At 42.9% G+C, this 57,671-nt stretch carries 55 protein-coding genes and 1 other annotated feature (1 of these 56 running past the window's edge); of the genes, 8 read left to right on the top strand and 47 right to left on the bottom strand.

All coding sequences use genetic code 11. The annotated features are described in order from the left end of the window. The 26 genes from ADA55_RS07130 to ADA55_RS07010 all read right to left on the bottom strand — a co-directional run. A protein-coding gene (locus ADA55_RS07130; protein ID WP_048681189.1) for a TVP38/TMEM64 family protein crosses the window boundary here: on the bottom strand, positions 1-558 show its 5' portion. 12 nt of this gene lie to the left of the window's left edge; 558 of the gene's 570 nt are visible here — the first part of the coding sequence; it begins with the start codon at positions 556-558; the stop codon falls past the left edge of the window. 60 nt (positions 559-618) lie between these two features. Then, positions 619-894, bottom strand: a complete 276-nt coding sequence (locus ADA55_RS07125) for a DUF1294 domain-containing protein (RefSeq protein ID WP_048681184.1) — start codon at positions 892-894, stop codon at positions 619-621. 68 nt (positions 895-962) lie between these two features. Beyond that, positions 963-1,322, bottom strand: coding sequence for a 50S ribosomal protein L20 (gene rplT / locus ADA55_RS07120; RefSeq protein WP_034309067.1), 360 nt, complete (start codon positions 1,320-1,322; stop codon positions 963-965). A 35-nt stretch (positions 1,323-1,357) separates the two neighbouring features. Then, complete coding sequence (gene rpmI, locus ADA55_RS07115) at positions 1,358-1,558, bottom strand: 50S ribosomal protein L35 (RefSeq protein WP_034309070.1); 201 nt, start codon at positions 1,556-1,558, stop codon at positions 1,358-1,360. A gap of 34 nt (positions 1,559-1,592) precedes the next feature. Beyond that, positions 1,593-2,093, bottom strand: a complete 501-nt coding sequence (gene infC / locus ADA55_RS07110) for a translation initiation factor IF-3 (protein ID WP_034309072.1) — start codon at positions 2,091-2,093, stop codon at positions 1,593-1,595. A 98-nt stretch (positions 2,094-2,191) separates the two neighbouring features. Continuing rightward, positions 2,192-2,328 (bottom strand) — a sequence feature (ribosomal protein L20 leader region). A 126-nt stretch (positions 2,329-2,454) separates the two neighbouring features. Beyond that, the gene (locus tag ADA55_RS07105; RefSeq protein ID WP_048681181.1) at positions 2,455-2,949 is read right to left on the bottom strand and encodes a GNAT family N-acetyltransferase; all 495 of its coding nucleotides are present in this window, start codon (positions 2,947-2,949) and stop codon (positions 2,455-2,457) included. 53 nt (positions 2,950-3,002) lie between these two features. Next, positions 3,003-3,173, bottom strand: a complete 171-nt coding sequence (locus ADA55_RS29210) for a hypothetical protein (protein WP_153246102.1) — start codon at positions 3,171-3,173, stop codon at positions 3,003-3,005. Positions 3,174-3,274: 101 nt separating this feature from the next. Then, positions 3,275-5,206 (bottom strand): threonine--tRNA ligase, encoded by a 1,932-nt coding sequence (gene thrS / locus ADA55_RS07100; RefSeq protein WP_048681177.1) that lies wholly within the window; start codon positions 5,204-5,206, stop codon positions 3,275-3,277. Positions 5,207-5,596: 390 nt separating this feature from the next. After that, positions 5,597-6,457 (bottom strand): sporulation protein YtxC, encoded by an 861-nt coding sequence (gene ytxC / locus ADA55_RS07095; protein ID WP_048681172.1) that lies wholly within the window; start codon positions 6,455-6,457, stop codon positions 5,597-5,599. 121 nt (positions 6,458-6,578) lie between these two features. After that, entirely contained in the window at positions 6,579-7,517 is a 939-nt protein-coding gene (dnaI, locus tag ADA55_RS07090) for a primosomal protein DnaI (protein WP_048681168.1), read from the bottom strand. Next, the gene (locus tag ADA55_RS07085; protein ID WP_309138933.1) at positions 7,504-8,916 is read right to left on the bottom strand and encodes a replication initiation and membrane attachment family protein; all 1,413 of its coding nucleotides are present in this window, start codon (positions 8,914-8,916) and stop codon (positions 7,504-7,506) included. The genes dnaI and ADA55_RS07085 overlap by 14 nt, the downstream gene beginning before the upstream one ends. A 64-nt stretch (positions 8,917-8,980) precedes the next feature. Continuing rightward, complete coding sequence (nrdR, locus tag ADA55_RS07080) at positions 8,981-9,442, bottom strand: transcriptional regulator NrdR (protein WP_034309080.1); 462 nt, start codon at positions 9,440-9,442, stop codon at positions 8,981-8,983. Between the two features lie 269 nt (positions 9,443-9,711). After that, entirely contained in the window at positions 9,712-10,092 is a 381-nt protein-coding gene (gene speD, locus ADA55_RS07075) for an adenosylmethionine decarboxylase (RefSeq protein WP_034311443.1), read from the bottom strand. Between the two features lie 355 nt (positions 10,093-10,447). Next, positions 10,448-11,485, bottom strand: a complete 1,038-nt coding sequence (locus tag ADA55_RS07070; RefSeq protein ID WP_048681161.1) for a glyceraldehyde-3-phosphate dehydrogenase — start codon at positions 11,483-11,485, stop codon at positions 10,448-10,450. 158 nt (positions 11,486-11,643) lie between these two features. Continuing rightward, positions 11,644-12,243, bottom strand: a complete 600-nt coding sequence (coaE, locus tag ADA55_RS07065) for a dephospho-CoA kinase (protein ID WP_048681157.1) — start codon at positions 12,241-12,243, stop codon at positions 11,644-11,646. Positions 12,244-12,264: 21 nt separating this feature from the next. Then, entirely contained in the window at positions 12,265-12,897 is a 633-nt protein-coding gene (gene ytaF / locus ADA55_RS07060; RefSeq protein ID WP_034309090.1) for a sporulation membrane protein YtaF, read from the bottom strand. Positions 12,898-12,976: 79 nt separating this feature from the next. Beyond that, on the bottom strand, positions 12,977-13,807 hold the full coding sequence (mutM, locus tag ADA55_RS07055) for a DNA-formamidopyrimidine glycosylase (RefSeq protein WP_048681155.1): 831 nt from the start codon (positions 13,805-13,807) through the stop codon (positions 12,977-12,979). A 19-nt stretch (positions 13,808-13,826) separates the two neighbouring features. Continuing rightward, positions 13,827-16,451 (bottom strand): DNA polymerase I, encoded by a 2,625-nt coding sequence (gene polA, locus ADA55_RS07050; RefSeq protein WP_048681154.1) that lies wholly within the window; start codon positions 16,449-16,451, stop codon positions 13,827-13,829. 127 nt (positions 16,452-16,578) lie between these two features. Further along, positions 16,579-17,511 carry a protease modulator HflC gene (hflC, locus tag ADA55_RS07045; RefSeq protein ID WP_034309097.1) on the bottom strand — a complete coding sequence of 311 codons (933 nt, stop codon included), beginning with the start codon at positions 17,509-17,511 and terminating at the stop codon, positions 16,579-16,581. After that, a complete protein-coding gene (hflK, locus tag ADA55_RS07040; protein ID WP_048681237.1) occupies positions 17,508-18,542 on the bottom strand; it encodes an FtsH protease activity modulator HflK in 1,035 nt (344 codons plus the stop codon). The genes hflC and hflK overlap by 4 nt, the downstream gene beginning before the upstream one ends. A 399-nt stretch (positions 18,543-18,941) precedes the next feature. After that, on the bottom strand, positions 18,942-20,720 hold the full coding sequence (gene pnpS, locus ADA55_RS07035) for a two-component system histidine kinase PnpS (RefSeq protein WP_048681148.1): 1,779 nt from the start codon (positions 20,718-20,720) through the stop codon (positions 18,942-18,944). Beyond that, the gene (locus ADA55_RS07030; protein WP_048681145.1) at positions 20,717-21,436 is read right to left on the bottom strand and encodes a response regulator transcription factor; all 720 of its coding nucleotides are present in this window, start codon (positions 21,434-21,436) and stop codon (positions 20,717-20,719) included. The genes pnpS and ADA55_RS07030 overlap by 4 nt, the downstream gene beginning before the upstream one ends. A gap of 241 nt (positions 21,437-21,677) precedes the next feature. Beyond that, positions 21,678-22,613 carry a malate dehydrogenase gene (mdh, locus tag ADA55_RS07025; RefSeq protein ID WP_034309103.1) on the bottom strand — a complete coding sequence of 312 codons (936 nt, stop codon included), beginning with the start codon at positions 22,611-22,613 and terminating at the stop codon, positions 21,678-21,680. Between the two features lie 121 nt (positions 22,614-22,734). After that, complete coding sequence (gene icd / locus ADA55_RS07020; RefSeq protein ID WP_260088772.1) at positions 22,735-24,063, bottom strand: NADP-dependent isocitrate dehydrogenase; 1,329 nt, start codon at positions 24,061-24,063, stop codon at positions 22,735-22,737. Between the two features lie 83 nt (positions 24,064-24,146). Next, the gene (gene citZ, locus ADA55_RS07015) at positions 24,147-25,262 is read right to left on the bottom strand and encodes a citrate synthase (RefSeq protein WP_048681140.1); all 1,116 of its coding nucleotides are present in this window, start codon (positions 25,260-25,262) and stop codon (positions 24,147-24,149) included. Positions 25,263-25,803: 541 nt separating this feature from the next. Then, positions 25,804-26,265 carry a DUF441 domain-containing protein gene (locus ADA55_RS07010; protein WP_034309113.1) on the bottom strand — a complete coding sequence of 154 codons (462 nt, stop codon included), beginning with the start codon at positions 26,263-26,265 and terminating at the stop codon, positions 25,804-25,806. 193 nt (positions 26,266-26,458) lie between these two features. Here ADA55_RS07010 and ytvI point away from each other — a divergent pair, with 193 nt between their 5' ends. Further along, positions 26,459-27,583 (top strand): sporulation integral membrane protein YtvI, encoded by a 1,125-nt coding sequence (gene ytvI, locus ADA55_RS07005; RefSeq protein WP_048681137.1) that lies wholly within the window; start codon positions 26,459-26,461, stop codon positions 27,581-27,583. Between the two features lie 86 nt (positions 27,584-27,669). Here ytvI and aceA read toward each other — a convergent pair whose 3' ends face one another. From aceA to dnaE, 10 genes are all read right to left on the bottom strand, one after another. Then, positions 27,670-28,953: an isocitrate lyase gene (gene aceA, locus ADA55_RS07000; protein ID WP_034309118.1), complete on the bottom strand. Its 1,284-nt coding sequence runs from the start codon at positions 28,951-28,953 to the stop codon at positions 27,670-27,672. A gap of 39 nt (positions 28,954-28,992) precedes the next feature. After that, the gene (gene aceB / locus ADA55_RS06995; RefSeq protein WP_048681134.1) at positions 28,993-30,585 is read right to left on the bottom strand and encodes a malate synthase A; all 1,593 of its coding nucleotides are present in this window, start codon (positions 30,583-30,585) and stop codon (positions 28,993-28,995) included. Between the two features lie 342 nt (positions 30,586-30,927). Next, positions 30,928-31,320 (bottom strand): FxsA family protein, encoded by a 393-nt coding sequence (locus ADA55_RS06990; protein WP_034309123.1) that lies wholly within the window; start codon positions 31,318-31,320, stop codon positions 30,928-30,930. An 81-nt stretch (positions 31,321-31,401) separates the two neighbouring features. Then, positions 31,402-33,162, bottom strand: coding sequence for a pyruvate kinase (gene pyk, locus ADA55_RS06985; protein WP_048681129.1), 1,761 nt, complete (start codon positions 33,160-33,162; stop codon positions 31,402-31,404). A gap of 123 nt (positions 33,163-33,285) precedes the next feature. After that, positions 33,286-34,245 (bottom strand): 6-phosphofructokinase, encoded by a 960-nt coding sequence (gene pfkA, locus ADA55_RS06980; protein ID WP_048681124.1) that lies wholly within the window; start codon positions 34,243-34,245, stop codon positions 33,286-33,288. A 279-nt stretch (positions 34,246-34,524) separates the two neighbouring features. Continuing rightward, the gene (gene accA / locus ADA55_RS06975; protein ID WP_048681119.1) at positions 34,525-35,526 is read right to left on the bottom strand and encodes an acetyl-CoA carboxylase carboxyl transferase subunit alpha; all 1,002 of its coding nucleotides are present in this window, start codon (positions 35,524-35,526) and stop codon (positions 34,525-34,527) included. Further along, positions 35,523-36,386, bottom strand: a complete 864-nt coding sequence (gene accD / locus ADA55_RS06970) for an acetyl-CoA carboxylase, carboxyltransferase subunit beta (protein WP_048681116.1) — start codon at positions 36,384-36,386, stop codon at positions 35,523-35,525. The genes accA and accD overlap by 4 nt, the downstream gene beginning before the upstream one ends. A gap of 90 nt (positions 36,387-36,476) precedes the next feature. Continuing rightward, positions 36,477-37,106: a FadR/GntR family transcriptional regulator gene (locus tag ADA55_RS06965; RefSeq protein ID WP_105718762.1), complete on the bottom strand. Its 630-nt coding sequence runs from the start codon at positions 37,104-37,106 to the stop codon at positions 36,477-36,479. 5 nt (positions 37,107-37,111) lie between these two features. After that, entirely contained in the window at positions 37,112-38,353 is a 1,242-nt protein-coding gene (locus ADA55_RS06960) for an NAD(P)-dependent malic enzyme (protein ID WP_048681112.1), read from the bottom strand. Positions 38,354-38,466: 113 nt separating this feature from the next. Further along, positions 38,467-41,826 carry a DNA polymerase III subunit alpha gene (gene dnaE / locus ADA55_RS06955; RefSeq protein ID WP_048681108.1) on the bottom strand — a complete coding sequence of 1,120 codons (3,360 nt, stop codon included), beginning with the start codon at positions 41,824-41,826 and terminating at the stop codon, positions 38,467-38,469. Positions 41,827-42,009: 183 nt separating this feature from the next. On the opposite strand from dnaE, the gene ADA55_RS06950 reads away from it, so the two are divergent. Further along, the gene (locus ADA55_RS06950) at positions 42,010-42,345 is read left to right on the top strand and encodes a YtrH family sporulation protein (protein ID WP_034309135.1); all 336 of its coding nucleotides are present in this window, start codon (positions 42,010-42,012) and stop codon (positions 42,343-42,345) included. After that, a complete protein-coding gene (ytrI, locus tag ADA55_RS06945) occupies positions 42,342-42,845 on the top strand; it encodes a sporulation membrane protein YtrI (RefSeq protein ID WP_048681104.1) in 504 nt (167 codons plus the stop codon). Before ADA55_RS06950 ends, ytrI begins: the two co-directional genes overlap by 4 nt. 65 nt (positions 42,846-42,910) lie before the next feature. Here ytrI and ADA55_RS06940 read toward each other — a convergent pair whose 3' ends face one another. Next, on the bottom strand, positions 42,911-43,849 hold the full coding sequence (locus ADA55_RS06940; protein ID WP_048681101.1) for a DHH family phosphoesterase: 939 nt from the start codon (positions 43,847-43,849) through the stop codon (positions 42,911-42,913). 168 nt (positions 43,850-44,017) lie between these two features. Here ADA55_RS06940 and ADA55_RS06935 point away from each other — a divergent pair, with 168 nt between their 5' ends. Continuing rightward, entirely contained in the window at positions 44,018-44,320 is a 303-nt protein-coding gene (locus ADA55_RS06935) for a YtpI family protein (RefSeq protein ID WP_034309143.1), read from the top strand. 27 nt (positions 44,321-44,347) lie between these two features. On the opposite strand, the gene ADA55_RS06930 is transcribed toward ADA55_RS06935, so the two are convergent. After that, entirely contained in the window at positions 44,348-45,667 is a 1,320-nt protein-coding gene (locus ADA55_RS06930) for a DRTGG domain-containing protein (protein ID WP_034311452.1), read from the bottom strand. Between the two features lie 71 nt (positions 45,668-45,738). Further along, on the bottom strand, positions 45,739-45,963 hold the full coding sequence (locus ADA55_RS06925) for a hypothetical protein (RefSeq protein ID WP_034309145.1): 225 nt from the start codon (positions 45,961-45,963) through the stop codon (positions 45,739-45,741). Between the two features lie 125 nt (positions 45,964-46,088). Between ADA55_RS06925 and ADA55_RS06920 the strand changes: the two genes are divergently transcribed. Further along, positions 46,089-46,304, top strand: coding sequence for a hypothetical protein (locus ADA55_RS06920; protein ID WP_048681098.1), 216 nt, complete (start codon positions 46,089-46,091; stop codon positions 46,302-46,304). 556 nt (positions 46,305-46,860) lie between these two features. Here the strand turns inward: ADA55_RS06920 and ADA55_RS06915 are convergent. Beyond that, positions 46,861-47,541 carry a metal-dependent hydrolase gene (locus ADA55_RS06915; protein ID WP_048681095.1) on the bottom strand — a complete coding sequence of 227 codons (681 nt, stop codon included), beginning with the start codon at positions 47,539-47,541 and terminating at the stop codon, positions 46,861-46,863. A gap of 118 nt (positions 47,542-47,659) precedes the next feature. Between ADA55_RS06915 and ADA55_RS06910 the strand changes: the two genes are divergently transcribed. Further along, on the top strand, positions 47,660-48,757 hold the full coding sequence (locus tag ADA55_RS06910) for a M24 family metallopeptidase (RefSeq protein ID WP_048681093.1): 1,098 nt from the start codon (positions 47,660-47,662) through the stop codon (positions 48,755-48,757). 81 nt (positions 48,758-48,838) lie between these two features. Here the strand turns inward: ADA55_RS06910 and ADA55_RS06905 are convergent, their stop codons facing one another. After that, entirely contained in the window at positions 48,839-49,408 is a 570-nt protein-coding gene (locus tag ADA55_RS06905) for a hypothetical protein (protein ID WP_048681090.1), read from the bottom strand. Positions 49,409-49,649: 241 nt separating this feature from the next. On the opposite strand from ADA55_RS06905, the gene ADA55_RS06900 reads away from it, so the two are divergent. Next, positions 49,650-50,087, top strand: a complete 438-nt coding sequence (locus tag ADA55_RS06900) for a universal stress protein (protein ID WP_034311454.1) — start codon at positions 49,650-49,652, stop codon at positions 50,085-50,087. Between the two features lie 52 nt (positions 50,088-50,139). Here ADA55_RS06900 and argH read toward each other — a convergent pair whose 3' ends face one another. Continuing rightward, positions 50,140-51,519 carry an argininosuccinate lyase gene (argH, locus tag ADA55_RS06895; protein ID WP_048681087.1) on the bottom strand — a complete coding sequence of 460 codons (1,380 nt, stop codon included), beginning with the start codon at positions 51,517-51,519 and terminating at the stop codon, positions 50,140-50,142. Continuing rightward, positions 51,516-52,721, bottom strand: coding sequence for an argininosuccinate synthase (locus ADA55_RS06890; RefSeq protein ID WP_048681084.1), 1,206 nt, complete (start codon positions 52,719-52,721; stop codon positions 51,516-51,518). Before ADA55_RS06890 ends, argH begins: the two co-directional genes overlap by 4 nt. A gap of 213 nt (positions 52,722-52,934) precedes the next feature. Between ADA55_RS06890 and ADA55_RS06885 the strand changes: the two genes are divergently transcribed. Next, complete coding sequence (locus ADA55_RS06885) at positions 52,935-53,249, top strand: hypothetical protein (RefSeq protein WP_034309161.1); 315 nt, start codon at positions 52,935-52,937, stop codon at positions 53,247-53,249. A 61-nt stretch (positions 53,250-53,310) separates the two neighbouring features. Here ADA55_RS06885 and ADA55_RS06880 read toward each other — a convergent pair whose 3' ends face one another. The 4 genes from ADA55_RS06880 to ADA55_RS06865 all read right to left on the bottom strand — a co-directional run bounded on the left by ADA55_RS06880 (position 53,311) and on the right by ADA55_RS06865 (position 57,249). Next, positions 53,311-53,823, bottom strand: a complete 513-nt coding sequence (locus tag ADA55_RS06880; RefSeq protein ID WP_034309163.1) for a MogA/MoaB family molybdenum cofactor biosynthesis protein — start codon at positions 53,821-53,823, stop codon at positions 53,311-53,313. Then, positions 53,820-54,662 carry an EcsC family protein gene (locus ADA55_RS06875; RefSeq protein ID WP_048681081.1) on the bottom strand — a complete coding sequence of 281 codons (843 nt, stop codon included), beginning with the start codon at positions 54,660-54,662 and terminating at the stop codon, positions 53,820-53,822. The genes ADA55_RS06880 and ADA55_RS06875 overlap by 4 nt, the downstream gene beginning before the upstream one ends. A gap of 216 nt (positions 54,663-54,878) precedes the next feature. Then, positions 54,879-56,084 carry an acetate kinase gene (locus ADA55_RS06870; RefSeq protein ID WP_048681078.1) on the bottom strand — a complete coding sequence of 402 codons (1,206 nt, stop codon included), beginning with the start codon at positions 56,082-56,084 and terminating at the stop codon, positions 54,879-54,881. 178 nt (positions 56,085-56,262) lie between these two features. Further along, positions 56,263-57,249: a class I SAM-dependent methyltransferase gene (locus ADA55_RS06865; RefSeq protein ID WP_034309170.1), complete on the bottom strand. Its 987-nt coding sequence runs from the start codon at positions 57,247-57,249 to the stop codon at positions 56,263-56,265. Between the last annotated feature and the right edge of the window lie 422 nt (positions 57,250-57,671).

The raw sequence follows: 57,671 nt of genomic DNA, 5'->3' as shown, positions 1-57,671 counted from the left end.
ACGAAAAAATTCCTTCCAGGGGACGACCGTCTGCTTCTCTCTCAATAAATAGATCAATAAGGTTAAGGATAATAAAATGATGACGATCAGCGTGGGACTGAAATCTGCAATATAGTGGCCAAAAACCGTGTATACGAATGCTACAGGAAGATTGGTCATGAAGGATAGGTAAAAATAATTTTTCAGTCCTTTATTGGATTCCAATAAACAAAGCGACAGTAAATAAAAGTGTATGAATGGTATTAGCCTGAGTACTGCAATTTGCCGGCTGTTGAGCTTTCGGTTTCCAAACAGCTTATTCTTAAGCCTCAGCAGCCTATCCTTTGTTTTCGGAAATTTGCCTATCACGAAATAAAAGGCCAGGCTGGACAGCGTCAAACCGATTACCGAATAGATGGTTCCAAAAGCTGCCCCGAATAAAACTCCTCCAGACATGCAAACCACAATGACGGGAATGAATAAAAATTGCCTTAATAAATGAAAAGTGATAAAAATCAACGGTGCAAACACGCTTCCAGATTGAACGTAGCTCATCACAAGTGTCAGTTTATCATTCATGCTCTCCCTCCAGCTACTCTTTGCTGCTTCTACAAGCATATACACTATACCGGCTACATATTACAATTGAATGAATAACTTAATCAATAAGCCTATCTGAAGAATCATCAATATAGGCAGGCCCCACTTAAAAGCGGCATGCTTCGTCTTATGGCGGAATTGCTTCATCCCCAAAAAGGATCCAGTCCCTCCTCCTATGACTGCCCAAAACCAAAGTGTCTTTTCACTGATCCTGTACTCCCCATTACGCGCTTTCCTTTTATCGATTCCCATTAAGGCAAAGCCGATGATGTTCGTGATGATCATATAAGCAGCAATGAACCATACTCCTTGCATTCCCATTCCCTCCTTTAAATATGTAAAAAGCCACCCTCTTGAAAAGAGAGTGGCTGTATCAGTCAGACTTATTTGTCTAATTGTTGTTTAGCAGCAGTTGCTAATTGAGCAAAAGCTTGTTCGTCAGCAACAGCAAGATCAGCAAGCATTTTGCGGTTCACTTCGATACCAGCAAGCTTTAGGCCATGCATTAAACGGCTGTAAGAAAGACCGTTGATGCGTGCTGCAGCGTTGATACGAGTGATCCAAAGTTTGCGGAAATCACGTTTCTTTTGACGACGGTCACGGAAAGCATAGTTTCCTGACTTCATTACTTGTTGGTTAGCTACTTTGAAAAGAATATGTTTCGCGCCATAGTAACCTTTAGCTAATTTTATTACCTTTTTACGACGTTTGCGAGTAACAGTACCGCCTTTTACACGTGGCATGTTATTTCCCTCCTATTTAACTCGATAAATCGAACTTATTTAATGTTGTCTAGCATATGACGAATACGTTTGAAGTCACCTTTGCTTACAAGGCTAGCTTTGCGAAGCTTACGCTTTTGCTTAGTAGATTTGTTAGCAAATAAATGGCTTGTGTAAGCGTTAGAACGCTTAAGTTTGCCGGATCCAGTCTTTTTGAAACGTTTAGCAGATCCGCGGTGAGTTTTCATTTTAGGCATAAGGTATTCCTCCTCATTACAAATTACTTTACAATTACTTTTCGTTTTTCGGTGCTAAGATAATGAACATGCTGCGCCCGTCCATTTTTGGGTGTTGCTCGATTGTAGCCACTTCTTTACATGCTTCAGAAAAACGAACGAGTACACGTTGACCAATTTCCTTATGCGTAATGGCACGTCCTTTGAATCGGATAGAAGCTTTTACTTTATCGCCTTTTTCAAGGAATTTAATACCGTTGCGAAGCTTCGTATTGAAATCATGCTCTTCAATCGTCGGGCTCAAACGAACCTCTTTCAGACTGATGACTTTTTGATTTTTACGTGCTTCCTTGTCTTTCTTTTGCTGCTCGAAGCGGTGTTTTCCGTAGTCCATGATCCGGGCTACCGGAGGCTTTGCATTTGCAGCAACTAAAACTAGATCAAGATTTACACGAGCGGCAATTTCCAATGCTTCGAATTTCGTTTTAATTCCAAGTTGTTCTCCGTTTTGGTCAATAAGACGAACTTCACGGGCTCGGATGCCCTCGTTTACCATCGCGTCTTTACTAATAGTTAGCCACCTCCAAAGATATTGGCGAATACGAATATTTGAATAAATTCGGTCACGCTCACAACTCGCTTACAGGATATAATCATAATAAAAAAGTGTGGATGCATGTTGCACCCACACTGATAGACTCATTCAGAAAGATCCAAATAATCAAATCATGACCTGTTAACTGCATTGTTTGCGTCAACCAGGTGAGAAGCGGGTGCTTCTTCTTTTCCTCAAACACGTATTCAATTCACTTTAGAAATATATCATAAACACTGATGACTTGTCAAATGCTAATTTATTCGTTTTTCACAACAAAATTAATATTAGCAGACATTCAGTTATTTGACAATACGTTTTTTTAAAGTAATTTGGACAAAAAATATTCATCATGATACTTTCCATCAAAAAACAGTGATTCCCGCTTTATTCCTTCCTTTTCGAACCCCATCTTTCGATATAAGGAAAGCGCAGGGGCGTTGTTTGCAATCACGGACAATTCCAGGCGCCGTATTTCGTTTGTCCGTGCATGCTCCTCCATTTTCTGAAATAGCTTCGGACCGATGCCTTTTCCTCTATCCTGTTCATGGATGCCGATGACGATTTTGGCGGAATGCCTCGTTCGGCCCATTTGATTGCCCAATAAGATTAGGTAACCATTCAACTCATTGCCGCTAGCAGAAACGAGGACAATGGAAGGGGGATTTTTTTCGATTTGCTCCAATTGCTTTTCCATTTGTTTCGCCGTAGCTTTTCTTTCCCCAGGGTTAAACAGCATATACCCGGAATCTTCTACATGATTGATCAGAGCAGCCAAGTTACCCGCGTCTTTCCTTGAAGCCTTTCTAATCTCCATTTATCCCCATTCCCCCTTTAGTTACAGTCCATACTGGCCAAAGCCATCCAAAGTTAAGAGTCTTCTTTCGCCTTTTTCTTTTTCTCAATGGCGTCCCAAGAAAATAGCGCTATCCAAAAAAACAGGACCGGGACGATGGCATATTGTCGATAACCATCCAATAACAATAAGATGATGATGACAAGGAATGTCGGTCCGAATAGATAAGTAAATTTCTTTTTCATGCTGCCCCTCCTTTTCATTGCTGTACATATTTTCACATGATGTTTTCATCATGCCATAATTAAAAAGAGGGACACAACTATATGTGCCCCTCTTTTTGCTGTTAACGGCTCACTTCTGCCTTAATCGCTGAAACGAAATCTTCAAAAGCGATCGTTTCGGATTTTTGTTCACCGTATTTACGTACATTCACGCTGCCTTCTTTGGCTTCATTATCTCCAACGACCAGCATATACGGGATTTTTTGCATTTGCGCTTCACGGATTTTGTAACCGATTTTCTCGTCACGTGTATCCAGGTCGACACGAATGCCTTGCGCTTTAAGTTTTTCCTGTACTTCTTTCGCATAATCCAAGTGCACTTCAGGTGAGACCGGGATCACTTGTGCTTGGATAGGTGCAAGCCAAGTCGGGAATGCCCCCTTGTATTCTTCAATCAAGTAAGCGACAAAACGTTCCATTGTGGAAACGACGCCGCGGTGGATAACAACCGGACGGTGCTGCTTGCCGTCCTCACCGACATAATTAAGGTCAAAACGTTCAGGAAGCAAGAAATCAAGCTGAACAGTGGAAAGCGTTTCATCCTTCCCTAAGGCAGTACGCACCTGAACATCAAGCTTAGGACCGTAGAATGCCGCTTCACCTTCCGCTTCAAAGTAATCAAGACCAAGCTCATCCATGGCGCCTTTTAACATGCTTTGCGCTTTTTCCCACATGTCATCATCATCGAAGTATTTTTCTGTATCCTGAGGATCGCGATAAGACAGACGGAATGAATAATCCTTGATATCGAAATCTTTATATACTTCCAGAACAAGGTTCACAACGCGCTTGAACTCTTCTTTGATTTGGTCGGGGCGGACGAAAATGTGCGCATCATTCAATGTCATCCCACGTACACGCTGAAGGCCTGAAAGGGCACCTGACATTTCATAGCGGTGCATCAAGCCCAGCTCGGCTATCCGGATTGGCAGTTCGCGGTAGCTGTGGATGCTGTTTTTATAGACCATCATGTGATGCGGACAGTTCATCGGACGCAGTACAAGCTGTTCGTTTTCCATCTCCATGACCGGGAACATGCCGTCCTGGTAATGATCCCAGTGTCCGGATGTTTTATAAAGGTCCACGCTTCCCATTACAGGTGTGTAGACATGGTCATAGCCTAAACGTTCTTCCTTATCGACGATATATCTTTCGATTGTACGGCGAATTGTCGCGCCTTTTGGCAACCACATCGGCAGCCCTTGCCCCACTTTCTGTGAGCTCATGAACAAGTTCAATTCTTTGCCGATTTTACGATGGTCACGTTCCTTGGCTTCCTCAAGGAGACGCAGGTGTTCGGCCAAATCTTCTTTTTTATAGAAAGCCGTACCGTAAATGCGTTGAAGCATTTTGTTTTTGCTATCGCCTCTCCAGTATGCTCCAGCGATGCTCAATAGCTTGAATTCTTTGATTTTCCCAGTTGATGGAACATGAATTCCACGACAAAGGTCAAAGAATTCCCCTTGCTCATAAAGTGTTACCTGCTGATCGGCAGGAATCGCATCGATCAACTCCAATTTATACTCGTCGCCGATTTCTTTAAAACGGGAAATCGCTTCATCCCGACTCACTTCGATGCGGGAGATTGCCAAGTTTTCGTTGACGATTTTTTTCATTTCTTTTTCAATCAATGGAAGGTCTTCGGGAGTCAATGATTCCTCCAGATCCATATCATAGTAAAAGCCGCCCTCAATGACTGGCCCTACGCCGAATTTAGCGTTTTTGTACAAACGTTTGATCGCTTGTGCCATCAAGTGCGCTGTACTGTGACGCAATACTTCAAGAGCATCCGCTGCGTCCTGTGTGACGATTTCGATTGTACCATCTTGTTCAATCGGACGTTTTAAATCATATAATTCACCATTGAATTTTCCGGCAATGGATTTTTTCCTTAAACCAGGACTGATGGATGCAGCGATGTCTTCAGTTGTTGTGCCTTTAGCAAACTCCTTGACCGCTCCGTCAGGAAAAGATATTTTCAGTAGTTCTGACATTCAGTTTCACTCCTTCTTATTTGTTCGAACAAATTACAGGTTTTTGATTCCATTACAACACAAAAAAGCCCGCCCCTGTATAAAACAGGGACGAGCTTAGTAATAAATATCATTAACCCGCGGTTCCACCCTCGTTCCAGCTTGCTTTTCACGGCAAAATGGCACTTGTAACTTGGTAACGGCAGCTTCCCGTCAGCTCATATTCGCAGAATGACTGCTTTCCGAGCCGAAGTTTAAAGGTGGTAAGTGTTCCATGCGAATAGGAAGCTTACAGCCTGTTGGCTTCCCTCTCTGATAATCGGCGACTAGAATACCCTTGTCCTCATCATAACTTTTAGTTTTTTAATAGTATGTAGGAAATTATAATTTGTTATACGGTGAAAATCAAGGTTAATTTTCTTTTTTCCACGAAAGTTCATTCAACTGCATAGAAAATGACGAAAGTGGCAAGATAGTCGCCCGTTCTTCGAAAATCCTTGAAATGGTCTGGATGAGCCCCTCTTCCTTGTCATCGGTATAGATGCACAAGTTTTCAGGAGCAATCGATAAAAGCGGGGCAAGTATCACCGTATCGAGAAAAAGAGAGCTTTTGGCAAGAAGCCTCCTGTCGATCATACTATTGATTTTTGGACGGTCGAGTTTGCTGAATTTCTGATCATAGAAGTGAAAACCATCCCGGTTGACCAGGTGAAGCTTTCTTAATTTCGACTCCTGCCCTTGAAGGCAATCCCGGAGCGTAGCAATGAAATTTTGATAGTCCTGTTCCAGCTTATATTCATCAATCGCCTTGACGACATACTTTTCCAAAGTGTGCTGAAACGATTTTAAACGGAAGGTCGTAAAAGAATCGAATGAAAAAGATACCTTTCCAGCCAAAATGCTTTGAAGTCCTTCCTCAATCAATCGTTTCTCCGTACTGAATGCATCATCTTGATTCCTGGCTCTTTCCGCCTCGATGATGGATGATGCAATTTCAATGATGGCTTCAATTTCTTCCCGTTCCCTATAAAAAAATTTACCGACTATTATTTGCTCCAGAACAGGAAGCGTCTTTTCTTCCAATAAAAAAGAATGGAATGCGTCACGTAGCAGAATTAGCCATTCATCACCTGAAGATTCCGTCATATCCACATGCATGCCTTGTTGAGGAATAAATCGAATATATGCTTGAAATTCTGCCCCCAGTGGATGGACAGAAACGAAATTCAGTAATTTCAATGCCTCTGAATCGTTTTGAAACAAAATTTGCACTACGACATCCCCCCTTCCCCCTTGCTTCTTTTTTCATGTATATGGGGATGTGGACGTGTTTAGAAGTAGGATGGAGCTTGTAAGAAGAAAAAAGTGACCTCCATTAAGAGACCACTTTTCTTCATCTTCTCCGATTCACGCCATCAAGCTTGACCGGCTCAGCTAAATATTGAATTCTTTCCAGTACCCGGGCCGCCTTCACTTCTTCTTTCTCACCGCGCTGTGAAAAGGTCAGGTGGTTCTCCAGGCCATTCAAGTCAAAATTCGAAGTGAAAAACGTCGGCAGGTTTTCCAGCATCCTAAATTGCAAAATCGGACCAAAAACCTCATCGCGTCCCCAGCTCGTCATGGATTCCGCTCCAATATCATCAAGCATGAGGATAGGTGCCGTTTTCACCATTTCAATTTTTTCATTGACCGTATTATCACCTATCGATCCCTTAAGTTCCCTCAAATAGTCAGGTACATAGACTATAAGGGAGGAAATTTGCCTTTTTGCAAGTTCATTGGCGATCGCACCTAATAAGTACGTTTTCCCAACACCGAATTTCCCATATATATACAAGCCTTTTTGCCTTTTACCCGGCTCATATTCCATAATGAACGACATCGCTTTACTTAGGACAGACAAACGTTTGTTTTCATTATCCGTTTGGGTAAAATCTTCAATGCTCGCCTTTAAAATATCCTTCGGTACATACAGGCTGCGGATCAGCTTTTCCCGTTTCCGCTTTTCATCCTCTGCCAATTTCCTCGGGCAGACTTCATAATGCAGGTTCAGGGCTTTTCCTTGAACCACCAACTTAGGATAATACCCTTGCATCATATTGATGCAGCCATCCAAGCTCGGACATTTATCACACTTATTGCTCTGTGAAGTGAACTCATAAAGCTTCCCCAAGTTTTTATCAATCATTTCCTTCGTGACCGTCGAGCTGTTGGCATTCATGAATAACCGCACTTGTTCGTTTTCAAAAATCTCCTGTTTCAGCTTTTCATAACGCTGTTGAAATTGATTTGTATTGGCCAATTTATTAAGGGACCTATTAATCTTTTCCATCGTTCATTTCACCTCCCGCTTTCCACAGCTTCCATTTCTCCAGAAGTTCGCGTTTTTGGGCATCCAATTCAGGCTGATCCGCATTCTGCTCCTGCTGTGCTTCTTCTTTTTTCTCAAGCCACTCAGGAACCACTTCTTCCCGTATCGCCTTTTTCCGGCTGCCCTTTGCAGCATTCCTGCTTCCTTGAGCCCAGTCCTGATATTTCCTATGTTCATTTTTGGCCAATTCCATCGCCTCGACGACTGTTGAGACCTTTAGCCGTGCCCAATGGCCTGCCAGCTTTTCCACATAACCCTTCGTGAACTTCATATCCGTTTTGAGCATGACATATTCAATCAAGACATTGACGACACCCGGATTCAGCTTTTGATTGATCATCACGCCCTCAACCACTTTCAAATCACCGCTTGACGGCTCTGCACCGCCAGACAATTGCATTAGCCGCTCCCTCGGGGAAATCGTCTCCAAATGACGGATTAACTCTTGTTCCTTTGTTTTCGGTTCTTCTTTTTGTGTCCGTTCACGAATTGGCTGCACCCGATTGACAAGGGAAGGCATATCGGCCTGCCGTTCGATCTGGTACCAATCCCTTGCCGCCTTTCTAAGCAATTCCTCATCAATCTCATCATCCAATGAAACGGCATCCATTACTAGTTTTTGCATTTCCAGCGGATCGATGCCATATAAAAAAGCGAGTTTGGCAATCGTACTTTTTATTTTCGGAGTAAAAGCCTTTTTCGGCACGATCGAGGATTTCATCCCGGCAAATAAAAGGTCAAAATCGAATAAGTCATCAAACCCCGATGGCTCAACGCCTTCCGCCCGATCGATGTATTGCTGTTCAGGCACCGGTTTCCATTCGTTTTTCGCTTCATCCGTTACATATAAAGAGTCCAAATGATCTGATGAGAATACTTCCGCAAAAGATTTAGTCACACCTTCATATTGATCGGTTAAGATATGGTCATCACAAAAGAATCTCTTTAACCGGTTGAATTGAGCTTTACCGATTTTTTTGTATAAGTAAATATTCAGCATTCCATCCGTGAAAAACTGCTGGGGTGAAAGCGGCGGGTTTAACTCATAAATGAATTCCTTCGTTTCATTTTTCGATTTCTTATATACATTCAACAGGCCGATTCCTTCAAGTAAAAGGCGGGCTTCGTAAATATCACCTAACTTAAGACCGATGGTATTCATTAATTGATAATGCGAGGAGGTTTCCGACCATAGCCTGTTTTCCTCCAACTCACTCCATAACGTCATATATAGGCTAATGCAGATAGGTCCAATAAGAGGTTGATATAGTCGGGTAAGTATTTTCCGATCATAATCATGAAGCAGCCCCGCAGATGAGACCAAATATGAATCAGCTGGGAGCAATTCTTGCCAATGCATTGACATCTCCATTCAAACCTTTCAAAAGATGTAGTGAAAAAAGAGCCAAAGTGAATCTTCAGCTCTACTTTCTTTCTTTATTTATTAAATCTTTCAGTTCATCAATAAAGACATTGATATCTTTAAATTGTCGATAGACGGACGCGAACCTTACATAGGCAACCTCATCGACTTCTGCCAGCTTGTCCATTACCATTTCGCCGACACTGTCGCTTTTCACTTCCGATATGCCCTGGTTGCGTAGTTCTTTTTCTACATAACTGGTAATTTGCTCTAGTTCTTTCAAGGGAACCGGACGTTTTTCGCAAGCCCTGATTAAGCCACGCAGGATTTTATCACGACTGAACTCTTCACGTGTCCCGCCCTTTTTCACTACAATAAGCGGTGTTTCCTCCACCTTTTCAAATGTCGTGAATCGAAAACCACATGCCTCACATTCACGGCGTCGTCGAATCGATTTACTTTCATCGACTGGCCTGGAATCGAGCACTCTTGTTCCGTTATATTGACATGATGGGCATTTCATCATTATCAGCTCCGTATTTTATGTAGGACTCCCCTATCTAAATGTTCCCCAAGGAATTACTTCTCTATCTTAATCTTATATTAAAAGGAACGGACAGTACAAGTAAAAAGTGTAACTTCCGGCAGCAGGCACTTTTTGTTCTGCCGTTGAAGCACCGTTGCCAAGGGCATTGTGCTACAAGGCAATCCTCTCCAATAAAGTGAAGCAGACTGCCGATTCATTGCATTAAAAAAGAGATGCACCCATGGCATCTCTGTGTATACATTTTTTTATAGGGCACTTATATTGGCTTTTTTCATTTGTACAGGACCTAATCCACGTGGTAATTCTATGTTTTCACGTGTTTGCGCATTCAAAGCTTCTGCAATATAATCTGCCGCAATATTCGGATCCAAGTTACCGCATGTATAGACATCAATGCTCGCATAGCCGTGTTCTGGAAAACTGTGAATCGTTAAGTGTGATTCAGAAATGATGACAACCCCGCTGACTCCTTGTGGAGCAAATTTGTGAAAGGCAACTTCTCGTACCTCTGCACCTGATTTCAAAGCAGCGTCAACAAAAATCTTTTCAATTAAATCGATATTGTTCAGTTTTTCAAAGTCACAACCCCAAAGTTCAGAAATGACATGTCTACCCATTGTTTCCATAGTGTAAGCTGTTTCCATATTAAGCTTCCCCCTTACCATGATTTAAAAATAAGTTCTGATAACTACCACGGGGGAAAGTTAGTCCAAAGAGGTCCTAACCCTTTAAGTAGCCATCATGCAAACCGTTTTGAAGAAGTTCACGATTCATAGTATATATGGTTTGAATTTTTTTTGCAACTCCAAATTTAATTTTTGGAAAGATAAACTTTATATGTAATGGGGATATAGCGAAGGTTCCAATGTGGACCAAATTCCGTCTTCGGTTTATTCAGCGCCATAAAGCAGGCGGGAATTCATGGATCACTGCATGAAAAATAGCCCGCTAAAAAATTTTAGCAGGCTCGGGTTTTTCATTTTATTTTACTGATAATTCGACTTCGGACATTTTTTTCAACTCGGAGCCAACCAATTTTACAAGGTCCACTACACGGTTGGAGTAACCCCACTCATTATCATACCAAGCAAGGACCTTCACTTTCCTGTCCCCGATCATCATCGTCGTCAATCCATCGATGATTGCAGAGTGTGGATTCGTTTTGAAATCACTGGAAACTAAAGGTTCCATCGTGAATTCCATGATTCCTTTGAGTTCATTTTCTGAAGCATCGATGAAGGCTTGGTTCACTTCTTCAATCGTGACATCACGGTTTAAATCCACAACAAGATCGACTAAAGATACGTTTGGTGTCGGTACGCGTATCGCCATTCCATGAAGCTTGCCTTTTAATTGCGGCAACACTAGTGAGATGGCTTTTGCAGCTCCTGTAGTCGTAGGAATCATGCTTTCCGCAGCGGCACGGGCACGTCTCAAGTCTTTGTGCGGGTTATCGATATTATTTTGATCATTTGTATAAGAATGTATCGTTGTCATTAAACCGTTGTCTATGCCGAATTTTTCATCAAGCACTTTTGCAACTGGTCCAAGGCAGTTCGTTGTACAAGATGCATTGGATATGACGAAATGCTTGTCAATTTCCAGCACCTCCTGATTCACTCCCATTACAATGGTAACGTCTTCATTTTTACCCGGGGCTGATAATATAACTCTTTTTGCTCCTGCGTCTAAATGAAGAGCCGCTTTAGAACGATCATTGAATTTGCCAGTGGCTTCAATTACAATATCTATGTTCATCTCTTTCCAAGGCAATAGCTTTGGATCGCGGTTATTTATTAGTTTTACTCGGCGGCCATTCACTACTAGTGAATCATCTTCAGCTATAATGATACCGTCGAATTTACCATGTATCGTATCATATTTTAGTAAGTGTGCTAAAGTTTCAGCTGGATAGCTTGCGTTTATGGCTACAATGTCCAAACTCTCATCTAATATGGCTTTTCGGAAAACCATTCTTCCAATTCTCCCAAATCCGTTAATCGCTATTCTTGAATTCATTGTTCGGACCCTCCAGAAATATTAGTGTTATACTTATTACCTTTCACATGTAATTAGTATAACATAATTCAAAGGAATTGTGCTAATAAAAATGCGGATTGTTCTTATTTTTTCAACATAAAAAGAAGAAACCGGGTGGTTTCTTCTTTTTATCATGATTATATGACATACCATTCACTAAGTATGCCCTTCACTTGCCGCTTCGTTTCATTAATGTCACCATTATTATCGATGACGGCATCCGCTAAGGCCTTTTTATCGGCCAAGGGCATTTGCGAATTGATCCTAGCAAGTGCCTCCGTCTCCGAAAGACCATTCCTGTTCATTAATCGCTCCAATTGAACTTGCTCATCCACATAGATCAAAAGCGTCTTATCCACCATGAATGTCAGCTTGCTTTCGAATAGGAGCGGAATATCCATGAACACCGTTTCTTCTCCTGATGATAGTGCCGCTTCCGTTTTCACCCGCATCCAATTCCTGACGGCAGGATGCACGATGCCATTCAACAGCAATCTCTTTTCTTGATCATTAAATATGATCGACCCGAGCTTTACGCGATCTATATTCCCTTCCGTCAATAAGATATCTTCTCCAAATGCCTCCACAACTTGGTGATAGGCTTCTTCACCTGGCTCAACGACAGCACGGGAAGCCAGATCTGCATCGACAATCGTGAATCCGAGTTCCTGTAAATAGAGGCTGACGGTGCTTTTCCCACTGGCAATGCCTCCGGTGATTCCGATGATTTGTCCCATAAGCTCCCCCTTTTACCCTTATCATAACTTGAATAAACCGATGATAATCAATAATACCCCTGGAAGAAAGGTCAAATGCTGGACAACTTTATTATTTGAAAGCAATTTCCCGCTTTGAATTCCGCTCCAAATGAAAATCGAACTCATAACAGCGATGCACCCTGCGAGAATGATCGGTGAAATCCCGATCATAGCCGCTCCAACTCCGGCCCCGAACGCATCCAGCGAAAGTGCAAACCCCAGAACAAGCGCTTCAACACCTGTAATCGTACCTGATTTATCAAAATCGGCATTCAATGGTTTTTGTAAAATATTAATGACTACCCCAAGTGATTTAATTTCAAAATTAAAGATGATCTTTTCATGATATCTATCATCTTTCAAATCTTTTTCAGGCTTAAAATACTGGTATACCATCCAGGCACCAAGAAAAATGAGGATGATGCCGCCTGTTTTTTCAGCAGCCCCGATAGATATGAGCTGACTGATGAATTGTCCGATGACCATCGCTATACCTAAACTCAATGCAGAACAAAATGAGATGACCGCTATTGACCTTAAGGGGATTTTCATCTTCCGCATACCGAATGTCAAACCGACGCCAAATCCGTCAATACTAACTGCAAAAGCGAGAAAAATAATTTGTAGCCACATCGGAATATTACTCCTTCCCTACTCGTTGCTACCCTAGTATATGGAAGGAGCCCATCCGATGTGTTTGAAAAAACATGACCTATTTTAATGGCTGGCATGACGGGCAAATATGTGTGCCGCGTCCTGCAACAACCAGTTTTTCAAGTGGCGTGCCGCATGTTTTGCAGTTCTCGCCTTTTCGTCCATAAACATTCAGTTCCAACTGAAACATGCCGATTTGCCCTTGGGAATTAATGTATGAACGAATCGTGCTTCCGCCTTTTTCCACAGCTTCACCTAACGTCGCAATGATTTCAGCATGCAACGTTTCGATTTCCTGCAACGAGAGTGAAGATGCCATTCTCTCCGGATGGATACCTGAACGGAATAACGACTCGTCCACATATATATTCCCAATCCCGACGACAACGGTTTGATCAAGGAGAACGGGCTTGATTTTCCTGTTGGTTCTTGCCAACTTCCTGCTTAGCCCCTCGACAGTAAAATCTTCGGACAACGGTTCAGGCCCTAAGTGCAACAGGGGCAACTGTTCAAATTCTTCCCCTTTGGCAAATAGATGCATCGTTCCGAATTTCCGGACATCCCTGTACCGAAGTTCACTGCCATCGGTGAAAGTGAAGATCACATGGGTATGCTTATCATACGGCTCTTCTTTTGGATGGACGCCGTATTTCCCTTCCATCCTTAAATGCGAAACCATCGAATAATCATCCAAGGTGAAAATGAGGAACTTGCCCCGACGGCCTATTGCAGAAATCGTCTGCCCCCTTAAGGCATCCTGAAACTGTTCGACAGGCTCAGGCGCTTTAATGATCTTTGGCCAGAAAACGGACACTTCCTTGATCTCTTTTCCGAGTACGAGCTGCTCTAACGTTCTTCTGACTGTTTCCACTTCTGGAAGTTCTGGCATTGCAATCACCTATCTTTTATTATTTGGCATCAAACCATGTTGGCCCGAAAGCATAATCCACTTTAAGGGGCACGTTCAATTCAATGGCATTCTCCATTTCCTCCGGAACGATCACTTTAAGGATTTCGAGTTCCTCAGGAGGGGTTTCAAAAATCAATTCATCATGCACCTGTAGAAGCATTCTCGTTTTGAGCCCTTCCCTTTTCAGGCGTTTATTCATGTTGATCATGGCAAGCTTGATGATATCAGCGGCACTGCCTTGAATCGGCGTGTTCATCGCTGTCCGTTCGGCAAAACTCCTGATGTTGAAATTCCTGCTTGTTATCTCAGGTATATATCGCCTTCTTTGCATCAGAGTCGTGCTATAACCTTTTTGACGGGCCTCATGTATGCTTTCTTCCATATATTCCTGAACACCTGGAAAGCTTCGTAAATACTTCTCGATGAACTCTCCAGCTTCTTTTCTCGTGATTCCAAGACTTTGCGATAGTCCGTAATCACTTATACCATAAACGATTCCGAAGTTGACCGCTTTGGCATGGCGCCTCATGTTCGAGGTGACTTGATCTGCCGATACATGGAATACGTCCATGGCTGTCCTTGTATGGATGTCCATCCCGGCCTGGAATGCTTCCACCAATCCGCTGTCATTGGCGATATGCGCCAAGACACGTAATTCGATCTGGGAGTAGTCGGCAGCAAAAATGATCCAATCCTTTTCGGAAGGAATGAAGGCCTGCCTGATTTTCCTTCCTTCTTCCAGTCTGATCGGGATATTCTGGAGATTGGGATCTGTAGAACTTAACCGGCCGGTCTGGGTCAATGCTTGGTTGAACCGGGTGTGCACCTTGTCCGTTTTGCCATTGACCACTTTAAGCAATCCTTCAATGTAAGTGGATTGCAGCTTACCAAGCTGGCGATACAGCAGTATCTCCTTAACGATATCATGCTTGCTCTCCAGTTTTTCCAGCACATCGGCTGAAGTCGAATAACCTGTTTTGGTTTTCTTCATGACCGGAAGCTCCAACTTTTCAAACAGGATGGCCCCAAGCTGTTTAGGTGAATTGATATTGAACGCCTCTCCAGCCAATTCGAAAATTCGCGCTTCTATATTTCTTAGGCGAATGGCTAATTCCTGGCCCATGTTTTTCAGTCGGCCTATATCCACCTTGATTCCCTGCCATTCCATATTTGCCAGGATGATCGACAATGGCAGCTCCAGTTCCGTAAATAGGTGATACTGCTCGAACTCTTGCAGCTTATCTATCATCGGTTCTTTCAGAGAAAAGATTGCCTTCGATTTTCTGGCGATATGCTCCCTCAATTCCGCTTCCTCAGGTATTTTGCGTTTTGCACCTTTTCCATAAAAAACATCATCTGTTTCAAGCCGGATCGTACCTTGGGTTTTCGTGATTTCTGCAACTTCGTCCACTGACTCTGCCGGATCAAGGATATAGGATGCCAAAAACACATCAAAATCGATGCCTTTTATTTCGACTCCCCGATGACGCAGTGCCACGACCGTACGCTTCGCATCGAAAACCGTTTTCTTTTTTGTTTCATCCCCTGCCCAGGATTTAAATGCATCGGAACTCAGAGCATCCTCTCCATTGAAGTAAAAATGACCTTGTTCATTACTGATAGCGATCCCTATTATGTCGGCTCGATGATAATTATCTTCTAAAATTTCAACATACAAGGCACTTTCATCCGCAAACATTCCTTCTGTCATTTCAGCAGTGTGCACCTCTATCTTCTCCTGTTCAAGCGGTGCGCTTTCCGTTACATCCAATTTATCGAGCAAAGTCGAAAAACCAAGCTCCTTATAGAATGAGATGACTCGATCCTGATCCATGCCAGTGTACTCGGTCTCGTTAACGGAAACTTCAAGCGGCGCTTCCCTCGTTATCGTAGCCAGCTCTTTGCTTAATAAGGCCAGGTCTTTATGTTCTTCAATTTTCTCTTTCAATTTTTGTCCGCTTACCTCATCAATCGACTGCAGAAGGTTTTCAACCGTTTCAAATTGATGCAATAATTTAAGGGCAGTCTTTTCACCAACACCCGGAATGCCTGGGATATTGTCGGAGGCATCTCCCATCAGCCCTTTCAAATCAATGATTTGCAAAGGGGATAGACCGTATTTTTCATGTATATGCTTTGGAGTGTATTCCTCAATTTCAGTAATCCCCTTTTTCGTGATGGAAACTGTCGTACTAGGGGAGGATAATTGCGTTAAATCCTTATCACCGGAAATGACCTTCACTTCAAAACCATCTTTTTCCGCTTGTAAAGACAGCGTACCGATAATATCATCGGCTTCGTAGTTCTCAAGTTCATACCTTTTTATTTGAAAACAATCAAGCAGCTCCCGAATGAAAGGGAATTGCTCGGATAATTCTGGCGGCGTTTTTTGGCGCCCCCCCTTATATTCTTTAAATGATGCATGCCTGAATGTCGTTTTACCCGCATCGAATGCCACAAGTATGTGCGTCGGCTTTTCTTCTTCAAGAATGCGGTTGAGCATCATGGTGAATCCGTACACGGAATTCGTATGGACCCCCTTATCATTATTCAAGAGCGGAAGCGCAAAAAACGCACGGTATGCGATGCTGTTTCCATCTATGAGCACTAGCTTTTTATCCAAATCCGTCTTCCTCCAGTCATACAGGTTTATGTAGTTATAGCTTCTATATAAAAACGCAAAAAGCCGTTCATTTTCCTTCTCTATTCTACCATGAGTAGAAGCGGAAAGAAAAATGACGGCATCAAGGTTATTTAGTATTTCCCATTAACAAGCTGGCATAAGGGGAATCAGAAGGCAGAACGATGACCGTTTGATCTCCAATCGTTTTCTTGTAGGATTCAAGAGTCCGGTATAGTTTATAGAATTCGGGGTCTTTGGAAAACGATTTATTATAGATTTTCGCTGCTTCCCCTTCTCCTTCTGCCCTGATCACTTCTGCATCAGCCTCCGCAGTAGAAAGCAGTTCCTTCACTTTCCGATCGGTATCCGCAATGATACGGTTTTTCTTCGCATCACCTTTGGACAGGTATTCTTGCGCTTTCGATTCCCGCTCGGAAATCATCCTCTTGAAGACGGATGCTTCGTTTTCGGAAGGCAGGTCAGTCCGCTTGATCCGGACATCCGTCAAGCTGATTCCATAACTGTCCTTTTGCAGCAAATCATTGACTTTTTCGGTTATGCGGTCGTTTAAACTTCCCCTGGATGACTTCTCATCATTGATGATTTCATCATAATTCAGCTGGCCCAGCTCTGAACGAACTGCCGAATAGATGAACTCTTCCATTTTCGTTTCGGCATTCTCAAGTGTCCTTGCATTTGTAATCAATTTCTTCGGATCTTCTATTCTCCAAACTGCATAGTTATCGATCAGCATCCGCTTTTTATCTTTCGTATTGATTTCCGCTTCGGAAACATCGGAAGTCATCTGATACTTCGGTAAGGTCATGATACTCTGAATGAATGGCACCTTCGCCTTCAATCCCGGGGTCTTATCGATCCTTACCACCTCACCGAATTGGCGGACGACCTTGTATTCGCCCTCTTTGACTATATAGACATTGGTGAAGATGATTAGCAGCAGCGCGATGAAAATAATCAGGAAAATGCCGATTCTCACATAGCCCCTCCAATGAAAATCCCCTTTTTTCAACTCAGAGAAATCTATTATTTTTCCACTCATTGTTTAGTGCCCCCTTCCCCTGTCGCTTTTTCTTCCGATGCATTCCCTTTTTTCGTTTCTTCTTCAGGTATGGCGGCTTCATCAGGGGCAGGAGTTTTTTTCGTTTCCTCCTTTTCAAGCGAGCGAAGCGGCAAGTACTTCATTGTGTTTCCATCATCATTCATAATATAAATCTCTGCATTCGGCAATACTTCCTCAAGGGTCTCAATAATAAGGCGGTCCTTCGTAATCCCCTTATTGCCTTTATACTCACTGAGTAATTTTTCAAAGACCGCAACATCTCCGCGGGCAGCTTCCGTACGGGCAGCTTTATCCCCATTAGCCTGTGAAATGATGGCATCTTTTTCCCCTTCCGCTTCATTCATACGCTTATTTTCATATTTATCCGCTTCGTTGATTTTCGTATTCGCCGTTTCACGGGCATCCGTTACATTGGTAAATGCTTTCCGCACTTCTTCATTCGGTAACTCCACGTCCTGGAGTTTAACCGCAGATATGGAAATCCCGACATCATACTTCTCCATTAGCTGTGACAATAAATCGCGTACATCCGCTTCGATTTGCGCTTTACCAGATGTAAGGGCATCATCGATTTTCGTGCTGCCGATTATGCTCCGTAATGCAGCTGAAGTCGTATCGTATAATATTTTTTCTGGATCTTCTGCATTGTATAGATATTTTGGAGGGTCGGTGATTTTCCACTGAACGACCAGGTCGGCCAGCACAATATTTTCATCACCCGTAATCATTTTGGTCTCACTCGGGTAATCCGTCACCTCTCCATCCTCTTCCTTATATCCAAATTTAAGACTGAATGTTTCTTTGGATAATTTCTCGACCGATTGAACTGGCCAAGGCAGTTTAAAGTGAAGTCCTGGTTCCGTTATCGTCTCCTCCACTTTACCAAACGTCATTATGACAGCTTGATCGGATTCATCAACCGTGTACCAGGTCGATATCGCAACTACACCCAAAATTAAAATAAGAAAGACAAGTCCTGTAATTGTATATATCCTTTTTAAGCTAACGATATGTATCACCCCTTCTTTGCAGTTATATCTTATTTACGCAAGAAAGGGCCTAAAGTTTCATAAAAATCAAATATTTTCCTAGAAAAATAGGATAGAGGAATGGTTCCCGGGGAATATAGCCAAAATTAAAAGACAGAGACCATGTCTCTGCCTACAGTTTATTAAGGGTGTACGATTTGAATGTTGATTGGGAACTTAGACGCTATTCCTACAGGAGTTTTGTCTACCTGTTCCAATCATCTTTGCTTTCAAATTTTGGTTGAACTTCTAAATAATCAAACAGAGACTATGTCTCTGTCAATGTTTAACTCCTTGGATGAGGGGTTGTACAACCATTGTACCCCTGCATTATGAAGTCCATTTTAAGGAATTGTAAAGGACATGTAAATAAGATGCCCGCTACATTTTCCCTTTTAAGCTTTTATTTAAAGTCACTGTAAAAGTCGTCCCGGTTCCAGGTGTGCTTTCCACGTTGATTTTACCTTTATGGACCTCTATTATATGCTTGACGATTGCCAGTCCAATGCCCGTCCCTCCTGAATCGCGGCTCCTCGCCTTATCGATCCGGTAGAACCGTTCAAAGATCCTTGGAAGTTCTTTTTCTTCGATGCCGATCCCGTTGTCTTGAACTGTAATATCGACGGTCTGTTCATTTTCAATGATGTCAACGGTGACCCTGCCGCCATTTGGTGTATATGTCAATGCGTTCGTAATCAAATTGATGAAAACCTGTTTGATCCTGTCAGATTCCCCTTCAATGAAAACTGGTTCCGGTGATGTTTTAATTTCAAGGGATACTTCTTTTTCCTTCAGCTTGCCTATAAGCATCTCTTGTATTTCCCCAAGCACTTTCGTAATATCCACGACCCCTGCGTTTAAAACGAATTCCTGTTGCTCCATTTTGGATAAATTCAGAAGCTCCTGAATGAGTTCTTGCAGCCGGTCACTTTCTTTCAAGATAATCGATAAAAAGTGCTTTAAGGTCTTTTCGTCTTTTAAGGCGCCATCTAACAATGTTTCAGAGAAGCCTTTAATGGAAGTGATCGGAGTCCTCAATTCATGGGACACATTAGCCACGAAATCCTTCCGCATCTGCTCGAGCCTTTTCAATTCGGTGATATCATGGAAAATGAGGAGGATCCCCTTCCATTCATCATGATTCCCGATTATTGGAGCGCCGTAAATCTCAAAATGCTTACGTTCTATGGCAAGCGGTATCTTCACCTGCCGTTTTATCGTTTTTTCCGTTCGAAAGATCTCTTCGATGATGGCTATCACTTCCTGGTCTTTAATGACCGAATAATATTCCTGAAACAAAAACGTAGCGGCGTTCACTCGGAAGCTTTTCTTGAATTCCCGGTTGATCAAGGTCGTATACCCTTTACTGTCTATCAGCAAGACCCCGCTACCGATATTCTCAACAAGAGTTTCCAAACGATCCTGATTCATTTCCCTCGCTATCTCTGTTTCCTGAAGATTCCTCGCCAATATGTTCAAGGAAGTTGTCAGCATTCCCGTTTCATCGGAATGCCTCCCGAATGTCCGGGTTCCGTAATTCCCTTTTGCCAGTTCAATGGCTGCCATCGTCGCCTCTTCGATCGGACGGGTATAATATGAAGTGATTTTACTCGCAAGCATCAGGATGATGATCAAGGCAACCCCTAAACAAATGATCAATATTTGCCACATTTGTTTATTCACTTGATGGATGGCCTCTATTTCATTGCTATGGACGACAAAGCCTTCGATCTCGCCGTCCTTTTCAACCGTCTTCCAATAATAATGGAGGTCCGATTCGCCTTCGACCACTTCATACCCTTCCCCATTCTTAAGCCCTTTTTCCAAAGTTATTTTGCGAAGGACACTGGCATGGCTTTTAAGTATTTCATTGGATGATGTCGAATCGTATAATATTTCCCCACTCGCGGAAAGAATGGTTAAATTAGAATCTAAAAGGGGTGTCAGTTTTGCCGTCTTCCCTTTTTCCAAAAAGGACTCGATCCCGCCATGCTCCTGAATATATGTAGAAATGAAAAATGTTTCGTTCTGTATACGCTCATTGAACGTTTTAATATAATAACTTTTGAACAAGTGCCCTAATAAAAAGCCCACGGCCATCAGGACGACCATCACCAATGTGATGAGGGTATATAAGAGCTTTTTACGATAGGTCGTCATTCTTTTTTAGGCTCCTCAAGCTTATACCCCAAGCCCCTTATCGTTTTAATATAGAGTGGTTTTTTTGTATCTTTCTCTATTTTTTCACGAAGATGGCTAATATGGACATCGACGATCCGTGAATCTCCCGCGAAATCATAATTCCATACCGCACTGAGAAGTTGATCCCTGGTCAGCACTCTTCCTTTATTCTTCGCCAAATATAAAAGTAATTCAAATTCCTTTGGAGTCAATTCTAATTGCTGTTCATCAAAGAATGCTTCGTATCGTTCCGGGAACACTTTCAATTCCCCTAATTTCAGGAGACCCTCTTCCTGATCCTGATTTGACTCACTTCCGTTCGATTGCAACTGGGATCTTCTTAAAATGGCTTTAATCCGGGCCACTACCTCCCTGGGACTAAATGGCTTGGTCAAGTAATCATCCGCCCCCAGCTCCAGTCCCAGCACCTTGTCAAATTCATCGTCCTTAGCTGTCAGCATCAAGATCGGTATATTGATTTTTTGCTGGCGAAGCTGCTTACATACTTCAAGCCCGTCCATTTTAGGTAGCATCAAATCCAATACCACTAAATCGGGTCGTATATCCACGGCAGCCGCCAGCCCTTGTTCTCCATCCAAAGCTGTGATCACCGTATAGCCTGATTGTTCTAAATTGTACTGAAGTAAGGTAACTATTGATTGCTCATCATCCACTACGAGAATTTTCTTTGACATTAGATCCTCCTGAATTATGTATTACCCAAAAGACCAATTTCTTGGTCTACTCATCCAATTCCATTATAAAGAATATTATATGAAATTTACACATAAAAAAAACGGAAATAAAGTTATTCCTATCTTCAGCAGGGAGATTATAAGTTCCAGGGTTCTTTTGAAGCGGATTAAAAAACTGCCCGGAGTCGGAATAAGGCCTTGGCCTTTTCTTCCAATATCCGGGCAGTTCGATTATGATCTCTTATTGAAGGACTTGCATGACTGCTTTAACTGATTCAACAGATTTTGAAAGTGCCGCTTTTTCGCCTTCAGTCAAATCAAGTTCGATGATTTGTTCAATGCCGTTTGCACCAAGTACAGTCGGCACTCCAAGGTAGATGCCTTCAAATCCGTATTCACCTTCGAGATAAGCGATTGACGGAAGAACGCGACGTTGATCTTTAAGGATCGCTTCAGCCATTTCCACCAGGGATGCAGCCGGTGCATAATAGGCGCTTCCGTTTCCTAGAAGGTTTACGATTTCCCCGCCGCCAGTGCGGGTACGAGCCACTATTGCTTCTAAACGATCTTGAGGGATCAATTTTTCCAAAGGAATTCCGCCTGCATAAGAGTAACGCACTAGAGGAACCATATCGTCTCCGTGTCCGCCAAGTACGAATCCAGTTACATCTTTAACGGATAAGTTTAATTCTTGAGCCACGAAAGTGCGGAAACGAGCTGTATCAAGAACCCCTGATTGCCCGATAACGCGTTCTTTAGGGAAACCGGATTCTTTGTATACAGTATAAGTCATTGCATCTACAGGGTTAGTCAAAACGATGATTGTTGTATTAGGGGAATATTTAACGACTTCTTTAGTTACTGATTTCATAACTTTTTGGTTAGTTTGAACCAAGTCGTCACGGCTCATGCCGGGCTTACGGGCAATTCCGGCAGTGATGATCACCACGTCGGAATCTGCTGTTTCTGCATAGTCGGATGTACCGATGATGTTAGCATCGAAACCTAGAACAGGTCCTGCTTCCGCCATATCAAGAGCTTTACCTTTTGTAGGGTTTTCAGCTTGCGGAATATCAACTAAAACGATATCACCAAGCTCTTTTTGAGCTGCCAGGAATGCTGCTGTAGCACCAGTGAATCCAGCACCTACAACTGTGATTTTTTTACGTTTAGACATGTTATTTCCTCCTTAAAATATATAAATACTTTTGGAATACTTTTAACATCCTCTGAAAATATATATAAGCCTCCTGGAAAAGCAGCCCGTTCAGGCACTTTTCCAGAAAGCATATAATGAATTATTTAAGGTTTTTGATAAGCTCGTCAGCGAACTCAGAACATTTAACTTCCGTTGCACCATCCATTAGGCGGGCAAAGTCGTATGTAACAACTTTAGAAGCGATTGTTTGTTCCACTGATTTAGTGATGCTGTTTGCAGCTTCGTTCCAGCCAAGGTGCTCAAGTAAAAGAACGCCTGAAAGAAGAACTGAAGATGGGTTAACTTTATCAAGACCAGCATATTTAGGAGCCGTTCCGTGAGTTGCTTCGAAGATGGCATGTCCAGTTTCGTAGTTGATGTTTGCTCCTGGAGCGATACCGATTCCGCCAACTTGTGCAGCTAATGCATCAGAAATGTAATCTCCGTTCAAGTTCATTGTTGCAACAACATCAAACTCTTTAGGACGAGTCAGGATTTGTTGTAAGAAGATATCTGCAATGGAATCTTTAACGATGATTTTGCCTTCAGCTTCAGCAGCAGATTGTGCTTTGTTAGCAGCTTCAGTGCCTTCAGCATCTTTAATTTTGTCATATTGGTTCCATGTGAACACTTTATCGGCGAATTCTTGTTCTGCAACTTCATAACCCCAAGTTTTGAATGCACCTTCAGTGAATTTCATGATGTTACCTTTATGAACAAGCGTTAATGACTTACGGCCTTCTTTGATCGCATAGTTAAGTGCAGCGCGAACAAGACGTTTTGTTCCTTCTTCGGAAATCGGTTTAATTCCGATACCTGAAGTTTCAGGGAAACGAATTTTTTGAACACCGAATTCATTTTGAAGGAATTCGATTAATTTCTTAGCTTCGTCAGAACCTTTTGCATATTCGATACCAGCATAGATGTCTTCAGTGTTTTCACGGAAGATGACCATGTCAGTGTCTTCTGGACGTTTAACTGGTGAAGGTACACCATCAAAGTAACGCACTGGACGAAGACATACGAATAAGTCCAATACTTGACGCAATGCAACGTTCAATGAGCGGATACCGCCACCGATTGGAGTTGTAAGAGGTCCTTTAATAGCGATTAGATATTCGTTAATGACATCAAGAGTTTCTTGTGGAAGCCATTCGCCCGTTTGGTCAAATGCTTTTTGTCCAGCTAAAACTTCTTTCCATTCGATTTTCTTTTCGCCATTGTAAGCTTTTTCAACTGCTGCGTCTAAAACGCGGGATGCTGCAGCCCAGATATCAGGACCGATTCCGTCTCCCTCAATATAAGGAACGATTGGGTTGTTTGGTACGTTAAGAACACCGTTAGTAACTGTGATTTTTTGGCTTTGTGTCATGTCTCTTACCTCCGATTCAAATTCAAAGGTTAGATGGCCTGCCCTTAAATAAGGCAGAACCACTAACCTTTTTTACTCACATCTATTAATTTACTACAAATTCGATGAAATAAAAAATGATTTTTCAAAAAAACTTTTAATTAGCGGTTTTCAATCGGTACATATTTTTGCATACCTGGTCCAACATACTCTGCACGCGGACGGATAAGGCGGTTGTTTGAATATTGCTCAAGGATATGAGCGATCCAGCCTGAAGCACGGCTTACAGCAAAGATTGGTGTAAATAGGTCATGCTCGATGCCTAAACTGTGGTATACGGAAGCAGAATAGAAATCCACGTTCGGCGGAAGATTCTTTTGACCGGTTACGATTTCATGAATTTTGATGGACATATCATAATATTGCGGTTGTCCAGTAAGTTCAGTCAGTTTTTGTGACATTTCTTTAAGGTGTTTAGCACGAGGATCACCTTTACGGTATACACGGTGGCCAAAGCCCATGATTTTTTCTTTATTGGCTAATTTTTCGTTGATATATGGCTCAACGTTATCAACTGAACCAATTTCTGTAAGCATTTTCATGACTTGTTCGTTAGCTCCGCCGTGAAGTGGGCCTTTTAAAGCGCCGATGGCAGCAGTTACACCAGAATAGATATCAGCTAATGTAGCCACACAAACGCGTGCAGTGAATGTAGAAGCGTTTAATTCATGGTCAGCATGAAGAACCAATGCTTTGTTGAATGCTTCTTCTTCGATTGCCGTTGGTTCATTACCGCTTAACATATATAAGAAGTTAGCAGCAAAGCTTAAATCTGTACGTGGAGCAACAGCTTCTTTCCCTTGACGGACGCGAGCGAAAGTTGTTACCAATGTAGGGATTTTTGCTTGGATGCGGATTGCTTTACGATAGTTAGCTTCTTCACTCATTACATCTGCTTCTTCATCATAAAGACCAAGAAGAGATACTGCAGTGCGAAGAGCTCCCATTGGATGTACTTTATCAATTGGGTATGTTTTGAAGTGATTAACCACTTCAGCTGGAATTTCAGCATTTTCAGCAAGTTGTTTAGTTAATTCTTCTAGTTGGCTTTTGTTCGGAAGAGCTCCGTGCCATAAAAGATAGATTACTTCCTCGAATGTTGCGTTCGAAGCCAAATCATCGATGTCATAACCTACATACGTTAATGTGTCATCGATAATGGAGCTTACTGATGAAGTTGTTGCTACCACACCTTCAAGACCTTTTGTTGCTGTCATACTAAATCTCTCCTTTTCCTAGATATTCCCCTATGCCCTTGCTATTAGCGTATAAATGTAGCGCTTCCAAGAAATTAGCTATTGTAAACAACCATCTATTTTTTAGCAGAAGACATACATCTTGTATTGGAAGCGTTCACAGAATATGACCCCAACAATAGTAAAATGTACGATAATCTTTAATAAGAAATTCTAAAAATAATGCTTGTAGCTATTCCTAGTGAGCGCTTGCTCAATAACTACATCTTTTTTTTTAAGATTCCTCAAAAATATCAATGATATTCTGAATCCCAATTTTAATAAATCAGAGCAGTTACATGATTATTATAAACAATAAACACTTTTTTGGGAATGAAAAGCACTTAAAATGTGAAAAAATTATTATTTTATTAGAAAAATTAGCTACATATTCTCTTGCTTTATTCATGCGTTTAAAATCGTTTTTTTAAAAAAAAATGTCTCAAAGCAGAATAAACGAAACATTAAATAGAAAATTTACATTTCCAGTACTGACGGGCTTTTCTCCCCTTAGCCTCTCGCTTCATTTAAAAAAATTGAAGATCTGCATGCATAAATAAGCAATTCCTGCCCCGATTAACGGGCCGACAGCCACACCTTTGAATAAGGCGACCGCAAGAATCGTCCCAAATACAAGAGCGGTGGTAATGTGCGGATCATGCGACAGCAGTGTAATCCCATTTTTTGCTATGAGCGCAACGGCTATTCCGGATGCAAGTGCAATCCAGGCATAAGGGGATTTTATCGCGTCTCCTAGTTCCTTGAAACCAATCGCCCCGTTTGCTATGGGAATGAGTACGGAGATCGTGATGATCGTGACACCCAGGTTGATTCCTTTCGCTTCCAGGTATGGAAACACTTTAGCGTCAAGGCCAATCAGTTTCATGCTTAAAAGAAAACCCGCAGCCATGATCAGTGAGGTATTTTTCCCAAACCAACCGATTGCAGCAAGTAGAATTAAAAAAACGACAGGACCGTTGATCATTATCCCTTCACCTTCTTCCTTCTGTTTTTTGTTATTTTAACATAACAAACTCCCTTGTTCTTGGGAGAAAAATGATTTAAGGAACGATGCATCTGCAGAAAAAATTCAAAACGAAAGATGAAAGAATCTTTCCTTTCTTTTCCATCATCGTTACAATTATAATACAAACTTAATGGTTGAAGGAGGATATGACTTGAATCCGGTATATATGTATCGTTTCATTCGTTCTTTACTGGTCGTCGGAGGGATAATTTTAGGCGGAATTGCCTTGTTTTATTTATCTAAATATACATATCCATTCATCATTGCCATGATCATCGCTTTCTTGATGAATCCCCTGGTCATTTTTTTCGAAAGGAAAGGGCGGCTGCCAAGGGGGTTGGCTGTATTCGTTTCCCTTTTACTCATTTTCCTTTTATTCGCGGGTCTTGTCACCTTACTGGTCACCGAGATCATTTCAGGCACCAATTACCTTGCCGGAGTCATCCCGAAACACATTGAAACCATCGTGGATTATATAGAAACATATATCGCTACCACCGTCATCCCTTTATATAATCAAATAGCTGCCATGTTCAATAATTTGGATACCGAACAGCAAGACACAATCCTCAAGAATATCCAAAATATCGGTGAATCCATCACGACGGGAGTAAGCGGCTTCATTCAAGCCTTCTTGAAGAACATCCCCACAATCATCGGATGGTTTCCAACTACAGCAACGGCACTCCTTTTTACTTTGCTTGGCACATTTTTCATCAGCAAGGATTGGGATACCTTCGGCCGCATGACCGGAAAAGTGTTGCCTGATAAGATTTTTGCAGGTGCAAAGCGATTATTCAGGGATTTAAAACGGGCTTTATTCGGGTTCATCCGGGCACAATTCACTCTTGTTTCATTGACGACTGTCACGATTTTAATCGGATTTCTCATTTTAGGGGTGAATTATTCAATTACCATTGCCCTGATATGCGGACTGGTCGATATCATTCCCTATTTAGGGACAGGTACGATTTTCATTCCTTGGATCATCTTTGAATTCATCGCCGGGAATACAAGTCTCGCAATCGGTTTGTCCGTCCTGTACATAATCGTCGTTGTCCAGCGTCAGCTAATAGAGCCAAAAGTACTTTCATCCAGTATTGGTTTGGATCCGCTTGCCACTCTCATCGCCTTATTCATCGGATTCAAATTGATCGGTTTCCTAGGACTGATTGCAGGACCTGTCGTGCTTGTCATATTCAATACACTTCAGCGTGCCAATGTCTTCAAGGCCATATGGACTTTCATCATCGGGGATACAAAGAAAACCACTTAAGGCAATCCAGACATCTATTAGCATTCACTCTTTTCCATTTAAAAATCCGCCTCGGGTACAAGGCGGATTTTGGTTTTAAACTAGAATTATTTCGACGTCTCGAATTGTTCTGTTTCAGTAGATCCTGCAAGTGCTGTTGTGGATGATGTTCCACCAGAAACGACTTGTGCCACTTCATCAAAGTAACCCGTTCCCACTTCACGCTGATGACGTGTTGCTGTATAGCCGTCCGGCTCACTAGCGAATTCCGCTTGTTGAAGTTCAGAGTATGCAGCCATGCCGCGTTCTTTATAACCAAGAGCAAGGTTGAACATGCTATGATTCAATGAATGGAAGCCTGCAAGTGTAACGAATTGGAATTTATAACCCAATTTACCCAATTCCACTTGATAATTGGCAATCTCTTCATCACTTAATTTCGCTTTCCAGTTAAATGATGGGGAACAATTGTAAGCAAGCAATTTTCCCGGGAACTCTGCATGGATGGCCTCGGCAAAGCGGCGAGCATCCGCTAGATTAGGTTCAGAAGTCTCACACCAGATAAGGTCGGCATATGGCGCATAAGCAAGGCCTCTTGCAATTGCTTGGTCAAGACCTGCATTCGTGCGGTAGAATCCCTCTGGAGTCCTTTCACCCGTGATGAATGGTGCATCGACCGGATCAATATCGTCGGTGATCAAATCTGCAGCATCAGCATCCGTACGGGCAATCAAGATGGTCGGTGTACCCATTACATCGGCTGCCAATCGGGCGGAAACTAAATTACGTACTGCCGTTTGGGTTGGAAGAAGGACTTTACCGCCTAGGTGACCGCATTTTTTCTCGGAAGAAAGCTGGTCTTCGAAGTGAACGCCAGCTGCTCCAGCTTCGATCATGCCTTTCATTAATTCGAAGACGTTAAGGGAACCGCCAAAACCTGCTTCAGCATCCGCCACGATTGGAGCGAACCAATCGATATCATTTTTCCCTTCAGCAAAGCTGATTTGGTCTGCACGCTGAAGTGTCTGATTAATGCGTTTAACAACTTGCGGCACGGAGTTGGCTGGATATAAACTTTGGTCAGGGTACATTTGCCCTGCGATGTTAGCATCTGCCGCCACTTGCCAGCCGCTTAAGTAGATTGCTTTTAAACCAGCTTTCACCTGCTGCATGGCTTGGTTACCGGTCAATGCTCCTAATGCATTGATGAAATCCTCTGTTTTTAAGAGATTCCATAGTTTTTCGGAACCTCGGCGTGCCAATGTTTGTTCAATATCGATGGAACCTCTCAGTTTAATGACTTCCTCGGCCGTATAAGGACGTTTAATACCAGTCCACCGTGAGTCATTTTCCCAGCTTTGTTGTAATTTTTGCGCTCTCTCATTCATCATCATTATTTCCTCCTAATTCATATTATATTTTTTTGAATATTAAGATAATTTTTCGTATGCTGCGTTAGTTAAGAAATCTGCAAAGTCATCGGCTTCAATCAATTGTTCAAATAGTTTAGTAGACTCTTCAAACTTTCCTGATTTGAAAGTTTCTTCCCCTACTTCCGATTTAATGACCGCCAATTCTTCTTCTTTGATTTGATGGAATAATTCCTCGGTTATTTTCCTGCCATCTTCGAGAATGCCTTTTGGATGACGGATCCATTGCCAGACTTGAGCCCTTGAAATTTCAGCGGTTGCAGCATCTTCCATTAAGTTATTGATAGGTGCCGCACCTCTGCCGCTTAACCATGAGGCGATATATTGGATGCCTACATTAATATTCGTCCTTAAGCCTGCCTCTGTGATCGTTCCTTCCGGTACAGCCAGCAACTCTTGTGCTGTTACATGGACATCTTCCCGTTTCCGGAAAATTTGATTCGGTTTTGGGACGAGCAGGTCAAAAACCTCTTTTGCCGTGCTTACCATACCTGGGTGGGCAACCCATGTTCCATCATGACCGTCTCTTGCTTCGCGTTCTTTATCTGCCTTAACTTTCGCAAAAGCCTCATCGTTCTTAACCGGGTCATTTTTAACGGGAATTTGCGCGGCCATCCCGCCAATTGCAGGAGCATTACGGCTGTGACATGTTTTGATTGCCAGTAAGGAATACGCCCTCATGTTCGGGACGGTCATCGTGACCTGCTGCCGATCTGGGAAAATGACATCATCCGAGTTACGGAATTTTTTCAGGAAACTAAAGATATAATCCCAGCGGCCACAGTTCAGGCCTGCCGAATGTTCTTTCAGCTCGTACAGAATTTCGTCCATTTCGAATGCAGCAAGAATTGTTTCTATCAAGACCGTTGCCTTGATGGTTCCTTGCGGGATTCTCAAATCGTTCTGGGCATATACGAATATTTCATTCCATAATCTAGCTTCGAGATGGCTTTCCATTTTCGGTAAGTAAAAGTATGGACCGCTTTGTTTTTCGACCAATGCTTTTGCGTTGTGGTAAAAGTACAGTCCAAAGTCAAAAATGCTGGCTGATATAGGCTGTCCATCCAAAAGGACATGTTTTTCCTCCAAATGCCAGCCGCGTGGCCTTACCTTTAGCACAGCTGTTCTTTCATTTAATTCATACACTTTGCCATTTGGATTTTTAAATGATATGGTTCCGCGGATTGCATCGCGCAGATTCAATTGGCCATCGATGCAATTCTCCCAAGTGGGTGAATTGGCATCTTCAAAGTCCGCCATGAATACATTGGCACCTGAGTTCATGGCATTTATGATCATTTTACGATCAACAGGTCCAGTGATTTCAACCCTGCGATCCTGCAAATCATTCGGGAGGTGCGCAATCGTCCAATCACTTTCACGAATATGCTTCGTTTCTTCAAGGAAATCAGGAAGCTTGCCTTGATTCAGTTCTTCCTGAACGCTTTTCCGCCGTTCTAGAAGTTCTGCCCTTCTTCCACTGAAATGCCGTTCCATTCTTTCGATGAATTGAAGAGCTTCCGTTGTAAGTATTTGTTCATATCCTGGCTTAATGTTGCCTGTAATCTGTAAGCCTTTTGCTTCCGTAATCATGTTGCCTCTCCACATCCTTTCCAACTCTTTTATGTTATAATACAGATGTTTCATTTCCTGTTTGTATTATATAACACGTTGTATAAATTTGTCACCAGTTTTTTCTAAAAAATCTAAAAAAATTTGGAAAAGCCTTATTTACCAATGTTTCCAAGGGTTAATCATTTAAAAATCCTGTTATTATACACATTTCATTCTCGTGGGAATCATCATTCAATGGTGAAACAGGGAGCCATTTGTAAAGCAAAAAAGCACCCCATAAAAAAACGGGATGCTGTTGCGGATCTTTTTCAAAGACCAAAAAGGCTGCCTAAAAGCTTACGCCTTTAGACAGCCTTATATTTATTTATGCCGAATAATGGTAACTTTCCCTTTATTCATCCTGTTCATGATAAACCGGATAACAATCGGTTTGAGGAGATTCCGGGTTGGCGGAAACACAAGGATCAATCCCATGATATCCGAGATGAGCCCAGGGGACAGCAACAGTGCAGCTCCGATAAAGATACAGATTCCATCAATGATTTCATTTCCTGGCATCATTCCGTAACGAATCTGTTCCTGTGCCTTTTTCCACGTTTCCATCCCTTGCCGTTTAGCCAAATAGGCTCCGATCAAACCTGTGGCTACAATCAGGAACAGTGTTGGCCAAAAACCAATCAGATTGCCTGACAGCAAAAGGACAATTATTTCAACGACCGGCATCGCAATGATAAACATTAAAAAATATTTCATCTTCATTCCTCCTGCACAGCCCATTTCTGGTGCGGTACATCCATCTTACCTCATTGGCAGGGAATCAGCCAAAATTTCGTTTTACAGAACGTTTGCATGTCCATCATAAATGACTCCACGACCTGCATCGACCGTTATTCTTTGACCATCCGTGAAAACCTTGGTTGCGTCCTCCGCCCCAACGATGACCGGTATGCCCAATGTGACTCCTACAACAGCTGCATGGCTTGTCAAACCGCCTTCTTCCGTAATCAATGCCGCACACTTTTCAATTGCCGGCATCATTTCGCGGTCAGAACCGATTGTAATCAATACAGAGCCTTCCTTCACTTTTTCCAAAGCTTCCTTGGCATTCTTAGCGATAACCACTTCACCTTTCGCTGATTTCCTGCCGATTCCTTGAGCCTTCAAAAGAACCTCTCCTAACACATGAATTTTCATCAAGTTAGTCGTACCTGTTTCACCTACAGGCACACCGGCTGTAATGACGACTAAATCCCCATGGGAAACCAAGCCAGAATGCAGGCTTTCATCTATTGCGGTTTGAAGCATTTCATCGGTAGTCGTCGCTTTTGGACCAATCTGCGGATAGACTCCCCATGCCAAAGCAAGCCTTCTTGAAACATGATCATTGGATGTAACCGCAATGATCGGTGCTTTAGGGCGGTATTTGGAAATCATCCTTGCCGTATGACCGCTTTCTGTAGGCGTGATGATTGCCCCGGCATTAAGATTAAGCGCAGTGTGGGCAACGGATTGACCAATAGCATCCGTGACATTATGACGGTTCACTTTGCTTCTGACTGATAATATATCCCGATAATCAAGGGCAGTTTCAGCACGTGAAGCAATGTTATGCATCGTTTGCACCGCTTCGACAGGGTAGGTTCCAGCAGCTGTTTCGCCAGAAAGCATGATTGCATCCGTTCCATCAAATATGGCATTGGCCACGTCACTTGCTTCTGCACGGGTCGGCCTTGGATTACGCTGCATCGAATCGAGCATTTGTGTAGCCGTTATGACTGGTTTCCCGGCATTATTACATTTTTTGATCATTTGTTTTTGGACTAATGGCACTTCTTCTGCAGGAATTTCCACTCCCAAGTCTCCACGTGCCACCATCAAGCCATCTGAAACTTCCAAGATCTCATCAAGACGGTCCACGCCCTCTTGATTTTCGATTTTAGGGATGATTTGAATATGTTCCGCACCATTTTGCTGCAATAATTCACTTATTTCAAGCACATCGGAAGCCCTGCGTACAAATGAGGCAGCAATGAAGTCGATACCCTGTTCGATCCCAAAAAGGATATCCTGTTCATCTTTCTCCGTTATGCCGGGCAGGTTAACCGAAACTCCTGGAACATTGACGCCTTTTTTGTTCTTAAGTGTACCGCTATTCAAGATTTTCGTATGGATTTCTTTTCTGACCTCATCAATCTTCAACACTTCAAGCCCGATCAATCCATCATCCAAAAGGATTTTAGATCCTAGGTGAACATCATGCAGAAGCCCTTCATAGGTAATGGAGAATTTTTCAGGTGTTCCCAGGACTTCATTCATGGAAATAATGACTTCATTGCCGGCTACAAGCTCCATAGAATCATTTTCCATATTATTTGTCCGTATTTCAGGTCCTTTTGTATCCAACAGGATGGCAACCTGTTTACCCGTTTTTTCGCTCGCTTCTCTGATATTGCGGATTCTAGCGGCGTGTTCTTCATGATTTCCATGAGAAAAGTTAAGCCGTGCTACATTCATTCCCGCCTCTATTAATTGAACCAGTTTTTCTATACTTTCACTTGCGGGGCCAATCGTACAAACAATCTTGGTTTTACGCATAGTGTCATCCTCCTTTAAGGAAAACTCGCCGCCTGTCCACTTCTTGAAGACAAGGGGCGCAGTGTTTTATGTCTTCTTTTAAATACCCATTACTAAAAAGCGATTCCAATCGGTCAATAATGATTAAATGGATAGCTCAGCGGATAATTCATACATTTTCTTGTCAATTGTATGCGGTTTGGCAAGAGCTTCGATGATATCATAATCAACAAGTTGATTTTGTTCGATTCCGACAGCCCTGCCCCCTTTTCCTTCAAGAAGCAATTCAACGGCTCTTGCCCCAAGCCGGCTTGCCAATACCCGGTCATTTGCAGAGGGAGATCCTCCGCGCTGAACATGGCCCAGGACAGTTACACGGGTTTCAATTCCTGCTTTCGCCTCAATACTCCTGGAGATATCAACGGCACTTCCAACACCTTCGGCTACTATGATGATACTGTGCTTTTTCCCTCGGTCATGTCCGCGGTTCAGCTTTCCAATCAAATCATCAATCTCATATTCATATTCAGGACAAAGAATCGTTTCAGCTCCGCCAGCCAATCCAGCCCAAAGCGCAATATCGCCGGCATCTCTTCCCATCACTTCAACCACATAAGTCCTTTCATGAGAAGTAGCCGTATCCCGAATTTTATCGATAGCATCGATGACTGTATTCAGGGCCGTATCGAAACCAATCGTAAAGTCCGTACCCGGTATGTCATTATCAATCGTTCCAGGAACCCCGATACAAGGGAAACCCCTTTCCGTTAAAGCTCTCGCCCCGCGGTAAGAACCATCGCCACCAATTATGACAATGCCCTCGATACCATGTTTATTCAATTGTTCAATCGCTTTCAGCTGGCCTTCCTCCGTCTTAAATTCCGGACAGCGAGCAGTATGTAACATCGTGCCGCCTCTATGAATGATATCCCCGACCGACCCAAGTTCAAGCTTCTTTATATTGCCATTTATCAGACCCTGATAGCCATGATAAATACCGAAGACCTCCATTTCATGAAAAATTGCTTTCCGGACAACTGCTCGGACTGCCGCATTCATTCCTGGAGAATCTCCTCCACTTGTCAATACACCTATTCTTTTCATAAATGTCACCTCTCTACAGCACTAATCAATTTTAAGCTTCGCTATATCATTGTACCCTTTTTCAAGCTTCAATAAGCAGTAACTGTCTCACTTATGCATACTTGATGTTATAAGCCTAACCGATTCTCTTCAGAAATTGAAGTAAAATGGTGTGAAACTTTACATTCTACACACAAACCATATTCTTTACTCGTTTCGGTAATGAATACATATGCGCGAATGAAAGGATGAAAAAACGTGTTGCCCCAGGCAGCACGTTTTTCCTTTTCCAAAATGTGTTTATGAATGCTGTTCCACTCCCTTAGGTTCGCCCTCAGGTTGTTGTTTTGCAAATTCATATTCACCGATTTTCTTGAATTTCATATAACGCTGGTTGATAAGATCATCACTATTCAATGGCAACAGTTCATTGAATGAACGTTTCAGGATTTCCTTGATGGCTTCTGCCTGTAAATTCGAATCCCGATGGGCGCCGCCCCTCACTTCAGGAATGATCTCATCGATGACTCCTAAGCGGTTTAAGTCGGGAGCCGTGATTTTCATCGTTTCCGCAGCCCTCTTAGCCTGAGAGGCATCCTTCCACAGCAAGGCTGCAGCCCCTTCAGGGGAAATCACGGAATATGTTGAGTTCTCAAGCATGAAAATTCGATCTCCGACGCCAAGTGCCAATGCACCGCCGCTTCCGCCTTCACCTATGACAATACTGATGACCGGCACCTTCAGCCCTGCCATTTCGAAAAGGTTTTTCGCAATGGCTTCACTTTGCCCGCGCTCTTCAGCAGCTTTACCAGGGAAAGCTCCCTTCGTATCAATGAAACAAATAATCGGCCTGTTGAATTTTTCAGCCTGTTTCATCAGACGCAAAGCTTTTCGATAGCCTTCAGGATGAGGCATGCCGAAGTTACGACGGATGTTTTCCTTCGTATCCTTCCCGCGTTGATGACCGATGACAGTCACGGCAAGTCCATTAAATTCTGCGATTCCAGAAACAATCGCTTCATCATCCCCATAATAACGATCACCATGAAACTCGATGAAGTCATTGAATAACAGCGGAATGTAATCAAGCGTCGTCGGACGGGCTGGATGCCGGGCAATCTGAACTCGATCCCACGGTTTAAGATGGTTGTAGATATCCACTTCCAGCTTCTCTAAACGCTTTTCCAATGTTTCGATTTCTGCTGTAAGGTCTACATCAGCATCCTTCGAAATTGTCTTTAGCTCTTTAATTTTATTTCTCAGGTCCGTAATGGGACGCTCGAACTCTAATTCGTAAATCATAACCACTCACCGCCCGGGGCATGGATTTTAAGGATCGTCGTCAAGGTTTCCTTCATTTCCGTACGTTTGACGACCGCATCCAATTGACCGTGCTTCAACAAGAATTCAGCCGTTTGGAAATCTTCAGGAAGCTCTTCACGAATCGTCTGCTCAATGATTCTTCGTCCCGCAAATCCAATAAGGGCTCCAGGTTCGGCTAAATTAATATCGCCAAGTGACGCGAAACTTGCCGAAACCCCGCCTGTGGTAGGATGGGTCATCATTGATATGATCAGTCCGCCTTCATTGCTGAATATCTTGAGTGCTGCACTTGTCTTTGCCATCTGCATCAAGCTCAAAACACCCTCCTGCATCCGGGCGCCGCCTGATGCCGTAAATATGATGAACGGAATCTTCAATTCACCAGCACGTTCAATGGCACGGGTAATTTTTTCGCCAACAACGGATCCCATGCTTCCCATCCGGAAATTCGAATCCATGATGGCAGTTGAAACTTGGTACCCATTGATGCTTCCGACTCCTGTGACAACCGCCTCATTAATCTTGGCTTTCTTTCTATCTTTTTCCAATTTTTCCAAGTAATCCGGAAAATCAAGCGGGTTAACGGAAATCATTTCTTTATCAAATTCATTAAAAGTGCCTTCGTCGAATAAAAATTCGATGCGCTCATGGGAAGACATCGGATGATGGTACCCGCAATGCAGACAGACTTTCTTATTTTTCACCAATTCTTTTGTATACATGATTTTTTTACAGCCGGTGCACTTTGTCATGATTCCTTCTGGTACATCTTGTTTCTCCCGATCAAAAGGAACCGTTGCATATTTCTTCTTAGACTTCGCAAATAGCTCTTTAAGCAAGCTTAATCCTCCCTTTACCACCAATTATCTATTTTATGATACTTGGTACAAACTATATCAGAAATAAAATTAGTATCGTGTAAAAAGGTGTCATTCGCCCTTCGACATATTTCTAATTCTAATAAGATACGTTTCGATGGCTTTTTCTTCATCACGTTCGAGCAAATATGTAAGAAGTGCCAGATAATCTTCTTTTTTCACATTACCCTGTACCATCTCTGATGTTCTAGCATAGCTGTTGACAATGCGCCAAATTCTTTCCAGCAATCGATTGCGATTCATAATGGCAATTCTTAAAAAGAAATCATCATCATGAAACTTATCCGCTTTGACCCAGGCCATTAATCTTTTGATATCCTCAGCCGTAGCGAAAAAAGCGACGATCCGCAAACAGTCAATTTCAATCAGCCTTTTCGTCTCAGCCAAATCTTCTTGTACTTTTTTATCTTGCAAAAAAAAGGTTCCCAGAAGCTCGACTAGCTTATGCTCCTGGAAATCCCTAATAAACGTCCCTTCACCACGCCTTGTTTCTATTAAACCTAATAGCTCTAAGGCACGCAATGCTTCACGGACAGAGGAACGCCCAACATTAAAACGATCCGATAACTCCCGTTCTGATGGGATTTTATCTCCCGGCAGGAGGCTGTCCGCTTCAATCATGCTACGTAGGCTCTCAACGACATCGAGATAAATTTTGGATGAAGAAGTACGACCTGCCAAATTAATTATTCCTCACTTTTTCCAATGATCGCTAATTTCTTTGTTTTTTCTTTAATTACCTCTGGATCTACATTGATTCTAGCTACTCCAGTTTCCATCGCTGCCTTGGCAACAGCAGCCGCAACGGCAGGTGCCACCCTCTCATCAAATGGAGCAGGGATCACGTAGTCTTCGTTCAACTCATGCTCCTGTATTAATCCAGCAATGGCTTTTACTGCAGCGACCTTCATTTTTTCATTGATATGAGTCGCACGTACATCCAAGGCACCACGGAAAATCCCTGGGAAAGCAAGGACGTTATTGACCTGATTCGGGAAATCCGAACGGCCAGTTCCAACAACCTTGGCACCCGCTGCTTTTGCATCTTCCGGCATGATTTCCGGATCTGGATTAGCCATCGCGAAAATGATCGCATCCCGATTCATCGAAGAAACCATTTCTTTTGTCAATGCACCTGCGGCAGAAACACCTATAAATACATCAGCGTTTTCAATGACAGATTCCAAAGGTCCTGAAACCTTATTTCGATTGGTCACTTTCGCCACTTGTTCTTTTGTATCATTCATACCTGTCGAACGGCCCTCATAAATGGCACCCTTCGTATCACACATGATGATGTCGCGAACTCCATAGCTATAAAGCAATTTAATGATGGCAATGCCCGCAGCGCCTGCGCCATTCGCTACCACTTTAATTTCTGACATTGATTTATTCACCAGTCGTAACGCGTTCACAAGACCGGCAACAGTAACAATGGCTGTACCGTGCTGATCATCATGGAAAACAGGAATATTCATTTCTTTCTTGAGTCGTTCTTCAATTTCAAAACAATTTGGTGCGGCTATGTCTTCTAAGTTCACTCCACCGAAAGTCGGTTCGAGTAATTTAACGGTCTCTACAATTTTGTCCACATCCGTCGTTTTTAAACAAATCGGGAAAGCGTCCACTCCGGCGAAACTTTTAAATAAAACGGCTTTTCCTTCCATGACCGGCATAGCAGCTTCCGGACCGATGTTTCCAAGTCCCAAAACAGCCGTTCCATCAGAAATGACGGCAACAGTATTCCCCTTCATTGTATAGTCATAAACGGTTTCCGGCTTATCGTAAATATCTTTACACGGTTCTGCGACACCAGGAGAATAAGCCAGGCTCAAATCTACTGCGTTCCTAACCGGCACTTTCGAAACTGTTTCTAATTTTCCTTGATTCAAGCGGTGCATATGTAACGCTTCTTCTCTTAATGTCATAGTTTCACTCCTAAAACAAATTGGGTAACCCATTATCTTATATGCTGAAATCTAGTGGTCAGACCACAGCGGCCTGTTTTCAATATAACATAACTATTAAAGTTGTAAAACAGTTATTCTTTCTTGTAAACCACATTCCCTTTTCCCACCAAGTCAAATAATGCCTGCATCAATCTATCTGTAGGATTGACCCAATCCCAATAAGATAGCTGTACATAGCGGTTTTCCCTCTCGTAAAAAAGCATGACCTTGGTTTCACCGCTATGCTGCATTAAAATTTTTTTTATTTTTTGCAGTGTATCCTTCGTTTGCTTGCCAGCCTCAATTTTCAGGAATATCGTTCCGTTTTTTTCCTCTTTCATCTGCTTCACTTTTTCAAGCGGGTACACGTTCCGGATCAGGAGCTGGGTTTTTCCATCCCGCTCTTCCAATGTCCCTTGCAGCATAACGAGTTGTCCATGATTCAAGTCGGCAGAGTGGTTTTTATAAACATTTGGAAAAACGACCGCTTCAATATCCCCCTCTTCATCACTGACGCTCAAGAAAGCCATCACATCGCCCTTTTTTGTCCTTATGGTTTTAACCGAGGTGATGTAAGCGCCAAGTAAGACTTTCGATTCCTTTTTATTAATAGCTTCATCTATTGTCAAACAGCCGAAGTGCTGAAAAAGTTCTCTGTAGCTTGTCACAGGATGATTCGATAGATAAAGCCCCAATGCGCTTTTTTCCAAAGAGAGTTTGTCCTCGATTGGGATAGGATCGACCCGGTGGTATTTCGGTTTGAGTGAAAACTCGCCATCCGAAAACATATCGAATAGGTCATCATCCGGATTAACCAATTCCGTATGATTGATCGCTACGTCCAAGCTCGCCAACAATGTTGCCCGGTCTTCACCGAATTCATCAAATGCACCTGAATGGACAAGCGCTTCCAACACTTTTCTATTTACGATTTTCCCCGAAACGCGCAAACAGAAATCGAATAAATCAGCGAACTTCTTCTGACGCCTCGCAGCAAAGATATCTTTTAGGACCGTCCCGCCTATCCCTTTTATGGCTCCAAGGCTATAACGGATCCCTTCCTTTTCCGGTAAAAACGGGTAACCGCTCCGGTTAATCGAGGGGGGCAGAATCGCTATCCCTTTCTTCTTTGCTTCTCGGATATATTGCGAAATCTTTTCATCATTCCCGACAACCGATGTCAAAAGTGCTGCCATGAAATATTCCGGATGGTGGGTTTTCAAGTAACCCAGCTGATAAGCGATGAAACTATACGCCACCGCATGACTTCGGTTGAATCCATAGTTAGCGAAGCGGACAATCAAGGAATAAATCTCATCTGCCGTTTTTTCGGAGTATCCTTGTTTCAATGCGCCGCTCACGAAATGCTGCCGCTCTTGATCCAGAACATCCTTCTTCTTCTTCGAAACGGCACGTCGGAGCAGGTCAGCCTCCCCTAATGAAAACCCTGCTAAGCGGGAGGCGATTTGCATGATTTGTTCTTGATAAACGATGACCCCGTATGTAGGCTCGAGGATATCCTTCAAATCCTCGTGCAGGTAATCAATCGGAGCAAGTCCATGCTTTCGCTCGATGAACAGCGGTATATTTTCCATCGGACCTGGACGATATAGGGCATTGACCGCGACGATATCCTCGAATCGGTTCGGTTTCAGCTTGATCAAAACCTTTCGGATGCCATCCGATTCAAATTGGAACACTCCGGTTGTTTCGCCTCTGCCTAAAAGGGCCAGCGTCTCAGGGTCATCCATCGGAATATGGGACAAGTCGAGCTTTTTCCCCGTTCCCTTTTTAATGTTATTTATAATATTATCGATGAGCGTTAAATTGCGGAGTCCAAGAAAATCCATTTTTAGAAGTCCCAGTTCTTCGAGAAGGTCCATTGGATATTGAGTCAGGTGGATACCGTCATGCCCTCCCTGAATCGGGATATGTTCGGTCAGTGCCTGGTCACTGATGACGACGCCGGCGGCATGTGTCGAAGCATGGCGAGGCAGCCCTTCAAGCAATAACGCGGTTTGAAATAGTTTTTGATTCAGGTCACTCTCATTAACGAATTCCCTAAGCCTTTTAGATTCCTTGAAAGCCTCGGGAAGCGTGATGCCCAGACGGCCTGGAATCATTTTCGATACCGCTTCCTGTTCCTTTGAATTCAGGCCGAAAACACGTCCTGTGTCCCTTAACGCAGCCTTGGCAGCCAATGTTCCGAATGTAATGATCTGTGCTACATGAAGTTCCCCGTACTTCTTCGCGACATAGGCAATCACTTCTTCACGGCGGTTATCCGGAAAGTCAATGTCGATATCCGGCATCGAGACACGTTCCGGATTCAGGAAACGCTCGAATAGCAAGGAATGTTCGATTGGATCGACATCCGTGATCGACAGCACATAAGCGACCATCGACCCTGCGGCCGACCCCCTTCCTGGACCAGTCAGGATTTGATGGTCCTTAGCGAATTTCATGAAGTCCCAAACGATTAAAAAGTAATCGCTGAATTTCATCTTGGTGATGATATCCAATTCATATCGCAGGCGCTCTTCATATTGAATGGATGGTTCCGGCACTCTTTTCTTCAGCCCTTGGAAGCAGATGGCTTCGAGCATTTCCTCGGCTGTGGCTCCATCCTCAGTAGGGTACTTAGGCAGAAGTGAACGATGAAATGGAATGTCCAGATTGCATTGCGCGGCAATATGCAGTGTATTTTCGAGTGCATCCGGCCTGTCATGGAATAGTTCTGCCATCTGAGCACGGCTTTTCAAATAAAATTGATCGGAATCAAGAACCGTATGCGTCTCATCCGCAAGCTTGTCGCCATTTCCGATTGCCAATAAGACTTCATGAGCGAGTGCATCGCTTTCGTTCAAATAATAGACTGGATTCGTCGCGACAATCTTTATCTCTAAATCTCTCGCCAACTGACTTATGGCTTCGTTACCTTTTTCCTCATCCGCAATCGACAGTCTCTGTATGGATACATAAAAGTTATCATGACCAAAAATTTGCAGAAATCGCCCTGCTGCCTGTTTGGCTTCTTCAGGGTTTTCTTCTCTCAATAGCGTTTCTATTTGCCCCTCTGCACCTGGTGTGATTGCAATCAAGCCCCCGGAATAGGCTTTAAGCCAATTCATTGGAATGCCTGACGGGGATTTCGTTTTTATGGCACTGCTTATTTTAAGCAGGTTTTGATATCCTTGCAGACTCTTTGCCAATAAAAGAAGTCCATGTGGAGATTCCCGTTCATCAAGGACATCCGCAAGTATGCCGATGATCGGCTTAATGCCCTGCTTCTTGCATTCTTTATAAAAATAGACCGAACCGTACATAACATTTCGATCGGTTAAGGCAAGACTTGTACAGCCATCCGCTTTCGCTTTGGCCACAAGTTCAGTGATCTTCACCGTACTTGTCAGCAGGCTGTATCCGCTCTGAATATGGAGATGAGTATACACGTTTTTTTCTCCCACCTTTGTAAGGCATGTTTCTTTTCATTATAGTGTTTATTTCAAAAAAAGAAAATATGTTCTCATTACCAATGCAATTTAACTTCCTGATTTCCGGCGACTATCATAATACCTCTGAATATCCCATATAAATGGAATAGAAGAATATCAAGCAAAAAAGGATGATGATATATGAATGAAGCCTTTGTTCCAGCCTTCCTCAACAGCTTTTTCATATCGCTTGGCGTATTGCTTGGCGGCTCGATAATCGGGGGCCTCGCCGCTTTTTTTACAGGACAAGCCCCGATGACGACTGTATTCAGGCTGTCGGACAGCCTTCGTATTTGGGCGATTGTCGCTGCGATCGGGGGAACCTTTGATATGGTCTATAATTTTGAACGCGGTATTTTCCACGGGGAAACGAAGGATATAGTCAAGCAGGTCCTATTGATACTATCTGCACTTGGAGGGGCACAGACAGGAGCACTGATCATCAACTGGTTCACGCAGGAGCATATTTCACCATGAGGATTCCTCCCTATCACCGGACTCCTACCTGGCAGCGTTTTTTTGCCGGGGCCGCACTTGGCGGATTGATCAGCTGGGTGATTTTCTTTTATATGCATGGTGTCCAGCAGGAGAAGCAGATCCGGACCCTTCACGAACAAAGAGAAGAGATCAAGGATTTAAATGGGGAAATCGCAATTTGGGAGCAGGATTATAAAAAATTGAACGAGAAAAACGAGGAGATCCTGACGATTCAGGAAGTGGAAGTTACCATCACGAATGAAAAATACAGTCTGGATCGGCTGAGTATTGCTGAAGCCGAGGATGTGATTGAGGACGACCTATCCTCTCTTCTCGCCAAAGATGTCGCCAGTGTCTATGACGGAAAGGTGCTGTTGAAAAAATCGATAGAAAATAAGATCGTGACCATCAATAAAAAGCGCTATCAACTTGAAGTCGTTGAAATCATGTTTTATACGAAAATGAATATAGAAATCAAACTAAAAAGGACTACTTCTTAAGGATGGGTGAATATCCACCGAATTTAAAAGACCAAATCATTTGTGATTTGGTCTTTAAGTTTTTATCATTCCGCTTTATTCAACTCTTCCATGTCGGCAAGGATATTATCCACTTCATCCCAAGAATAGATCGAAGCCCCTGCTGCAAACGGGTGGCCTCCGCCGTTATATTTACGGGCAATCGTATTGATGATCGGTCCTTTAGAACGGAAACGGACCCTGATTTCTTGATCCTCTTCAATGAAAAAGATCCATGACTTAACATTTTTAATCGAACCTAGCGAGGAAACGAGCTGCGATGCCTCAGATGTAGAAGCATTGAATTTTTCAAGTATATCTTTCGTGATGATCATTTTCCCCGTTCCATATGGAAGGATTTCAAAATGCTGCAGCACATATCCATTCAACCGGACTATGCTTTCCTCGACGTCATACATCTCCTGATATAACAGAGGGCGGGAGAACGAATAGTGAATCAATTCACTGGCATAGGCAAATGTCTTTTCAGTCGTGCTTTGGAATAGGAAACGTCCTGTATCGCCAACAATGCCTGCATATAGAAGGCGTGCCGCTTCATCACTCATCTTCAAGCCTTGTTCTTTACCGAACTGGTAAAACTCGTAAATCATTTCACTTGTGGAACTTGCCGATGTATCGACCCAACGCATATCCCCATATGGATCTTCATTAGGATGATGATCGATCTTAATCAGTTTATCCCCCGTCGTGTAACGTGCATCACAAATCCGGTCCGTATTTGCGGTATCACAAACGATGACCAAGGCACCTTGATATGTTTCATCCGAAATCACATCGAGCCTTCTTAAATAATTCAATGACGGTTCCTCTTTCCCGACCGTATAAATTCGCTTTTCGGGGAAAGATGCTTTCAGGATTTCCGCCAATCCCCCCTGTGATCCATAAGCGTCCGGATCTGGACGGACATGACGATGGAGAATGATAGTATCATAACGCTTTATATCTGCTAATATTTCAGCTTTCATATTGATCTCCCCTTAACATATGTATTATCGAGCCTTATAAAGATGATATATTTCATTTAATCAAAAAATTGCGGAAATAGGAAGACTCATCTTGTTTACTGTGGCATTCTCTTTCATTTCCCGCTACAATAAAAAGGTACATATGTTAAATTGGGGGAATTTCAAACGATGCCTATTCTTGTCACCTTGATCGTTCTTTCACTAGGGGTCTATCTGTTTTATAAAATCAAATCGGTCCGAACCAGAATGCCGATGGAGAAAAAGTGGATTTCAGGGAAGTCTTCCATTGCCCTCGGTGCGTTTGTCGCACTATTCGGAATCAATCAGCTTTTTCTATTCCACACGACCATCACTTATATCATTGCCGCCGTTTTCATCTTCGTTGGCTTATTCAGTATTTGGGGCGGCTATAAAATGTATAAATTTTATTTGCCGCATGCAATCGAAGAAGCTGCAAATCAAAAAGGATAATCGAATTTCGATTATCCTTTTTATTTTTCATGATCGGTCCAGCAATTGACAAGTCAACATCGCCTTGCCGACAAGTTTGCCTTGGTTAAACACCTCGACATCTACTTTTCCGAATTTACGTCCTACATCAAGGACACGCGGATGGATTTCAAGTGTACTGTCGATCTGGACTGGCTTGATGAAGTAGATCGTCATGTTTTCCACGACCAAGTCACCGCGCTTATAGCTTCTAAGTGCACGATTTGCCGAGTCGGTGACCAATGTCGTGAACACACCGCTTGAAATGGTACCAAGGTAATTGGTCATCTGCGGGGTGACGCCATAGTTATACACTTCCTCGCCCTTGCCGCGATTCGAAGTCATCACAAGCTGGCTGGTGATCGTATCGTCGATCGTTTCGCCGACCTGTGGCTGCCTTTGACTCATTTGCAATGCCTTCAGCACATCCTGCCTGCTCACGATACCCTTTAGGATATGACTGTCATTCACGACCGGGATTAACTCGATCCCTTCCCAAACCATCATATGTGCAGAAGATGCCACACTCATTTTATCGCCTACGGTCATCGGGTTTTTCGTCATCACCTTATCGATGAGAGTCATCTCTTCCTGTCCGATGATATCTTTTGATGTGACCATTCCTTGAACCTTCATATTGTCATCGACAACAGGGAAACGGCTATGCCCCGATTCCTGATTCAGTTCATGCCAGGTCTGAACCCGGTCACCCACTGTCAAAAAGGTCGTTTCCTGTACGGGTGTCAAAATATCCTCCACCAGCAAGATTTCCTTTTTGATCAATTGGTCATAAATCGCCCGATTGATCATCGTTGCGACGGTAAACGTATCGTAACTCGTTGAGATGACAGGCATCTCCAATTCATCGGCTAACCTTTTAACAGGCTCTTCAGTATCGAATCCCCCGGTGATCAGCACCGCTGCACCCGCTTTTAACGCGTGCTCATGGGCCTGTGTACGGTTCCCGACGATCAGCAGGTTTCCTGCCCCTGTATATCTCATCATGGCATCCAGCTTCATCGCCCCGATGACGAATTTATTTAATGTCTTATGAAGTCCCGTTTTCCCTCCAAGAACTTGTCCGTCAACAATATTGACTACCTCTGCAAAAGTGAGCTTTTCAATATTCTCTTTTTTCTTTTTCTCAATGCGGATCGTGCCTACCCGCTCAATCGAGCTCACGTAGCCCTGGTTCTCCGCCTCTTTAATTGCCCGGTATGCCGTACCTTCACTAACATTCAATGCTTTCGCTATTTGACGGACGGAAATCTTTTCGCCGACAGGGAGCCCATCGATATGTTTCAATATTTGTTCATGCTTTGTAGCCAAGCGCTTCACCCTTTTCACGGTATTCCTATTCTCCATTATAAGGTCAAAGAGCCCAGTTTATCAAACAACTACTAGTATTGGCGCAACCTTTTGTATTCCGGCTGTCGTTTTACCTTTTGTTTCTTAGGAGAATATAGTATGCCCGTCAAGTTTCCTGCTACCGCCAACAATGCAAACAACAGCCAGGATCCAGCAAACAGACCCTCCAGACCGCCACTTTCCAACGACAAGCGCGGCACGGCATAATACAGCATCACACCGCATAAAAGCAAACACAGTAATAACCTCTGTTTCATCCAATCCCCCCTTTTTTTCATCTATTCATTTTATGCCTGTGAAAGGAAAAAAGACTTGGCTGCTGAGCGAGAGTTTACTTTCAGATAGATTCACTTTGTATGGATTCTTTTTTCATAAAAGAGGAGTGAATTTACTCGATATACAAAAGGAGGGATTAGTTTTTGTCAAACATATCAATTCAATAATAGTTGCTTTGAGCGCCCTAACTATAGATGGATGTTCCGAAGCAGGTACTAAAGTGGCAGTCAATGGAGAGGAAAATGATTCTAAACAGACAGATAATAAAGAAGTGTCAGAAATAAAAATGAAGTTTAGAAAAGAAACTCACTGTACGGGGTAGTTTGCAAGGAAAACAGGAAGCAGTAGTATTGTAAAACACCAATCATCACTTGGTCCACAGCGGTGCAGACAAACGCACCAACAACCACGACTTTCCCATGCATTAGATTTGGAAACTGGACGCTATCTCGATAATGAGATATACGGAAGTGTATATGTAAAATAATGAACTTGACTTATTTTCCTAAAGTACTCCTTTTCTAATAAAAAACAAAAAGTCTTTAGTAAAGGCGGATATAAATTATTAAGTCTTAATGGAGAAAGAAAAAGTCAACTTACAAACCTTCCAAAACTGAGGGCAATTGGGTTTCTCTCTTAGTTTTAATGCAGAGTTGATTGGAACGGAAGGTGCGAGACTCCTGCGGGGATGCGAGTCCAAGGGAGACCCCGCAGGCGCATAAGCGCCAAGGAGGCTCCCGGACCGCCCGCGGAAAGCGAGTGCCTGCAGTGGAAAGAAACGGTCAAATATTACAAACCTAAAAAAAACTGTCGACACACTCCATTATCATCGAACTTATCTATAGTCTGATGGAAGCACCTGCAGGCTCCCGCTCCTTTTAAAAGTCTATTTCATCCCCGGCTTCCATGATCAGTCCATTTTCCTCTTCAAGCAAGTCGAGGAATTTTTCAGGATCCTGTTTGATGACAGGGAAAGTATTGTAATGAATCGGCACGACTTGTTTGGCTTGAAGGAATTTCGCTGCAAGTGCTGCATCTTCCGGGCCCATGGTGTAATTGTCGCCGATAGGCAAGAATGCCAAGTCAATCGGATGTCGTTCCCCGATCAGTTTCATATCGGAAAATACCGCTGTATCCCCTGCATGATAGATCGTTTTCCCTTCTATCGTAAGCAATATTCCAGCAGGCATTCCTAAATAAATGATTTGCCCCTCTCCATTATTGAATCCCGTTCCATGGAAAGCTGGCGTCAGTTTCACTTTTCCAAAGTCGAACTCGAAAGCTCCGCCGATGCTCATCCCGTGGGTCCTGACCCCTTGATCACCCAGGTAGTCGGCAATCTCTGCAATGCCGATGACAAGCGCATCATGCCTTTTGGCCAATTCAACCGTATCACCGACGTGGTCATTATGGCCATGTGTTAAGATGATCACATCCGGTTTCACATCTTCCACCTTCAAATCGGTCAATTCGTTTCCAGTAATGAATGGATCGATTAAAATCGTTTTACCATTCGTTTCGACTTTTACAACTGCATGTCCATGAAAAGATACTTTCATTTTTGATGCTCCCTTCCCATACCAACAATTTTTTTATGTAGCTTTCTTAGGCCTTTCCCATTTACTATACTTTTAAATATTGCTAAGGTAATTATATCTTATTAATGGAGGTACCGTCATGAATGAACGTTTGAAAGAACTACAAACTTGGCTACAGGCGAATGAGGCTGAAGCCGCTTTACTTACATCTACAGAGAGCATCTTCTATTTGAGCGGGTTTTTTAGTGATCCTCATGAAAGACTGCTGGCACTTGCCATTTTTGCAAATGCCGAACCTTTCCTTGTCTGCCCGCAGATGGAAGTTCCGGATGCTAAACAGGCTGGATGGGATGGAGATATCATCGGTTACACCGACATTGAAAATCCTTGGGAAAAAGTTAAGCAAGCAGTCAAGGATCGCGGTTTAACCATTCATACAATGGCCATTGAAAAAGAGCATATGAATGTGGAACGTTATGAAAAGGTCCAACAACACTTCGGAGCACCGAAGCTTGTTTCCGCAGAAGAAAAACTTCAAAAGATGCGAATGATCAAATCGGAAGATGAAATGGTCAAAATCCGTGAAGCATGCCGCCTTGCCGACTTTGCGATTGAAGTGGGTGTCAGCGAAATTCATGAAGGTAAAACGGAAATGGAAATCCTTGCAGCGATTGAATACGAATTGAAAAAGGCCGGAGTGAGCCAAATGTCTTTCTCCACCATGGTCCTGACTGGTAAAAATGGCGCTTCCCCGCATGGCACACCTGGGAATACGAAGGTTCAGCGCGGCGACCTTGTCCTCTTTGACCTTGGCGTCGTTCATGAAGGGTACTGCTCTGACATTACTAGAACGGTTGCTTACGGAGATATCAATGATAAACAGGCAGAAATATATGAAACTGTACGTAGAGCACAAGAAGCTGCCGTTGCAGCCAGTAAACCTGGTGTATCCTGTTCCGAGATAGACTTGACGGCCAGAAACATCATCAGGGATAAAGGATACGGTGAATTCTTCCCGCACAGGCTCGGCCACGGACTTGGGATCAGTGTCCATGAGTATCCATCCTTGACTGAAACGAATTCCCTCGAACTTCAATCCGGAATGGTTTATACCATCGAACCTGGCATATATGTTCCAAATGTTGCAGGTGTCAGGATTGAAGATGATCTACTGATCACCGATGCCGGCTGTGAGGTTTTGACCAAATTCCCGAAGAGCCTGCAAATCATAAAGTGATAATGCATGAACCATTTAATATAACGAAATCCGAATACCCCCGCCTTCATTTAAGACGGGGGTATTTTTTCAACATATCAACTAATCGGTCCGCAGTTCATACTTCATTGCTTTATCACTGCCGTCAAACCAAATGACCAGCCATTCACTGTCTATTCTTATGATTCCCCTCTCGTCACCGAGATAATAAACAACATTATCTTCCTCTTTAAAATATTCCGTTTCTGTTGGGGACCCTAAAAACGTGAACACATCATCTTTTGTCATGCCTATCAATTCATGTTGATTGATTAAGTCATCTACCAGGTAGACTCTTCCTTTATCATCATTTAACCATCTTTCAGTGGTGAACCTTGATTCAGATTCATTTACCCCTAACAGAACCACACAAAAAACCAGAAGGGCAAAGCCAAGGCTTGATATGACTATAAATCTAATCTTGAGTTTCCTTTTATTATGCTTATTGGTATATTTCCATGAAATCCATTGAAAAAATAGTAATAGAATAAATGGAAGCAGCAGTGCTGCTATACTCATAAAACTGATTGAAGCATGTATAAAATTGATGAAGAAAATATAAATGAAATAGGTCAAAGCATACAAAAGCATAAATGAATATAAAGCATAGTTTACTATTTTTGAAACACTCAAAGAAAAAACTCCCCTCTCACACCAAAGGTTACCATTAAAAAACAAATAAGGTAAAAAGGAGAGATTTTCGTTACTGCATGATTCATTACATCATAATAAGGTTGGAATCATATTGTTTCATTTTTGATTTCCAGATTATTGGCATAAACATTCGCTGATTTGTTACAATTGAAATCAGATACATTAGGTAAATCATTGTATAATAGGAATGAAATAGAAGGAGGAGATTCACTTGAATAGTATAGATTATAAAAATATTCTTGTAGCAGTGGACGGCTCGGAAGAAGCAGAGTGGGCCTTAAAAAAGGCCATCTACTTAGCAAAACTCAGTGACGCTACCCTTGTGCTCACACACATCGTGGATACAAGGAATTTCCCTACTGTCGAAGCTTATGATATGACTATCCGTGATCACTCTGAAACCTTTGCCAATGAGCTATTGGACAAGTATAAAACGGAAGCCATTGCCTCCGGGATTACAAAGGTCCAAACAGAAGTTGCCTATGGTTCTCCTAAAGTTCAAATTCCAAGGGATTTAGCGAAAAAGCATTCGATCGATTTAATTGTCTGCGGTGCAACAGGCCTTAATGCAGTCGAACGTTTCCTTATCGGCAGCGTGTCGGAAGGCATCGTTCGCCATTCAAACTGTGATGTAATGGTCGTGCGTACGAATCAATAAGAGAAAATGATAAAAAGCTCGTTCGCCAAATTGGTGAACGAGCTTTTTCCTGTTATTCACTTACCAGTTTTTCCGCTTTTTCAATCGCCAGCAGGACTTGGGCAAAACCTGTACCGCCCGCACTGTTACGGCGTTTAACTGCCTCATAAGGATTTAATGCATCATAAATATCCTGATCAAACAACTCGGAAGCTTCCTGGAATTGTTCAATGCTCAGGTCGACTAAATAGCAGCCATTCTGGACACAGAACAATACAAGCTTCCCGACCACTTCGTGCGCCTCACGGAAAGGCATTCCCTTTGAAGCCAGGTAATCAGCTAATTCCGTCGCATTCGAGAAGTCATTTTTTGTTGCTTTTTCCATTACGTCCGTTTTCACTTTCATCGTTGAAATCATGCCGGCAAATATTTTAAGTGAACCAACAATGGTCTTAACCGTATCAAAAACGCCCTCTTTATCTTCTTGCATATCTTTGTTATAAGCAAGCGGCAGTCCTTTCAAAACAGTCAATAACCCCGTTAGGTTCCCATAAACCCGTCCTGTTTTACCACGGATCAATTCCGCCATATCAGGGTTTTTCTTTTGCGGCATGATGCTGCTTCCAGTGGAAAACGCATCATCCAATTCAATGAATTGGAATTCCTGGCTTGACCAGAGAATGATTTCTTCGCTGAAACGGGATAAATGCATCATCATTGTCGCACTGTTGCTCATGAATTCAATGGCAAAATCACGATCACTTACCGCATCAAGGCTGTTTTCGTAAATTCCCTCAAACCCCAATAGCTCCGCACTGAGGGCACGGTCAATCGGGAAAGTCGTCCCAGCTAATGCCCCAGCACCCAATGGAGAAATGTTGATTCTTTTGAAACTCTCGGTGAAGCGCTGCTTGTCACGCTCAAGCATCCAAAAATAAGCCATTAAATGGTGGGCAAACGAAATGGGCTGTGCACGCTGCAAATGTGTATAACCTGGAATCAGTGTTTCCACATTTTTCTTGGATTGTCCCAAAATCGCTATTTGCAAATCATTGATGAGTTCCAGAATCACTTTCGTTTGGTTCCGCATATACAGATGAAGGTCGGTCGCAACTTGGTCATTACGGCTTCTTCCTGTATGAAGCTTTCCGCCAACTGGACCGATTTCGCTTATTAGCATACTTTCCAGGTTGAGGTGGATATCTTCCATCTCAACCTGGAAAGTCAATTCACCCTTCTCAGCTTTTTCCTGTAAGCTTTTCAGACCCGCAATGATCTGATCCGCATCTTCTTCAGGTAAAATGCTGCATTGCTTTAACATGGTTACATGAGCTAAACTGCCTTGAATATCTTCAAGGACAAGTTCCTGGTCAAAGGAAATGGAAGCTCCAAATTCATCTACCCATTCTTCGGCAGATTTCGTAAATCTTCCTCCCCAAAGCTTGCTGCTCACACTGTCACCTTCTTGTTATTGACCATGCTGTTCACTTTCGTCGGAAGTCCCCATAGCTTAATGAATCCAACTGCTGCATCATGATCGAATTCGTCTGCTTTTGTATAGGTAGCCAATTTTTCGTCATATAGGGAGTACTCGGATTTTCTTCCTTCAACAATCGCATGACCTTTGAATAGTTTCACACGGACCGTACCCGTTACATTCACTTGTGTTTCTTTCAGGAATGCAGCCAAAGCTTTTTGAAGCGGAGAGAACCAAAGTCCCTCATAAATCAATTCAGTCATTTTCTTCTCGATCACCGGTTTGAAGTGAGCCAGTTCTTTAACAAGCGTGATATCTTCAAGTTCTTTGTGTGCAGCTATCAATGTCATCGCACCAGGAGCTTCATAGACTTCACGTGATTTGATTCCTACTAATCTATTTTCAACGTGATCGATACGTCCAACTCCGTGTTTGCCGGCAATTTGATTCAACTCGACGATCAGGTCAGCCAATTTATAGTTTTTATCATTCAATGTAACCGGCACACCTTGTTCAAAACCAATTTCAATGATATCGGCAGTATCTGGCGTACATTCAAGGCTTGTAGTCAAATCATATGCCTCTTCCGGCGGAGCTGCCCAAGGATCTTCCAGGATTCCGCATTCGTTACTTCTTCCCCAAAGGTTTTGGTCAATCGAGAACGGGCTCGCCATGCCAATCGGAACGGGAATGCCATTTTTCGCTGCATATTCAATCTCCTCTTCACGAGACCATTTCCAGTCACGAACAGGTGCAAGGACTTGCAAATTAGGGTTCAATGCGGAGATGGATACTTCGAAACGCACTTGGTCATTTCCTTTTCCCGTACAACCGTGTGCAACGGCTACCGCGTTTTCCGCTTCAGCCACTTCCACTAATTTCTTCGCAATCAGCGGACGTGATAAAGCAGATACCAATGGATATTTCCCTTCATACAAAGTATGTGCCTGAAGAGCCGTCAATGCGAATTCATCAGCGAATTCGTCCTTCGCATCAATGACATAGGAACTTACCGCACCGACAGTGATCGCTTTTTCCTTAATGAAGTCCAAATCTTTTCCTTCTCCGACATCCAAGCAGCATGCCACAACTTCGTACCCTTGATCTTGTAACCATTTAATTGCAACGGAAGTATCCAAACCTCCGGAATATGCTAAAACAACTTTTTGATTTTCCATTTCCATCGTCCTTTCGTGTGAATAAAAATTCATCGTTTGTTATTTTTATTCAATCTATGATTAGTACTTTATCATCTTTATTAATGGAATACAAGGGGTATTTTAAAGATTTCGCTAAATAATCCGCTAATATTTTCAGGGAATTTACACATTGGATGCTTCCGCGAGAATATAGTAAACTAGGAGTATGATAAATCGAAAAGCGGAGGGCATATGAGAGAACTATTTATCTATGATGAAAGGCTCGGCATCTCCATTCCCGATTTGAATCTGGAGTGGGATGAATATACAAAAGGCGAGCAGCAGCAAATACTCGTACATTGGGAGAATATCCGGGGAAGCATCCCGGACCGCATCAAGGAACTGGAATCCACGATTAACAGAAAGCAGTTTCGGCTCTCCGATGAGAGTAATTTCGCCAAATCATGCCAGCTCAATTCCGAAATTGCGGAACTTGCTTCCATCATCAATGATTTATGGCTTTGGTATCGTGCCAATCAAGCCGTGACGGAGAAGATGCATAATTAAGGCCTATTCCATGCAAAAAAAAGCCACAGTTTAAAACTGTGGCTTTTTTTTTGCATCCCTCTTATAAATCCTTGCGGAGTTCACCGACGACATGTCCCAATTCCGGAAGAATCAATTTATTCATCGCAAGCCGAACCGCCCCTGATGAACCCGGGGTGGAAAAAACCGCTTTGTTGTTCACGACTCCGGCAATCGCCCTGGAGAGAATGGCAGCTGCCCCGATATCCTCTTGATAGCTGAGCATACGGAAAATCTCACCAAAACCGGGTATTTCCTTGGTCATCAATTCTTTGACCGCCTCGATCGTTACATCCCTTTTGGCGATGCCGGTGCCCCCATTTGTTAATATGACATCAACCATACCGCTTTGGCTGCCAGAAGTGACCGCATCCTGAATCGCCTTCCGCTCATCTTTAACGATTACATATTCCGTCACTTCATGACCACTCGATTTCAATAATTCCTTCATCAGTGCCCCGCTTTTATCCGTTTCTTCATCACGCGTATCGCTGACGGTTATCACCATGCAGCGAACTGCCTCCGTGACGGCTTTTTTATGATTCTTGACACTCATTCTCCATCAGCCTTCTTCTCCAGTAAATAACGATATTGATAGAACTTCTGTGCAAATTCACTGACATTCCTGGTCATTTGATAATTGGATCCAGCCCCGATGGCCATGCTGATGAACGGTATGCCCCGAACCAGTTTTTTGCGGAAAACGGCAATGGATAATGCTTTCAACAGCTGCTTGAGCGGCTGTTCCATCCATGTAGGGTTTGTCAATTCTTCGATTCCTAAATAAAAATAGTCATCTTCTGCGGTCTGGACCTCCCGGATCAATTCTTCCCAGGCTATTCCTTGGAGCCTCTTTGGCATCGCTCCTGCATTGAATACCTTAAGGGCCAGCATCATTTCAAACGGTGTATTCACCTCGACACCATAAGACATCGCAATCAGCTGTACGATCCTGACATTGATGACGGTCATGGCCGGAATATCGCTCCCCAGCAGAAGCAGGCCTCCTGATCCGCTCATCCCTCCTTGTGCAAAAGAATATAAACGATGCTTAGCAATATGCTGATTAGCTATGTAATTCAACTGATCGATCGATAAGTGATTCAAATCACTCAACGTTTCGATTTCTTCATTAAACACGCGCGCAGATGCTAAAATCCGCTCTCTTGCATCTATTTGAACTTGTGAGCTCTGAACCATGGCATGCAAATGAAAAAGCCAGGTATCAAGCTTTTCAAAAAACTGTTGTTGGACGTTTTCCGGAAGAAGGGCAAACCCCTGCTCCAACCATTTATCATACAATGCAGCAAGATCCGTTGGCTCATATTGATAGAGTTTTTCCTGCCATTCACTAATTTCATTCCAAACTTTCATTTCCCGGTTCGTGAATTCCATGCATCAAGCCTCCTATGTACAGAATTGGTGGATTCTCCCTTAAGTATACCATAGAAGGAAGCATTTCCGAGAATAGATGATGGCGATCCGGCGTTCAATGATATGGATTGCCAGTACAAAAAATCCAAGAGAAGGCGAGAAATTCGATAGACTGCATTCACTGGAAAGACCCCCTTACCAGAGAGATAAGGAGATCATTATAAAAAAAACAGGAAGTCATGCTTTCCAGGTTTCTTTCAAAGCTATTTTCACGGTATCCCTGACAATCATGATTTCTTCATTGGTTGGGATGACCATGACTTTGACAGGGGAATAAGGTGTATTGATGAACGCTTCCTTGCCCTTGGTATGATTGAGATCCTTATCCCAATATACCCCCATGAATTCAAGTCCCTCCAAGATACGCCCTCTAATCTTTTGGCTGTTTTCACCGATGCCCGCTGTAAAAATGATGCCGTCCACACCTCCCATTTTAGCTGAATAGGAGCCTATGTACTTGTGAATCCGGTCTGCAAATACTTTAAGTGCAAGTTCAGCCCGCTCATTTCCTTTATCCGCTTCAACTTGAATATCGCGCAGGTCGCTGGAAAATCCGGAAAGGGCCAGCATGCCGCTTTTCTTATTCAGGACATCCAGCACTTCATCTGCTGTTTTTCCCGTCTTCTCCATGATATAAGGAATCAGTGCAGGGTCGATGTTCCCTGAACGCGTTCCCATGGTAACACCGGCCAAGGGAGTAAACCCCATTGATGTATCAATCGATTTGCCTCCCTTTATGGCCGTAATGCTTGCACCATTCCCTAAATGGCAGGATATCAATCGAAGCTGTTCAATTGGGCGGCCAATCATTTCGGCAGCACGCTGCGATACATATTTATGTGAAGTACCATGAAACCCATACTTCCTTATTCCGTACTTTTCATAATATTCAAGAGGTAAGCTGTATAAATAGGAACCTGCTGCCATCGTTTGATGGAAGGCGGTATCGAATACCGCAACCGCTGGCACATCATCAAGTATTCGCCTGAAGGCTTGGATCCCGGTGATATTGGCTGGATTATGAAGGGGCGCCAACTCGGAAAGCTTTTCGATTTCCTCTATTACATCCTCCGTGATCAAAACCGATTCACTGAATACCTCGCCGCCATGCACCACCCGATGCCCTACGCCATCTATCTCTTCAAAGGAGTCAATGATACGATGGTCAATGAGCTTTTTCAATAAAAGCCCTACAGCCACTTCATGATTGGGTATATCCACCGTTTCAGAAACATTTTCGCCTTCGACGCTTAAAGTGAATGCGGAATTTTTCAAGCCGATTCTTTCTACAAGACCTTTTGTAATTACTTTTTCACTAGGCATCTCAAAAAGCTGAAACTTCAATGAAGAGCTGCCCGCATTAATAGCCATGACTTTTGACATCGATCCTGCTCCTTTACTCTAAGTTAGTTCTTCCATATGCATCTCAATGAAGACGTGCAGTGTATTGTACAATCTTATCATGGCATGCGATTACAACCAAATAATAACGAAAAATTGCCAATCATCACTTTTCCAAAAAAAAATGAAAGCCAATGCCTGCGGCATCAGCTTTCATTGATTATTTTTCCTCTTTAAACCAATCATCCATCTGTTGCATGACAGACCTTGTCGCTTCGAAATCCGACAACTTCGGAAGTTGTACAAGCAATGCCTTCTTCGGAGCTTCGATACCCTCTTTTTTCTTTTGAAGAATCAGGATGCTTTTGGCAGCCGATTCATTCTTGAACATGGAAAGCGGCAGTTGCACCATCCCTTGAATATGTGTATGCTTCTTCAGGAAATCATTGAGTTTCGGAGCTTCTTCCGAGACGAACAGGTTATTCGGGACAATGAAGAATAGGTGTCCGCCATCCTTCGCGTGTTTAACACCTTGTTCAATAAACAAATGATGTGCATACGAATGTCCCTTGTCGGCCTTCAATTCATATTCAGCTGCACGCACATCATTCGGGTAATAACCAATCGGCAAATCACTGACCACAACATCTGAAGGATCGATGAAAAGCGGCTCCAAGCTGTCCTGATTGAAAAATTCCAGTGGATGTTCTTGCAGGTTGGCACCAGCATAAGCAAGCCTGATCAAGGTTTCATCAATCTCGACACCATATGAAGCGATGTTTTTATCAGTAAGTTGATTCATGATCGCAAATAGTAAGTTCCCCGTCCCAATGGCTGGATCGAGCATGACTATCTCTTTTTGGTCCTTGGTGAATTTACCGACTAAATAGCTGACGAACATGCCGACTGCATCAGGAGTCATATGATGATTCGGCTGAACGCTTTGCTGCATGCCTTTTAAAATGGCAAGCTGATACGCTTTACGGATTGCTTCCTTCTCATATTTCTCTGGTGAAAAATCTGCATAATGCTTCGCTAACCTTTTCTTCGATACTTCACTGATTTCATCCTGCAGGACTTTCCCTTGGAAGAAATTCTCGCCCGTTTCGCCCAAGGCGTCCAGATACGTACATGATAGTTCACTTTGCAATATTTGAGCTGTTTCATCAAATTCATAAAATAATTGTTCAACTGGGGTAGACTTCACTTATTAATTCCTCCTGTTTGCTTCTGTCCCTATTTTAAAGGTAAGAAGAAAGAGATACAAGCCGTACGTCCTGCTCATCATTCTTCGATTATTTAACGTACCGTTTTCCGTTTTGAAATTCCTCCTATAAGGAATCTCTCGCGCCCACTCCCTTTACAAAATTTTAAACATGAGTAAGTAAATAAGTACGACGTTGATTTCCACTTCAGGCACTCGCTTTCCGGCGGTCTGCCCTCGGCTTGCGCCTGCGGGGTCTCCCCTGGACACGCTTTTCCCGAAGGAGTCTCGTACCTTACATTCCAATCAACTTTGTTTTGAAATTTAGATAGAAAACCTTTTGTCTAACAAGTGGCTAGGACTGGTCACACCCCGAACCATGAAATGTTATTGGGGGACTTGATTTCCGTTCCAGGCACTCGCTT

It is taken from the genome of Bacillus sp. 220_BSPC, from assembly GCF_001054655.1.
GTDB lineage: Bacteria > Bacillota > Bacilli > Bacillales > DSM-1321 > Peribacillus > Peribacillus frigoritolerans.
Note: the sequence above shows the minus strand (reverse complement) of the source record. Positions and strands in the feature narration are given on the sequence as shown.

Excerpts from the sequence above, each read along its gene's own strand:
- ADA55_RS07125 (WP_048681184.1), bottom strand. The coding sequence starts at position 894 with ATGCAAGGAGTATGGTTCATTGCTGCTTATATGATCATCACGAACATC.
- rplT (WP_034309067.1), bottom strand. The coding sequence starts at position 1,322 with ATGCCACGTGTAAAAGGCGGTACTGTTACTCGCAAACGTCGTAAAAAG.
- rpmI (WP_034309070.1), bottom strand. The coding sequence starts at position 1,558 with ATGCCTAAAATGAAAACTCACCGCGGATCTGCTAAACGTTTCAAAAAG.
- infC (WP_034309072.1), bottom strand. The coding sequence starts at position 2,093 with ATGGTAAACGAGGGCATCCGAGCCCGTGAAGTTCGTCTTATTGACCAA.
- ADA55_RS07105 (WP_048681181.1), bottom strand. The coding sequence starts at position 2,949 with ATGGAGATTAGAAAGGCTTCAAGGAAAGACGCGGGTAACTTGGCTGCT.
- ADA55_RS29210 (WP_153246102.1), bottom strand. The coding sequence starts at position 3,173 with ATGAAAAAGAAATTTACTTATCTATTCGGACCGACATTCCTTGTCATC.
- thrS (WP_048681177.1), bottom strand. The coding sequence starts at position 5,206 with ATGTCAGAACTACTGAAAATATCTTTTCCTGACGGAGCGGTCAAGGAG.
- dnaI (WP_048681168.1), bottom strand. The coding sequence starts at position 7,517 with ATGGAAAAGATTAATAGGTCCCTTAATAAATTGGCCAATACAAATCAA.
- ADA55_RS07085 (WP_309138933.1), bottom strand. The coding sequence starts at position 8,916 with ATGCATTGGCAAGAATTGCTCCCAGCTGATTCATATTTGGTCTCATCT.
- nrdR (WP_034309080.1), bottom strand. The coding sequence starts at position 9,442 with ATGAAATGCCCATCATGTCAATATAACGGAACAAGAGTGCTCGATTCC.
- speD (WP_034311443.1), bottom strand. The coding sequence starts at position 10,092 with ATGGAAACAATGGGTAGACATGTCATTTCTGAACTTTGGGGTTGTGAC.
- ADA55_RS07070 (WP_048681161.1), bottom strand. The coding sequence starts at position 11,485 with ATGAATTCAAGAATAGCGATTAACGGATTTGGGAGAATTGGAAGAATG.
- coaE (WP_048681157.1), bottom strand. The coding sequence starts at position 12,243 with ATGGGACAAATCATCGGAATCACCGGAGGCATTGCCAGTGGGAAAAGC.
- ytaF (WP_034309090.1), bottom strand. The coding sequence starts at position 12,897 with ATGTGGCTACAAATTATTTTTCTCGCTTTTGCAGTTAGTATTGACGGA.
- mutM (WP_048681155.1), bottom strand. The coding sequence starts at position 13,807 with ATGCCAGAACTTCCAGAAGTGGAAACAGTCAGAAGAACGTTAGAGCAG.
- hflC (WP_034309097.1), bottom strand. The coding sequence starts at position 17,511 with ATGAGTGGAAAAATAATAGATTTCTCTGAGTTGAAAAAAGGGGATTTT.
- pnpS (WP_048681148.1), bottom strand. The coding sequence starts at position 20,720 with ATGACGACCTATCGTAAAAAGCTCTTATATACCCTCATCACATTGGTG.
- ADA55_RS07030 (WP_048681145.1), bottom strand. The coding sequence starts at position 21,436 with ATGTCAAAGAAAATTCTCGTAGTGGATGATGAGCAATCAATAGTTACC.
- mdh (WP_034309103.1), bottom strand. The coding sequence starts at position 22,613 with ATGTCTAAACGTAAAAAAATCACAGTTGTAGGTGCTGGATTCACTGGT.
- citZ (WP_048681140.1), bottom strand. The coding sequence starts at position 25,262 with ATGACAGCAACAAAAGGTCTTGAAGGTGTGGTAGCAACAACTTCATCA.
- ADA55_RS07010 (WP_034309113.1), bottom strand. The coding sequence starts at position 26,265 with ATGATCAACGGTCCTGTCGTTTTTTTAATTCTACTTGCTGCAATCGGT.
- aceA (WP_034309118.1), bottom strand. The coding sequence starts at position 28,953 with ATGATGAATGAGAGAGCGCAAAAATTACAACAAAGCTGGGAAAATGAC.
- aceB (WP_048681134.1), bottom strand. The coding sequence starts at position 30,585 with ATGATTACGGAAGCAAAAGGCTTACAGATTACAGGCAACATTAAGCCA.
- ADA55_RS06990 (WP_034309123.1), bottom strand. The coding sequence starts at position 31,320 with ATGAAATATTTTTTAATGTTTATCATTGCGATGCCGGTCGTTGAAATA.
- pyk (WP_048681129.1), bottom strand. The coding sequence starts at position 33,162 with ATGCGTAAAACCAAGATTGTTTGTACGATTGGCCCCGCAAGTGAAAGT.
- pfkA (WP_048681124.1), bottom strand. The coding sequence starts at position 34,245 with ATGAAAAGAATAGGTGTATTGACAAGTGGAGGAGATTCTCCAGGAATG.
- accA (WP_048681119.1), bottom strand. The coding sequence starts at position 35,526 with ATGATTTACGAATTAGAGTTCGAGCGTCCCATTACGGACCTGAGAAAT.
- ADA55_RS06960 (WP_048681112.1), bottom strand. The coding sequence starts at position 38,353 with ATGACATTAAGAGAAGAAGCGTTACATATGCACCGCTTGAATCAAGGA.
- ADA55_RS06950 (WP_034309135.1), top strand. The coding sequence starts at position 42,010 with ATGAATGAAGCCTTTGTTCCAGCCTTCCTCAACAGCTTTTTCATATCG.
- ytrI (WP_048681104.1), top strand. The coding sequence starts at position 42,342 with ATGAGGATTCCTCCCTATCACCGGACTCCTACCTGGCAGCGTTTTTTT.
- ADA55_RS06940 (WP_048681101.1), bottom strand. The coding sequence starts at position 43,849 with ATGAAAGCTGAAATATTAGCAGATATAAAGCGTTATGATACTATCATT.
- ADA55_RS06935 (WP_034309143.1), top strand. The coding sequence starts at position 44,018 with ATGCCTATTCTTGTCACCTTGATCGTTCTTTCACTAGGGGTCTATCTG.
- ADA55_RS06925 (WP_034309145.1), bottom strand. The coding sequence starts at position 45,963 with ATGAAACAGAGGTTATTACTGTGTTTGCTTTTATGCGGTGTGATGCTG.
- ADA55_RS06915 (WP_048681095.1), bottom strand. The coding sequence starts at position 47,541 with ATGAAAGTATCTTTTCATGGACATGCAGTTGTAAAAGTCGAAACGAAT.
- ADA55_RS06910 (WP_048681093.1), top strand. The coding sequence starts at position 47,660 with ATGAATGAACGTTTGAAAGAACTACAAACTTGGCTACAGGCGAATGAG.
- ADA55_RS06890 (WP_048681084.1), bottom strand. The coding sequence starts at position 52,721 with ATGGAAAATCAAAAAGTTGTTTTAGCATATTCCGGAGGTTTGGATACT.
- ADA55_RS06885 (WP_034309161.1), top strand. The coding sequence starts at position 52,935 with ATGAGAGAACTATTTATCTATGATGAAAGGCTCGGCATCTCCATTCCC.
- ADA55_RS06880 (WP_034309163.1), bottom strand. The coding sequence starts at position 53,823 with ATGAGTGTCAAGAATCATAAAAAAGCCGTCACGGAGGCAGTTCGCTGC.
- ADA55_RS06875 (WP_048681081.1), bottom strand. The coding sequence starts at position 54,662 with ATGGAATTCACGAACCGGGAAATGAAAGTTTGGAATGAAATTAGTGAA.
- ADA55_RS06870 (WP_048681078.1), bottom strand. The coding sequence starts at position 56,084 with ATGTCAAAAGTCATGGCTATTAATGCGGGCAGCTCTTCATTGAAGTTT.